This is a genomic window from Pantoea sp. E2023-21, assembly GCF_051302795.1.
Lineage (GTDB): Bacteria > Pseudomonadota > Gammaproteobacteria > Enterobacterales > Enterobacteriaceae > Pantoea > Pantoea ludwigii_A.
Map to the genome: position 1 here is coordinate 972,098 of NZ_CP195344.1, position 57,117 is coordinate 1,029,214.

Genomic DNA, 57,117 nt, shown 5'->3' on the forward strand with positions numbered 1-57,117 from the left:
CGCCGAGGGCATTGTGCTCGGCGGCGCGGTGGTGCAGGCGGAAACGTTAGTGCCGTTGGCGCAAGAGCAAAACATTGCTCTGGTCTGCGCCTCGCGCGCCAGCAGCCTGGACAATGTTGATTCATTACGTCCCGATAACAGTCAGGCGGCGCGCATGGCGACCGAATACCTGATTCGTCAGGGACATCAGCGCATCGCCTGGATGGGCGGATTGGGATCGTCTTTGACGCGCGCCGAGCGGATTGGCGGTTATTGCGCCACCTTGCTGCAATACGGTTTACCGTTTCGCTCTGATTGGATTATTGAGTGCGACGACCGGCAGCAAAGTGTATCCGCGTTGACGCTGGCGCTGTTGCGTCAGCATCCCGGTATTACGGCGATTCTGGCGTATAACGGCAGTACCGCGCTGGGTTGCTATTTTGGCGCGCTACGTTGTGGGCGGACGTTCGGCGAGGGCGCGGTAGATAGTTATTACACGCAGCAGCTGGCGTTGGTGGGATTCAATGATGATCCGCAGCGTGAACTGCACGATCCCACCATGACCTTTGTCAGTAGTGAAGCGCGTGATGTGGGAAGAAGGGCGGCGGAGCGGATGATGCAGCGGCTGTCGCAGCCGGAAGCGGAGATTCAAAGTTTGATCGTACCGCCGCAGCTGATACGTGGGGAAGTCTAAGGGGCTATACCTGCTAAGCACTGCATCAACTCATCGCACATTCCGTCGCGGCGCGATTAATTGCGCCGCGACGTTTTGTGCGCTTGGTAATCTGGGCGTTACCCCGTCTTGATGATTACTCTGGCATACCTTCGCTGGTCGGTGCGCCCAACATATAACGTGACAGGAACTGCTCCAGCGTCATCTTGTCGCCATTCATCGTGACCTGACCGTTGCCGTATTGCAGACTGGTGACGATGTTGTCATCCTGCTGCTGCGTAAGGCGGAACATCTGGCCCATCGCCGCTAAACCTTTCACCTGCTGATCCGCCAGCTTCTGCGCATCATCGCCCTGATAACCTTCCGCCAATCCAACATGACGCATGGTTTCGGTAGCCATCGGCATATTGATGGTTAATTTACCGTCGAGGGTTTTCAACACGCGATCAACCGCGGCACCCAAACTCTGCGCTTCGCCGGTTACGGTAGCCGGATCGTTAAAGCCAACGTTGAGGTTAAAGGTGCTTTCGCCTTTGTCATTTTTCCAGCTCAGCGGTGCGATGCTCAGTGTTGGTGAGCCTTTCAACAGCGTTGGCAGGTTATTACGCAGAATGGTTTGTACGCTAGCCTGATAGCGAATCGGATCTTCCGCCACGCCCGGCTGGTTCAGCAGATCCTGCATTTGCGCGTTATAGGTGTCCGAGAAGGCTTTCACCGCCTGCGCATCAAACTGAGCAAATTTCATCGCCAGTTTAGCTTCACCAAACGGCTGCTTCTGCAGAGTAATCTTGTCAACGTTCACATCCAGTTGGCCGCCAATCTTGCCCTCTTTATTATCGAAGGAAGAGGTGGTTTTCAGCTTCTCAAGCGACAAACCTTCCTGACCGTTGATGCTGGCATCCAGTTTATCCAGAGAGATCGCTTGATCACCCACGCGCACGCCTTCCGGGCTGAGATGGGTATCGCCACTCAGTTTCAGACCATTCAGCGTGAACAGCACCGGCATCTCAACCTGGTTTTTGCGGGTCACCGCGATGCTGGAGAAATCGCCGTCGAGGCTGACTTTGTCACCTTTGCTATCCGCGCTGATGTTCAGCGTGCCGCCGTTGGTCGCCAGACGATCGCCGGTTTGTGCGTTGTTGTAATCCACCGCCAGCAGGTTGAGGTCAGTATCGGTAGCGCCGCTGTAGCCGACGCGGGTATCAGCGTTAACCAACGATTTGCCGTTGGTCAGTTCAAACAGTTTCTTCACCGCATCGGTGTTTTCCAGCTCGGTATGCACCGACGCCATGCTTGGGATCAGGCTGCCACGCTTTAGCTGCGCAAACGGGAAAGGACCGTGATCGATGGTTTCGTTCAACACAATGCTCTGACCAGGCTTCAACAGCGGATTGTCATTGGTTTGCGAGCTAGCCTGTACCACCAGTTTGGTTTTACTGCTGAACACGCCGCGCTGATAGTCCTGATAGCTCAGGGTCAAACGGCTGTTCGGCGCGTAGGCATTCAGCTGCGTGTTGGCATTCTGTAGCATCTCATCCATATGGCTTTCCAGTTGTTTACCGGTAAACCATGAAGCACCAGTCCAAATCACGCCGAGCGCCACAATTACACCTACGGCAACCTTGGTCTTTTTCATCGCTGTGTCGTCCTTATCCTTGCGTCCGCACGCCGCTGGTCGGTGCGCGACGGGTGAAGAAAAACGCCCGCAGGCGTTTTAAATTAATAGTTTGAAAGAATAGCAGTTAATGCTGGCAGCGTCAGCCGGATCTCAGTTCAGCGTATTAAACACCCGCGCCAGACGTCCGGTGCCCGACGCGTTCACCGGCGACTCTTCTGCGGCCACAAAGCATGATTCCCCTGGTTTCAGCACCAGTTGTTGACCGGACTTCTCGATAATCGCCTGACCTTCAATGCAGAACAGCAGGGCAGCGCTGTTTTGTGCCAGCGCTTGCGGCGCAGCGGAAAGCCCATGAATGGCAAAGGCAAAGTCTTCTACCGGAATCGGGAAGTTCAGCGTTTCGCCGTCGCGCTGTGGCTGAGTCAGCAGCGTGGCGGCCGGTTTCGCCTGGAATTTCAGGTTAGCCAGCAGTTCCGGGATATCGATAAACTTCGGCGTCAGACCGGCGCGCAACACGTTATCGGAGTTCGCCATCACTTCCAGCGCCACACCTTTCAGATAAGCATGCGGCGTTTCGGCAAACAGGAACATCGCTTCGCCCGGCTGCAGCGTAATCACATTAAGCAGCAGCGGGGAAAACAGGCCGCTATCCTCCGGATAATCGGCGGCGATGGATTTAATCGTCTGCCACGGTTCGCCTTCATGCGCATTGAGTGCTGATTTCAATACGCCGATGGCGCGCGATTTGGCCTCGTCTTGCAGCGAAAGCAGCGTGGCAAACAGTGTTGCCAGGTTGGCTTCGTTGGCATTCTCAAGAAAATGGGCGATGTGCGGATGCGCACCGGCCACCGGTTCCAGCAATGACACAATCTCATGCAGCTCGCGGAAACCGTTCATCGCCTGGAAGGGCGTTAACGCATACACCAACTCGGGCTTATGGTTGGCATCTTTATAGTTACGCTCGGCGGCGCTGAGTGGAATGCCGGCGGCATTTTCACGGGCAAAACCTTCTTCGGCAGCGGCTTTGCTGGGATGCACCTGAATCGACAGCGGCTGATCGGCGCACAACACTTTAAACAGAAATGGCAGCTCACCGAAACGCTCAGCGACCGCCTTGCCCAGCGTGGCGGTTTTATTGGCCTCAATCACCTCACGCAGCGAACGCGCTTCACCGTCAATCTCAACGGTTGAGGGGCTTTTCGGGTGCGCGCCCATCCACAATTCCGCCATCGGCAAGCCTTGTGGATTTTCGATGCCGTAGAGTTCGGTCAGCGCAGTTTTGCTGCCCCAGGCGTAATTTTGCAGCGAATTGTTCAATTTTTGCATCGTTTACCCTTAATAACCGTAAGTAAATAGGCTTATTAAAGCAGAAAGTGCCATAGAAAATACACGAACATGTGCAATAAAGGCGATAGCCTCCCATAATGTTAAATTCTTGTATGTGACAATCTTGCTCGCTCAATGGCGTCGCGGGAAGGCGTTTAGAGCGGAAACCTCAAAATCTGAGCTAAGGAGACGGAGTCATGGCAGCCAATCGCATTGAAAAAGACTCAATGGGACCGATAGAAGTACCGGCGGATAAGTTGTGGGGCGCACAAACCCAGCGATCGCTGGAACATTTCAAAATCTCAACCGAGAAGATGCCGGTGGCATTGGTGCATGCGCTGGCGCTGACCAAACGCGCCGCCGCGCAGGTCAATCAGGATCTCGGCTTATTACCGGCCGATCGTGCACAAGCGATTCTCAACGCCGCCGACGAAGTGCTGGCAGATAAACACAGCGATGAGTTTCCGCTGGCGATCTGGCAGACCGGTTCCGGCACGCAGACCAACATGAATATGAATGAAGTGCTGGCTAACCGCGCCAGTGAGATTCTTGGCGGCGAGCGTGGCATGGCGCGTCTGGTGCATCCGAATGACGACGTGAACAAAAGCCAAAGCTCCAACGATGTGTTCCCCACCGCCATGCACGTGGCCGCGGTCATCGCCGTGCGGGAGCAGCTGATTCCGCAGATTCAGGTGCTGAAAAAGACGCTGAGTGAGAAATCCGACGCATTCAAAGATATCGTCAAGATAGGCCGCACCCACTTGCAGGATGCGACACCGCTGACGCTCGGTCAGGAGATCTCCGGCTGGGTGGCGATGCTGGAGCACAATCTCAAGCACATTGAAAACAGTATTCCGCACGTGGCCGAGCTGGCGCTGGGCGGTACTGCGGTCGGCACCGGCTTGAACACCCATCCGGAATATGCGGTACGCGTAGCGAAAGCGCTGGCCGATCTAACGAAACAGCCGTTTGTCACCGCGCCGAATAAGTTTGAAGCGCTGGCGACCTGCGATGCGCTGGTTCATGCGCACGGTGCGCTGAAAGGTTTGGCGGCTTCGCTGATGAAAATTGCTAATGACGTACGTTGGCTGGCGTCTGGTCCGCGCTGCGGCATCGGCGAACTGGCGATCCCGGAAAATGAGCCAGGCAGCTCCATCATGCCAGGCAAAGTGAACCCAACCCAGTGCGAAGCGCTAACCATGCTGTGTTGTCAGGTGATGGGCAACGATGTGGCGGTGAATATTGGCGGCGCCTCCGGCAACTTTGAGCTCAACGTGTTCCGTCCGATGGTGATTCACAACTTCCTGCAATCGGTGCGTTTATTGGCCGACGGTATGGACAGCTTCAATCACCACTGCGCGACGGGTATTGAACCGGTGCGCGAGCGCATCGATCAGTTGCTGAACGAATCACTGATGCTGGTGACGGCGCTGAATACCCATATCGGTTATGACAAAGCGGCGGAAATCGCCAAGAAAGCCCATAAAGAAGGCCTGACGCTGAAAGGCTCGGCGCTGAAGCTGGGCTATCTGACTGAAGAGCAGTTCGATGAGTGGGTGCGTCCGGAAGAGATGGTGGGCAGCATGAAGCAGTAAACTGCTGTTAAAAGTTGGGAGACATAGCACCCATCGTAGCGGCGCAATTCATTGCGCGATAAATCGCGCCGCTACGGAATGTGCGGTTATTTACAGCTGCCCGCTGTACAACACCGGCCCGGTTGGCTGGCCGGTGGGCGATCCGCCTTGCGGTTCCAGGCTGATTGCAATCATGCTGGAACGCGCTAACTCTCGATCTTTCAGCGTGATAGCCGTGGTGTTTTGGTTATCGACTAAACCGAGTGAAATCGGCGCTTTGCCCACCGGAATCAACCACAGTTCAAGGCTGCGACTCGTCGTCAGCGCCACCGGATGTAACGGCGTCAGGCTCAGCTGTGCCAGCTTGCTATCTGCGCTGACCACCCACTGTTCACGATGCTGTGCATCACTCAATACCGTTAACGGCGTTAATGTGGGTTGCTGCAGGAAGAGCGAGGCCACCAGCGCGATGGCCGCAATACTGGCTGCCAGCATCCAACCCACGTAGCGGCGTGCAGGTGGCTGCCCACTTTTCTCAGGCAGGCTCAGCGTAATTTTTTTCCACACCTTTTCAGGCGGCATAACGGGCGCAAGCTGATTATCAAGGCCCGCCAGCACGGCTTGCCAACGGGCGACATTAGTCGCCAGCGCTGGCTCGTTGCGCAGCCTGCGTTCAAAGCGTAAGCGCGCAAGGCCACTTAACGTGCCCAGCGCGTACTCCGCCGATAAGGCATCATCATGTAATTTATCGTTCATAGGCCCACACACTCCCGCAGATGCTCCAGCGCGCGGCGTATCCAGCTTTTTACCGAGCCAACCGGCTGTTGCAGCCAGGCGGCAATATCACTGTGGGACATCCCCTGATAATAGGCGAGCGTGATGCTTTGCTGCTGTTCGCTGCTCAGATGGCCAATGCAGTGTCGCAGACGATCGGCTTGCGCCGGATCGTGCCAGTTATTCTGTTCGTCTTCAGTGGTTGTTTGCAGTAGATCGTGAAACTCTTCGGCATCCAGCGTTAGGCGCGCTTGCCCGCTGCGCAACCCGTCAATGCAGCGATTGCGCACAATGTGCGTCATCCATGTCATCGGCGCGCTGAGGGCGGCATCGTAAGAGGCGGCACGGTGCCAGATGGTGAGATAACAATCGTGCAGCACTTCTTCCGCCCAACCTTGCTGACGTAACATTCGCAGGGCGAGAGCGAAAAGGTGCGGCGAAGTGAGTCGATACAGTTGTTCAAATGCGCGGCGGTCACCTCGGGCGATCGCCGGCAATAAGTTGTCTAATCGTTCTGCAAGCCTATTATCCATCATCTTCCCGGTTGGCTAAAATGCCCCATCCGAGTATAGGCAATTACTTAGGCATCAAGACGGTATCAATCACATCAATCACACCGTTTTTCTGGTTGACGTCATAAGTGCTGATATTGGCCACATTGCCCTGACCATCTTTCAACTGAATGTTATGTGGCCCGTTGCTCATGATCCACAGCGGCTGGCCGTTGACAGTTTTTAGCTCGGCATGTCCGCCACCTTGTTTAATCTTTTTCTCCAACGCTTTCATGTCGTATTTACCGGCCACCACATGGTAAGTGAGGATGCTGGTCAGCGTGGCTTTGTTCTCTGGTTTTACCAGATTATCCACGGTGCCCGCCGGCAATTTAGCAAAGGCGGCATTGGTCGGCGCAAACACCGTGAATGGACCTTTGCCTTCGAGGGTTTCCACCAGACCGGCGGCTTTCACTGCCGCCACCAAGGTGGTGTGATCTTTAGAATTAAGCGCATTTTCGACGATATTTTTTTGCGGAGACATCGCTGCGCCGCCCACCATCACCGAGCCATTGTCCATGGCGGCGAAAGCGCCTGTGGTGAACAGTAAGGTGCCGGATACGACTGCAATGCTGATTAGCTTTTTCATCTTAAATCCTCGTAGTAGGGAGCGAAGAAGTTGCTCACACATTGATATACGAGGGCAGGATGCTAATTGGATGCAGCGATTTAAAAATAAATTTATGCCAGCCGATCGCTCCATAAATGCAGGCGCGGAATAATCAGATGCAGCGGCTCGGCCAGCGGTTTATGGCGATACGCAACGTTCTCCGCATCGTAATTCAATAGCTCACCGAGGATTGGAACCTGCGTCTTATCGCGGCACAGCACCAGCAACGGGGAAGGGCAGGCAAGCTGCACCTGTTTCTTCTCGCTGGCGCGCCACACGCGGGCAATAGGCTGCACTTTTACCGGACGTTTTATTTTCAGCTTCGCCCCGGCGGGTAAGGCGAGAATCGCTTCCAGCTCTTGCTGCACTTTCTCCGCCCACTGTTCACGCGTCCACGGCGCCTGAGCGCGATTGGCTTTCAGGCTGCGCTCCAGCTGTTCCACCACCGCATCGCGCGTGACATTTTTGATGATGTTTTTATTCGCCCAGCCAAAGCGCAAACTGTCGGGCGAGTTGAGGAGCGTTACGCTGCGATAGGCGTTGAGGGTAATTAATCCGCGCAGATGCTGGTGGACGAATTCAAAGCGCGCCTCGCTCGGCAAGCCCGAATCTACCGTGATTAACTGTTCCAGCCGCTGCTTCAGGGCGTTAATCTCCACCACCTGCAGGGTGATCTGTTCATGTATATCACCTTCAGCTTCGATACAGATTGCCCCCGGCAAACGCACGGCGGCTTTGGTGCTGAGCTTTTCGGATTGATGCTGCATAAACAGGCGGCAATAGTGCGACAGCGCCATCTCACGCGCGGTTTTGCCGAGGTGCTGCGTCACCGCGATGCGTTCAATTTCATCATGCTCGCGGCCCTTTTCGATTTCCGGCAGGCTAAACACGCGCGCAATCAGCAGCGGCTGCTGTTCAATCTGCTGACGCAACTGACTTAAACCCGCTTCCAGCGCGTTCACGCACTCATGTAAATCGGCAACCAAATCGTAGCGAGCCATAACACACCTTAATAGTTACAACATACTTATAAGCTTACTCGCTTAGGTGCGAATCTGCCAGTGCAATGCGCGGATTTCGTCAGCCAGGAATGCTCAGGATTTTTCCAGCGGGATGAACGTGTTATAACAATGCTTTGCCTGCTAACGGAAAACGTTGTGAAGCCACAGCCAAAACCCCCCGCACCCGCCATCATTACGCTCGGATTCGTGCAAATCCTGTCATGGGGCGGATCCTTTTATTTAATGGCGGTTATGGCCAATCCCATCGTGGCGGAAACCGGTTGGTCACAACAATGGGTGTACGGTGCGCTGTCGCTCGGCATGTTAGTTTCCGGCTTGCTGGCGCCGTTAACTGGTCGGCTGATTTTTCGTTCTTATGGTCGCGCATTGTTGGCGGCGAGCGGGGCGGTGATGGCGCTGGGTTTGGTGATTATGGGGCTGAGCCATAATCTACCGCTGTTTTTATGTGCCTGGCTGATTATCGGCATAGGTATGGCGATGGGATTATACGACGCGCTGTTTGCAACGCTCGGCACGCTGTATGGCGGCCAGGCGCGCGGCGCGATTACCGGCATCACGCTGATCTCTGGTTTCTGCACCACGTTAGTGTGGCCAGGCACCGCGCTGCTGATTCACTGGCTGGATTGGCGCGGTGCCTGTTTTGCTATCGCTGGACTGCTGTGCGTGTCGGTGTTACCCGCCTATTTATATGCGTTGCCTGCGCCCGAGGGGAAAGTTGCCAGCGCTAAATCCACGTCTTCCGCTGATGACAACGAACTCGCACCCACGCTGTTCTGGCTGCTGTGCAGCATTTTTACCCTCGCGTCGGTAATCATGACGGCAATCTCCGTGCAGCTGATCACCTTGCTACAAGCCAGCGGACATACGCTGGCCTCGGCTCTCGCCATCAGCGCAATTCTCGGTCCGTGTCAGGTGGCTTCGCGCATCGTTGATATCGCCTTTAAGCGCGGACATCCCATCTGGACCACTTTTTTCTCGGTAGGATTGGTGGCGCTCGGTTTACTGCTGCTGACCTGTTATCCGCAGTTTGCCGTGCTCAGCATGGTGCTGTACGGCGCCGGAAATGGTTTGCGTGCCATTGTGCGGGGAACTTTACCGCTGGTGATGGTCAAACCAGAGGCTTATGCAATTGTGGTGGGCCGCATGGCGCGTCCCGCATTGATTGGACAAGCGCTGACGCCGCTGTTTTGCGGCTATGTGTTTCAGCACCTTGGTGGCAATGCGACGTTGTGGATATTGTGCCTGCTGGCGTTGGTCAACGTGCTGTTGGTGATGGTGTTGAAACAGAAATTGCCGCATGCCAGCCCACCATCGGCAAGGGGAGTGATAAATTAAGCAGCCTGTGCGTTTCCGCCCAGTAAAATGGTGAATACGTGCCAGGATCACCGGCGTTGGCTTCTAAAAAGCAACAGTGTTTGTTATATTTATTGCTCATTGATCACTCACTGTCGCGGCATAAAAACAACCAGATAACCGCAACTCAGGATATTGAAATGCTTGATTACCGCTTCCCGACAGCTTTGCAGATGGTTTTGAGCGTAGCGATGGCGGAGCAACTGGGCAAACGCTCGACCAGCGCCATATTGGCGTATGGTCTTGAAGCGAACCCCAGTTTCATTCGGAAACTTATGGTTCCGCTCACGCGTGACGGCATTATCGTCTCGACACTTGGCCGCACCGGCTCGATTCACCTGGGCCGCCCGGCTGCGGAGATCACACTGCGTGACATTTATACGTCGGTGATCGAAGACAAAAAACTCTGGGCGTCGCGTCCAGACGTGGCACCGCGTTGTCTGGTCAGTGCCAACCTGTGTTGGTACTTCAAATCGATAGCTGAAGAGGCGGAAGAGGCCTCGCTGAAAGTCCTGGAAACCCGCACCGTAGCGGATGCGCTGGCCGAACTGAAGCATAATGACACCAGCAACTGCGAAGAACTGCCCGATCTTGAACTCGCCGATCTGTGCAAAAAAGGCCGCTAAAACCGCACCAATCCCGTAAGGTCGCCACTCATGGCGACCTTTTTTATTGCCCCGAACTCCAGCCATAAAAAAATCCGGGCACATCGGCCCGGATTGTTCACTTCACACTTTACTTTTACGCGGTCTGGACTTCCGTTTGAGGCTGTTTGCGCGTCACTAGCTTACGCAGCGTCACATAGAATACCGGCGTCAGGAACAGGCCAAACAGCGTCACGCCCAGCATGCCTGAGAACACGGTAATCCCGGTTACGCCGCGCACTTCGGCGCCGGCACCTTCACCCAGAATCAGCGGAATAGTACCGGCGATAAAGGCAATCGAGGTCATGACGATCGGACGCAGACGCAGACGACAGGCTTCCAGCGCCGCATCAACAATGCTCTTGCCCTGCATCTCCAGCTCGCGCGCAAACTCGACAATAAGAATCGCGTTCTTACACGCCAGCCCCATCAACACCACCAGCCCAACCTGCACAAACACGTTGTTATCGCCGCCGGTGAGCCACACGCCAACCAGCGCAGAGAGCATGGTTACCGGCACAATCAGAATCACCGCCAGCGGCAAGGTCCAGCTTTCATACAGCGCCGCCAGCACCAGGAACGCCAGTAAAACCGCGACCGGGAAAACGATTAGCGCGGTATTGCCCTGCGTTGATTGCTGATAGCTCAGGTCGGTCCATTCAATGTTCATGCCGTTCGGCAGCACCTGCGTGGACATCTCTTCCAGCTTCTGCATCGCCTGCGCCGAAGAGAGCACGCGCGGATCGGCATCGCCAATCAGATCCGCCGCAGGATAGCCATTGTAGCGAATCACCGGATCCGGGCCGTAGGTGGTGGTGATATTCACCATGCTACCAATCGGCACCATTTCGCCGCGATCGTTGCGGGTGCGCAGATTGCCTATATCCTGCACGCTATCGCGGAAATCGCCGTCCGCCTGCGCCATCACGCGCCAGGTACGACCAAACTTATTGAAATCGTTAACGTAAGACGATCCCAGATAGGTTTGCAACGTACTGAACAGCTCGGTCAAAGATACGCCTTGCGCTTTGGCTTTATCACGATCCACCTGCACATCCAGTTGTGGCACGTTGGCCTGATAGGATGAAATCGGGAACATCATGCCCGGCGTCTGCAATACCGCTCCCGTCAGTGTATTAATGGCCGTTTGCAGCGCACCGTAACCCAGGCCCGCACGATCCTGCACATACAGCGAATAACCGGAGCCTTGTCCCAGACCCAAAATCGGCGGTGGCATAATCGAGAAGCCAAAGCCTTGCTGGATTTTCGAGATTTTTGCGTTGATCTCGGCATTGATTTCCGCCGCGCTGCGCGTGCGCTCGTTGAACGGTTTCAGGCCGAAGAACACCGTGCCGGTATTCGGCGTGTTGGTGAACTGCAACGCATTCAGGCCGGGGAAAGCAACCGAATAGGCCACGCCTTCGGTGTTCATGCCGATTTCACTCATCTTGCGAATCACTTCATCGGTACGCGCCAGCGACGATCCTTCCGGCATCTTCACGCCGCCAATCAGATACAACTTATCCTGGGTCGGAATAAAGCCGCCCGGCACGGTGTGGAACATAAAGCCCGCACCCGCCAGCAGCAGCACGTATACGCCAAACACCGCGCCACGGCGCCGCAAGGTTTTGCCGACCAGCGATTCATACCCATCCGAACTGCGCTGGAAGAAGCGGTTAAACGGTCGGAACAGCCAGCCGAGCAGGCGATCGATAATGCGCGTCGGCATATCCTTCGCGGCATCATGCGGCTTCAGCAGCAGCGCCGCCAGCGCCGGTGACAGCGTCAGCGAGTTGATGGCGGAAATTACCGTGGAAATAGCAATCGTCACTGCAAACTGCTTATAGAACTGACCGGTCACACCGGACAAGAACGCCATCGGCACGAACACCGCACACAGCACCAGCGCAATGGCGATAATCGGTCCTGACACCTCGCGCATCGCCTGATGCGCCGCCGCCGTCGGCGACAAGCCTTGCTCGATATTACGTTCGACGTTCTCCACCACCACGATGGCGTCATCCACCACGATGCCGATCGCCAACACCAGCCCGAACAAGCTTAAGGTATTGAGCGAGAAGCCCAGCAGATAGAGGATACTGAAAGTACCGACCACCGAAACCGGCACCGCCAGCAGTGGGATGATCGAGGCGCGCCAGGTTTGCAGGAACAGAATCACCACCAACACCACCAGCACAATCGCTTCGAACAGCGTTTGCACTACGGCGCGAATCGAATCACGCACGAACACGGTGGGGTCGTAAGGCGCAGCCCACTGTACATCGTCCGGGAAGCGGGTCGCCAGTTCGGCCATTTTGTCGCGCACCGCATTCGACAGGTCGATGGCGTTGGCACCCGGTGCCTGGAAGATACCAATGCCGACCGCATCTTTGTTGTTCAACTGCGAACGCAATGCGTAGCTGCCGGAACCCATCTCAATACGCGCCACGTCACGCAGGCGCACCAGCGTGCCGTCGTCGGCGGTTTTCAGGATGATATTGCCAAACTGCTCTTCACTTTCAAGACGGCCTTGGGTGTTAATCGACAGCAGAAAATCACTCTGTTTCTTCAGCGGCTCAGCGCCAAGCTGGCCGGCAGAAACCTGTACGTTCTGCTCCTGCATCGCGCTGACCACATCGGAAGCGGTCAAGCCACGCGCCGCCACCTTATTGGGATCGAGCCAGACGCGCATCGCGTATTCACCGGCACCGAAGATCTGAATCTGACCCACGCCCGGCAGGCGTGCCAGTTCATCTTTCACCTTCAGCGTGGCGTAGTTACGCAAATAGAGTGAATCGTACTTACCGTGCGGCGAGAACATGTGCACCACCAGCGTCAGCGTCGGCGACATTTTCTGCGTGGTGAGGCCCAGTTGCCGTACTTCTTCTGGCAGACGCGCTTCGGCCTGCGCCACGCGGTTCTGCACCTGAACCTGCGCCTGATCCGGATCGGTACCCGGACGGAAGGTCACGGTGGTGACCAGCACGCCATCGGAACCGGCCACGGACTTCATGTACATCATGTTTTCCACCCCGTTGATGGCTTCTTCCAGCGGCGTGGCCACGGAATCGGCAATCACTTTGGGGTTGGCGCCAGGGTATTCCGCGCGCACCTGCACGCTGGGTGGCACCACGTTAGGATATTCACTGATCGGCAGCAGCGGAATGGCGATCAGTCCGGTGGTAAAGATCAGAATCGACAGCACCGCAGCGAAGATCGGGCGGTCGATAAAAAAGCGGGAGAAATCCATAAAAGGCAGTCTCGAAGGTTATTGAGCGGAGCGCATCGCCACCGGTTGAGCGGTCACCGGCATGCCAGGCATAAAGACTTTCTGCAAGCCGTTAACGATGACCTTGTCGCCGGGTTTCAGGCCCTGCTGCACAATGCGCAGACCATCGGCTAACTCACCGGCCTGAATATCGCGGCGCTGGGCTTTGCCTTGCGCATCGACCACGTAAACGTATTTACGATCCTGATCGGTTAGTACGGCTTTATCGTCAATCAACAGCGCAGTGAAATCAGCGCTGCCCGGCAAGCGCACGCGTGCAAACAGGCCCGGCGTGAACTGACGCTGCTGATTATCCAGCGAGGCGCGCATGCGAATGGTGCCGGTGCTGGCGGTCAGTTGGTTATCAAGGAAATCCACGGTGCCGCGATGCGGAAAACCCTCTTCGCCGGTCAGCGCCACTTCCACCGGCAGCGATCCGCGATTTTCACCTTTACGCGCCATCGCCTGATAATGCAGATAGGTTGCTTCATCCACGTCGAAGTAGACGTACATGCGATCCTGCGAGACTAACGTGGTCAGCACGCTGGCACTGTCGCCGGCGGTAACCAAATTACCGGTGGTGATCATCGCACGGCTAGCGCGACCTTCAATCGGCGCGGTAACGCGGGTGAAATCGAGGTTGAGCTGCGCCATATCCACCGCAGCTTGCGCGGATAATACGCTGGCCTGCGCCTGATTGGCCGCAGAACGACGCTGTTCCCACTCTTCGCGTGAAACGACATTGGTGCCAATCAGCTTATCGGTACGCGCCGATTCACTGCGTGCCAGCGTGGCCTGACTACGCGCATTGGCCAGCTCGGCCTGCGCCTGTTCCAGCGTGGCGCGATAAGTGCGATCGTCAATGGTGAACAGCACCTGACCTTTTTTCACTTCTTCGCCTTCGCGATAATTGACCTGATCGATATAGCCTGAAACGCGCGGACGCAGCTGCACGCTCTGCACCGCTTCGAAGCGGCCATTAAAGCTATCCCATTGGCTAACTTTCTGTTCTACCACCTGCGCGACACTCACTTCGGGCGGCGGTGGCGGGGCATTTTGCGCTACACCGCGATCGCAACCGGCCAGCAGGCTTCCCAGCAACATCACTCCTGACAGGCTTACCGCCCGACGAACCCCATTTATTTGCAGATGCATTGTTGTTATTCCGCTTTGGTGAATAAAGAAAGGAGACGTACGAAAAATCTGCAACTTTGAAGATTGCATTAAAACGCGATGAGTGTAGGCTTGTGCAAACTGCAACTGCAAGAATATCTGATACACTTTATGTGCGGTTTTGATCATTGCGTTGCACAGCGAGCAAAGCCCCTACATGCTGTGCGGCATTTAATGTACTAATAAAACTTGCATTAAATGGCAACATCGGTCACCCTTAAAGTGTAATTGCAACTGATACTGATACTGATACTGTTCGCCGAGGCGACGGGAGAGAATGGCATGATGAGCGACGCATTTATTCACGATCTAATCGACTGGATTGATAACAACATTGAAGCACGTCTGGATCTGGACACCGTAGCAGGGCGCGCTGGCTACTCGAAGTGGCACCTACAGCGGATGTTCAAAGAGCACACCGGCTATCCACTGGGTGAATACATTCGTAACAAGAAATTGAAAAAATCGGCCGACCGTTTGACCACCAGCAACGAGCCGATTCTCAACGTCGCGATTTCACTTGGTTTCGATTCACAGCAGTCGTTTAACCGCAGCTTCAAACGCCAATATGGCGTAGCGCCGGGAGCATGGCGTCGTCACGCCGCGCCAACCGCCAGCGCAATGCAGTAACACCCCGCCAGGGCCAGCTTGGCTGGCCCGCGTTACTTTCCGCTGTAAATTCACTGCCCTAAATCTGCTACTATCGTCGTCCTGTTATTCAGGATGTCACTATGTCGAAGAAACTTTGGATTGCCTTAATTCTGATCCTGGCCGCGCTGTGGCTCGGGTTAAAACCGCACTTGTCCAACAAATGGGCAAAAAGCCACCCCGATATTTCGCAACTCACCGATGCCAATACCGTGGCGCGTTGGCTGCAACAACATCATCAATTACCTCCTCTCTATCTCACCAAAGGTGAAGCGCGTCATCAGGGCTGGAATCCAGGCAAAGGCAACTTGTGCGAAGTCTTGCCCGGTCGCGCCATTGGTGGCGATCGCTTTAGTAATCGTGAAAGACGGTTGCCGATGCAGCCGGGTAGACAATGGTATGAAGCCGACGTCAATTACGATTGCGGTCACCGCGATGCCGATCGTCTGCTTTACTCTTCCGATGGCCTGATTTTCCTCACCACCGATCACTATCGCAGCTTCAAACAGGTGCCTTAACCATGTTGACGCTCCATTTTGACTTCCAACACTTACCGGACCGCCAGGCGTTTTATCGCGCGCTGGCGCAGCAAAGCGCTTGCCCGATGGATTTTGGCAATAATCTGGATGCCATGTGGGATTGGCTAACCGGCGGTATGGCGCTGCCTGCGACGTTCTATCTGGTGCATGCCGATGACGCCAGCAAACGTGGCGAGTTTGCGCCATTGCTGGCGCTGCTTGAAGAGGCGCAGCAGCAGTTGCAAGGCGAGCTGCGCCTGGTACGAGAGGCGTAAATCAGGCGTGCAGCGGCAGCAGTAAAATCGCCAGCATCTGCCGCGCATTGGCAGGCAGATCGCCGCCGCCGGTATAGCCATTATTCTCAACGATCACCGAATTCAACCCCACCAGCCAGTCATAAATGTAGTAAGCAGTGTGATTGGCGGGTGCGACCGACAGACGGGTTAAACGCTGTCCCGGCGAGAAACTAACGCTTGGCGCTGGCGGACGCGCAAAAATCGTCTGACCGCGATTGACGCGACTCTCCGGACGTTCACTTTCCGGACGCTGTAAAAAGCCCAGCCACGCGACAAAATCACCCAGCACTGTCATGGCGCGTGAAACCTGGCGATCGGTTCGCGCTTCATGCGCGCTAGCCTGCGCATCCGGCTCGTTGAGCGCGCTCTGCAGTTTGCTGAGCACCTTGAGACGGAAGCTGGCGGTAATTAACTCCTCTACCAGCATCTCCAGCGTCGGTTTATCAACGTTGAGCAACGCCAGCAGGCTGCGGCTTTCCGGCAACTGACGTAAATGCTCGAGCCACAGCGCAAAGACCTGCTGCGGGAATTGCTGATCGCGCTGACCACCTGAACTGCGCGGCTCAGGGGCGGCCACCGGCTCATCTTTAAACAGATCGAACTCGAAGCCAATGCCAAAATAACTCTGCTCAGCCGCCGCGGTTTTGGCGCTGTGCTGAATATGGGTGCTGCTGCTTTGACTCAGCCACAGCTGGCGTACCGCTTCGCGTGAAGGCTGGAGGCGCTCCAGTAGTTCACCGTGCAATCCGGTACGATGTTGCAAACATTTCAGCAGCGTATCGGAGATGGCCTGTTTGCGTGCTGCCTGTTCGGGCGTGGCTGTGGACTCGGTCCACGGCTGCAAACGCTCCACCAACTTCTGCTGCAAGGCGCTAAGTTGCTGCGCCAGACGATCGCGGCGTGCTTCCGGCTGCATCTCATCCTGCAACCAGCTGCCCATGCGATCGACACCGGCGCGATCGAGCGCCAACATCGACCCCCAGCTTTGACCCGGCTGACCAATCTGCCGTTGCACCGCTTCATCGACGTTAATCTGCTGTTGCTGATAGCGCGCATCATGCGGCGTAATTGCCCAAATCAGACGCGGCTTCTCACCGCTGGCGGCGATCGGTTGATGCATGTGCCATTCACGCAGCGCGCTGGCGGCGACATCGGTGTCCTGACGCTGACTGGCCGCGGTACAAATCAGCATCAAATCGATGCCCTGACGCGCGGCGTACAGTCCTGGCATCAGCGCGCGTTTCTGTTCCAGCAGGGTGGCGCGCAGCGGATCGCGTTTCCGCAACTGCGCCAGTTCATCTTGCTGGGCGCGATCGGCGGGTGTGCCCGGCGCGGGCAGCTCCAGCATATCTGCATCATCGTACAGCGCCTGACGCGGCGTGGAGCTCAGCGGCAGGGTGATCTCAAGGGTAAGCAGCGCCAGCAAACCGAGCGGTACATGCTGCGCTTTTCCCACACGATTGGCGACGATTGGACACACTTCAATCATTTCCAGCCAATCAGCATCGTTGCCAATCAGTTTTTCCGCTGGCAGCGCGGCGTCATCCGCCAGCAGGCTAAGCGGCGCTAATACGCGCGGTGCGTGGCGCAGCTGGTGGCGTAAGTGCATCAGGTCGCGCAGGCTTTCGTTCAGCGCGTGTTGACCCGGCCACAGCAGGGCAAACAGCTGCACGCGGTCATCGACGCTGAGCCACGGCGCCAGCGCAACCGCCTGCGGCCAAAAGTGACGATCGAGCATGTCGGCATGACGATGGTGACGACGACTCCACGCCCACAGCGTGATCAGCGCATCGCTGTCCAGTCCCGGCTGCAGTTCATCCTGACGATGGCGCTGCAACCGCTGCAGTGCGGCATCGATCTGTGCCGTGTCAGGCTGAAGGTCCGTGTTGGCACAGGCCAGCATCAGGCGAATCAGTTCCACTTCGCTCAGCAGCGTCATCTCCAGCGGCCAGGCATTTGACTGCGTTTCGCGCAGATGGCTGAAGCGGGTGGCGATAGCGAAATCCACATTGCCGGGATTGATATTCTGGAAATAATTCAGTGTCTTATCGCCGAGTCGCGCAATCAGTTGGCCCTGCGCATCGCCGACCATTTCACTCAGCAGCCAGGCTTTGCCCGCCTGCGACTGACCAAACAGCGCCAGCGTCACCGGGCGCGCCAGTTGACGCGCCAGCGCATGGCTTTCGACGCGCGCGCGGCGCAGCTGCAGCGTCAGGGTTTCGGCTTCCATCGCCAGACGCGGGGCGTGCGCCTGATGGGTTTCCACCCAGTTCAGCGCGCCGTCCAGGGTCTCCTGCATCAGGCTTAGACGTTTCGCAGGCGTTACCGGCGAGGCTTTTTTGGCAGTTCTCATCGTTTGCAGACGCTCCCGCTGTCGATCCAATATTGCGCATTCGCGTTGCCGGTGGCAGACAGCGTGTTCAGTTTCAGACTCAGTTGTTCCAGCGGCACACGCGTGCCGTCATCCATGCGTGCATCGCTCAGCACTAAGCGTTCCGGGCCAAGATTATCCGGTCCCGGCTGCACTGCCAGCTTGATGCGCAGCACGCTTTCACCGGCAACCTGACGCGCCAGCGTCGGATCAACAATGCTCAGGCTATACAGCGGCGAGGCCGGCCAGCGATCGTTTTCCAGCTGGCGGAAGCCGAGGCAGACATTGCCGCGAATGCGGAAGCTGCTTTTGCGATCCAGCGCAAAGCTGCTGCTGTCGAGATCGATCTCGCTGTAGCACAGATTGTCGTCGCTCAGCGCGCTGGTCTCATCCAGCACGCCAAGATAGCGAATGGTGGAGTAAGGTTCGAAATCACCGGCGCGGAACCAGAAGCTGCTCAGGCGCAAATCGAGCGCCAGCAAGCACAACATCGCGCCCACTGCGGCAGTGGATTTCGGGTTATCGATGCGCCCCTGTTTGTTGAACGGATACCAGTCGCTGGTGTGATAGCCTTCCAGCGACAAAATACGGCTGCCCGGCAGTGGTTGCAGATGGCGCACCAGCGCCTGAATGCCGGGGAAGCGTGATGGGCGACCGGTGAGCAACAGCACATCGCACTGGTACAGCGACACCACTTCGCACATCGCGCGCAGCGCCGGAATAATCGCCATGCGGTGTTGCAGGAACTCACCGTGCAGTTGCGCCATGCTGACCACCAACGGCACGTCGAGCAGATCGAAACGGCTGTCGCTGCCGAGCGTGCGCTGGATTTCACCGTTTACAAATGCCATCACGTTGATGGCCGGCTTTTGTGGCACCAGCTCGCCGAACAGCGCGTTGATTTCGCTGTGGCTGTCGAGCGGATCCCAGTTTTCATACTGTTCCAGCACCGCCTGCGCCAGCGGAATAAACAGCTGCAGCGTCACTTGTTGACGCAGTGTGGCCTGTCCATCCATGCGACTGTCGTGACCGAACAGTTTGTTCATCAGCGGCTCAGCCAGCTGCAAACCGGCTTTCTGCAAACTTTGCTGCAGCGCTGGCAGAATCCACAGCTGAATCACATCCAGCAGAATATCGTCACCCGCCACTTTAAAGCCTTCGCGGAACAGTAAGCGCGGCGTAATTTTGACGTTATTGCCCTGGCCGTCATCGAGGCGATATTGGGTAATAGCTAAGTCGGTGGTGCCGCCGCCGATATCAATTGAAGCGATGCGCAGGCTTTTACCTGGCAGCTCATCAACTTCACGCGGACGATCCGGACGCGCCATGCTGCTAAAGAAATCTTCTGCGCGACCGGCAAAGTTGACCTGAGTTTCGTTGAACAGCCACACCATTTGGCCGCAGGTGGCTTCGTCCCACTCCATCTGCACGTCCGGCACCGGACGCAGGCTGTGCGCCTGGCTGGCGGCGGTAAAGGGCTCTTCGGCCGGATGCCAGCCTTCAGCTTTCCACACCAGCGCGATGGCTTCCTGCATGCGGCGACGGAAAATCTCACGCTCCGGCTTTGGCATGGCGGAGGGCAGCGTCAAAATCACATGACGTAGCTGGCGTGGCGCCTGGCTTTGCGGCATGCGCTGGCGCTGCGCTACGCTGTTCATCTGCATCATCGCCTGCGCCAGCAGCTCACACAGCATAAAGGTCATCAGCGAACTCCGGCTGTAGCTGGCTGAGAACACGGGTAAGCGATCGTCTTCCGCCAGCGCGTGCAGCGGCTGGCCTTCGTCATTGACCAGCAAGGTAAACGGCAATGCGGTGGCCTGCGGCTCATCGCTGCTGCCGTTGGCGTTGAAGCGCCAGCCTGGCTGATAGCGCGCTTCATCCCACAAATAGCGGCGTGGGCTGGATAAACCGGTGCTGCCTTCGGTACCGGCACGCAGCAGCGCCAGACGGCTGGCTTCACGTCCTACACGCGTCAATGACGGCCACATAAACGCTTTTTCACGGCCGCTCTCGAGCGAAAAATTGGCTTTGCCAAAGCGCGTTTCCGCAAACTCCACGCGGCTATCGAACAGCTCGTTATAAACCTGATGCGGCTCGGAGAGATCGCGCAGCTGCAGCTCATAGGTTTGACGCAGGCCGCTGCTCTCTTCGGCGTGGTCTTCCACCAGAATGCCGCAGGTATGCGAGTTGCCGACGTCGAGAATGATATCGACATTAACCGCCGGGGTTTGATGTGACGCCGCTTGAATAGTGATTTCCGCCAGATCGAGCTGTTCGCCCAGCAGTTCCAGCAGATTAAGGTAGTGCGCCTGATATTCAAATTCACGTAGCGCCTGATTCAGCTCCTGTTCGCGACGCGATTCCAGCGCATGCACCTGCTGGCTAAAGGTTTCACGCAGCCAGCCATCAACCCACGTGTGATCAAGGAATTCGCCCAGCTCGTAATTGTGCCAGGCGAGGGCGAAACTGACGCCATTCTGCGCATCGGCTTTGCTTAAGCCGTGCTGCTCGCCGCCATCCTGTTCTGACACAATGCGCGTATCAAAAGCGAGCGTGATGCGATGGGTGTTGCCCGCCGCGTCGGGTTGCGTCAGCGGTGCCAGATGCAAACGCGCCCAGTTATCCGGCCCGCCAATAAAACGACGTCCGCTGGTGCAGCGTAGCACCGGCAGCGGTAGCCACTGCTGCGCCAGCAGTTTCAGTGAATCGGCCAGCGCGATATCCGTTTCCGGCCGCACCACTTCCGCCGCGCCGCCATCTTCCGGGAAGAGCAGGAATTTGCCGCTGTTACCGTCAACGTTGAGGCGCAGCAGCGGGCCATTCGCCGTTTGGCGGACGAACTGGCGGCGTGCCTGCAACGCAGGTAAACGCAAACCAAAATCAAGAAACTGCACACCGCTATCTTCAATCAGCGTGATTTTCTGTTTGTCATCGATGAGGGGAGCCAACATGTTTACTTACTCTCACGCTTAATCGTCAACGGGAACACCTGATCTGCGCCGTATTGCGCAGTACAGCTAGCGATGCCATCACCGGCTTTACACACCAGTTCGGGCATGCGGTAACGCGATTTATCGCTGCACGTCGCAGTATAGCGGCTGCGCACTTCCATGCTGCCGGCGGTGGTCATCGCGGCGGTGACATCGGCTTTACAGCGGATGTTGTCGCCCTGGGTAATGGTGGCGGTGCCTTTGCCGTTGCGGATCTGATAGCGCAGGCTTGGCGGCTTGCCAGTTGGCAGATTGGTTTGACGCAAGGTGACGCGCCAGGTGCCATTGATAAATTTCACCGAGCCAACGCGTGCATCGTCAGTGGTCATCACCAGATCATCGGCTTTGGCCGGTTCGGTGTGTTCTGCCACCACTTCAGGCGGTGCGGCAGGCGCGGCCACCGGCGCAGCGGCGATGACGGTCGCGGCAGTTTGCGGCAAGGTGGTGGCGAGTTTTTCCGCGTTAACCATGACGGCAGACGGCTTGCTGCTCGGCACAGCGCTGTCTACCCCCGTTGTCGCAGCAGGTTGCGGCGCGCTGTGCAGCCAGAAGGCGACGCCAGCGGCGACGACCGCGGCAACCGGCAACAGCAGCATCAGCGGACGTACGGCAAAGGCGCGACGGGGCGGCGCGACAGGTTCGGGTGCGGGTTCAGGCACGGGCTCAGGAATGACGTCAGCCACCGGTGCGTCGATTTCAGCTTCAGGCTCGTTCACCGGTTCGGCAGCGGCAGGCGGCACGTCGATCAGCGGCGCAATCACCGGCGCAACCACCAGCGGAGCGGGCGCTGGCGGGTCTGGCAGCAGCGGTGGCAGTTCATCTTCCAGCGAATCGCGCAGGCAGGCCAATGCGTCATCGCGTGAGCGCGCCTGCGGATCGACAAATCCCCAGAAGGTGATCACCGGTTTGCCATCCACCAGATAAACGTACTGCTGATCCGGGAACTGCAGGGTTTTGCTCAGCAGCGCGCCAAACAAGCGCATCGCCGGATTCTCAGCGTCGCGCGCACGCAGGCTCAGCGCCAGCAGATCCTGCTGGTTCAGCGTCAGCAGTTCCAGCGCCTGACGGCGCTCATGATCGCTGGCACCCAGCCAGGATTTTACTTTGCCGTTAAAAGGGGCATACCAATCGAGGCGGTCACCGCGCTCGTTAACCTGCGGAATCGCGAGGCAATTGGCCAGCGTAGTTTGGCGGCGCAGGCGCAAGGTTTCACGGATTTGCAGCGCGGACGTCCAGACCGGCTGGCCGTTTTCACCCAGTGCCAGTAACGTATCTAGATTGCCGCTGCGCAGAAAAGTTTTTGCCACTCGTTGGGCCCTTATCGGTGGTTGTCTGAGGCAGAACAGTGTGTGTTTTTGGCGATAATAGTGATCTTAAGCCAAATGCAGACAAATCAAACGGCTGATAAAGGGGGAAAAACAGGGCGTTTTTCCCGCGTGCAGAGAAGATTGTTGAATTTTTAAGCGCGGCTGCGCGGGGAAAGGATCAAATACGTCAGCATGCCGCCGATCAAACCCCAAAAGGCGGAGCCGATGCCGAGCAGCGAAATGCCACTGGCGGTGATCAGAAACGCCACGATGGCGCTGTCGCGCTGATCGGGCTCGGCTAACGCGCGCTGCAAACTGCCGGAGAGCGTCGCCAGCAGCGCCAGTCCTGCCAGTGTGGCAATCAACACCGGCGGTAGGGCGCTCAGCATCACGGCAATCAATCCGCCGGTGAGGCCGGTCAACAGATAGAACACGCCGGCGATTGCGGACGCCATCCAGCGGCGCGCCGGATTGGCATCGACATCGTCGCCCATACAGATGGCGGCGGTAATGGCGGCAATACACACCGAAAAGCCGCCAAACGGCGACAGCACTAAGGCGATAAATCCAGTCCAGCCGGTCAGCGCGGACACCGGCGGCTGATAGCCGTGCGCCTGCAGGGTGGCGATGCCGGGCGCGTTTTGCGATGCCATCGTCACGAGAAAATAGGGTAAACCGACGCCAATCAGCGCCGTCAGAGTAAACTGCGGCATGATGAATACCGGCCGACTGATCGCCAGCGCATGCGGCGGAAAGTGGATTGCTTGCTGACCGAGCGCCACCAGCACGCCCGCGATCAAGGCCAGAATAATCGCGTAGCGCGGCAGCCAGCGACGGCTAATCAGCCATACCAGGCACATGCTGCCGCACAGCGCGAAATTACTCTGTAACCCGCTAAACGTACTGATGCCAAACTTCAGCAGAATCCCGGCCAACATCGCCGCTGCCAGCGACTGTGGAATGTAATTCATTAATCGGGCGAACAGGCCGGTGATACCGCATAACACAATCAACAGGTTAGTCGCTACAAACACGCCAACCACTTCATTCAGCGTCAAACCCTGCACGCTGGTGGCGAGCAGCGCCGCGCCAGGCGTTGACCAGGCGGCGAGGATCGGCATGCGCGTCCACAACGACAAGCCAAATGACGCCAGTCCCATGCCGATGCCCAACATTGAAAACCAGCCACCAATCTGTTCTGGCGAAGCGCCAGCCGCTTGTGCTGCCTGAAAAATGAGTGCCGCGGTGCTGCTGTAGCCGACCAGCACGGCGATAAATCCTGAAATCAGCATCGGGAAAGAGAAGGCGCTGTGTGAGGCGGCGGTTGTCATCAGATCACATCCGGTTGTGCGTTATAACGCACATTGTGGCATGGAGCGTTATAGCGCACAAGTGATACACTGCGCGCGAGCTTTTGGGAGAATACATGGAAAATTTGCATCAATATTTGAGTCTGGCGCTGAAGCAACTGCGTCAGGCCAACGGCTGGAGCCTGACGCTGGCTGCGGATCGCACCGGCGTGAGTAAAGCGATGCTTGGCCAGATTGAACGCGGTGAATCGAGCCCCACGGTGGCGACGCTGTGGAAAATCGCCACCGGCTTTAACGTGCCGTTTTCCTTCTTTGTGCAGGGCAGCGATCACCCACCGGGCAGCGCGGCGACATTCAGCCAGCCCAATGCGCAGATGCAGGTCAAGCCGCTGCTGCCGTACGATGCCACACTGCGTTTTGACCTACTGGAAGTTACGCTGGCGGGTGGCGCGCAGAGCGATTCATCGGCGCATGAAAGCGGAGTGATTGAGCAGGTTGTGGTGCTGGAGGGCGAATTGTTGCTGGGCGTGGAAGGCACCTGGCGCCGCTTGCTCTCTGGCGAGGCCAGCCAGTTTGCCGCCGATACACCGCACAGCTACCGCAATCCTCTCAGCACGCCGCTGCGGTTTCACAGTTTGATTCACTATCTGCAGCGCCCGTAGCGGCGCAATTCATTGCGCGATAAATCGCGCTGCTACGGAATGTGCGGTGATGTGATGGGCGCTAAACTGTTTGGCAGTTCGCCATTCATGGCGACGAACACCCGGTGCGCATCAATGCGCACCCTACGAAACCCGTTGACAGCGCGCGCAATTACAAATTGATACGAAGGTAAACTACACAGTTTGCCTTCGTATTTATATACTCGCGGCTCATCACTAAGGAGAAGGTGCCATGAGCGACCTAAATAGCGCGGCCGCGTTACTGCGTAGCATCAATGGCAAACTGGCGCGTCGCCTGCGGGAATCTGCGCCGCCGGGCGATCTCACCTGGCCGCAGGTGTCGGTACTCGGTTATCTGGTACGCGATGGCGCAATGACGGTCACTGAATTGGCAACGCTTGAAGGTGTGCGCACGCAGTCGATGGGCGCCACAGTGGCCAGCTTGCAAACGCTGGGCATGGTGCAGGGTGCCGCCGATCCGCTGGATGGCCGTAAAACGCGCTATCAACCCACTGCTGCGAGCCTGCAACTGATCGCCGCCAATCGCGCACAGCGCGATGACTGGCTGGTGGACAGCATCGCGACGCAGCTCAATGCCCACGAACAGCAAACGCTGCTGGCCGCCATTCCCTTACTGCAACGACTTGCTGACCAATAATCCTGAGAGGACTCAACATGGCTTTAACTACCCTTGACGACAACACCGCGCTGATTGTGATTGACCTGCAAAACGGCATTGTCGCGTTACCTGTCGCACCGTTAGAGGCGCATGAAGTGATTGAGCGCTCAGCGCGCCTGGCCGATGCATTTCGTGGACAAAAGCGCCCGGTGGTGCTGGTCAACGTAGCGGGCGGTGCGCCAGGCCGTAATGAACAGCCTAAACACGCTGGCGAACTGCCGGCCGATTGGGCCACTTTAGTGCCGGATGTGGCGCAGCAACGTGGCGATATCACCATCACCAAAAAAACCTGGGGCGCCTTCCACAACACGGATTTGCATGAGCAGCTGCAGCAGCGTGGCATCACGCAAGTGGTTGTTTGCGGTATCGCCACCAGCATTGGCGTGGAATCGACGGCGCGTCAGGCATATGAATTAGGTTACAACGTCACGCTGGCAACCGATGCGATGACGTGCCTGGATGCCGAAACGCACAAAAACAGCGTTGAGCGCATCTTCCCGCGTCTGGGTGAAACCGGCACAACTGAAGATGTGCTGGCGTTGCTGAAGTAAAAGACAACTTCGGTCGCCATCAATGGCGACCTTACGTATATAGAGTTGGGTTTTCGTAGGGTGCGCATTGATGCGCACCTGGTTTGCAGGTCGCCATGTATGTCTGCCCTACAATGCCCGCCACGGATTCAGCAGCATCACGCCAGTCGTGTCAAAATCCTGTACGTTTCGAGTGACCAGAATTAAATCATGATAAATGGCCGTCGCTGCGATCAGCGCATCGGTATGCGGGCGTTCGTCGGGAATATGTAGCTGTGCGCAAAGGCGGGCAATAGCGCTATCAATCGAAAGTGTGCGCCAGGCAAATTCAGTGAGAACCTGCTCTTGATACCAACGTTGCAGATGATGAGCTTGTTGTGGGTCTTTCCGGGAAAATTTCAGAATGCCTTTTTCGATCTCCATCAATGTTAATGCTGAGATAAACATCTCATCTGCATCAATGGTTTTGGCCCAGGCAACGACCTGAGGATTGGCTTTAGGCGTCCCTGCCTTACGTAGTTCAGAAATAACATGGGTATCCAGCAAATAACGCATTAGAACTCCACATCCCTGGTGTTGATGGTTACACGTTCAGGCTCAAAGTCGATGTCAACGCCGTCTGACATGGCCAGTGATTCAACGATGCTTCTGTTTGATCCAGTGAGTTTCTTATACGCTTCAAACGTCAGTAAAACATGTGCAGGATTGCCACGGTCAGTAATATAGACCGGGCCTTCTTCTGCGGCTCTCTTGGCACGTGAAACTTCCTGATTAAATGCTCGACTAGTTATACGAGTCACTGTCATAAAGACCTCCATGGCATGTAGTTATGTTGCTACATCACGATAGTACGATTGATTGAGGTGAACAATATTTGCGCAAAAAAAAGCCCCGCAATAAGCTTGCAGGGCCTGGATTTCAACCGTAAGAACGCGTTTATTTACTGAAACGCATAACTCACTGTCAGACCCACGCTGTAGTTGCGGCCTGGCGCCGGTTCGTAGTAGCGACCGTTGCTTTCATTGACGATCACCGAACCGATGTAGTTGCGATCAAACAGGTTGTCGACGCGGCCAAACAGATCCAGCGTCCAGTTCTGCACCAGCCATTTATAACCGCTGTTCACGCCAACCACGGTGTAAGACGGCGCTTTTACATCGTTCTCATCATCCGCGGCGATATCGCTCAGGTAGCGCACATCGGTTCCGGCATACCAGCCTTGATCGGGCGCGTAAGCCAAGCCGGCGTAAGCCATGTTGCGGGCAATGCCGGGAATGCGGTTGCCGTCGCAGCTTTCGGTGCCGCAGACGTTAGAGCGATAACGGGCATCCAGCAAGGTCCATGCGGCTTTGAAACGCCAGCTCTCGCCGAACTGCTGGTCGAGGCCCAGCTCTAAGCCGCGACGACGCGTTTCACCGGCGTTTTTGTAGCTGGTGCGGCCTTCAAAGCTGCTGTCCGAAACGATCTCGTTTTTAGTGTCGGTCTGGAAAATCGCAGCGGTTAGCAGGCCATTGCCGATACGTTTTTTACTGCCCAGTTCAACGGTTTCGCTGGTGGCGGGTTGCAAGTTGAGATTCAGTCCGGCTTGATCGGCTGCGCGATACGACAACTCATTCAGCGTCGGCGTTTCGAAACCGCGACCGGCAGAAACGTAGGCGTTCCAGCTGTTATCAATCGCATAATTCAGTGCAGCCGCCGGTAACCAGCGATGGTAGCGACGATTGCCGCTGTCATCAGGATCGGTGGCGGTAACGTAGTAATCGTTGGAGTCGAAATTGACGGTACTGAAACGCACGCCCGCATCCAGCGATAATTTATCGGTCAGCTGCCACGCAGTTTGCAGATAGGGATCAAGATTCCACATCAGGTTGCGTTCATTACGCCGCATATCGCCCTGTACGCCCAATTCGTCGCCGCTAAAATTCTGATAACCCTTGCGCTTCTCGGTCATGGTTTCATAGTCGAGGCCGGCGGTGAAGGTCACCGGAAGGGTGAACAGTGCGTCGCGGTGCGTCCAGCGCGTATCAATGCCCTGATAATGGCGGGACAGCGAAATCACGCCGCCGGGATAACCTGCGCGCAACTGGGTGGCTTTGGGAATCGATTGATACTGCGTAGTTTCACGTTCACCCGCGTACATCATCACGCTGAGATCGTCGTTTTCACTCATCTGGCGCTGATAGTGCAGTCCCGCTTGCGTCTGATCGACGGTTTTACGCGCATCGTACAAGGTTACGTTGCTGGCTACCTGGCGCGGATTATCTTTCCACTGCTCGGCGGTCAAACCACCTGGATCCTGCGCTTCAACGTGCACGCTGTTGAACAGCAGCGTCAGGGTGCTGACATCATCAATGCGCACGCCAAGCTTGGCGTTGCCGAGATTTTTCTGCGCCGAGCTGTGATCGCGAAAACCGTGGGTGGTAAAGCGCGAGGCGGAAACCGTGTAATTGACATCCCCGGCTTGCGTACCGTCGCCGGTTGCACCGCTGGCTTTCACGCTGTTGCGCCAGCTGCCGTAACTGCCGTACCAGCTGCTGGCTTCAAGCGTGGTCGGTTGCTGTCCGGTTTCGGTTTCAACGTTAATCACCCCGCCCGACGAGTTACCGTACAACGCGGAGAAGGGGCCGCGCAGCACGTCGATGTGATCGATCGAGCCGATATCGATGTTGGACGTTTGTCCCTGGCCATCGGGCATGGTGGCGGGAATCCCATCAACGTACATACGGATGCCGCGCAGGCCGAACGTCGATCGTGATCCAAAACCACGCACTGAAATCTGCAAATCCTGCGCATAGTTTTGCCTATTCTGAATCTGCAAACCGGGCACGCTGGCGAGATTTTCTGACAAATTCACGCGCGGTGCGGCGTGGCGCATATCGTCGCCAGACACCACGCTGACCGCCGCGGGCGTGTCGAGCTCAGAAAGGCCGGACGCTGCAGGCGCAGCACTCACCACCATAGTATTGCTGGCAGCGCCAGCCGCCAGCGACATCGCAGGCAACATCAGTAATGAAGCCTGGCGCAGTAAAGCTATTTTCATTATGAAAGACCGTAAAAAGGGCGTGGAATGTACCAAGTGGAACATTAATGGCGCGTATGTTAATCGTTTTTTCAATTGTTTGAAAAGCGTTAATAGTATGACGGATTATTACTGTTTGCGGTGTTGAAAATGTTTTCTCATCGCATCTCTGGCCTGGCTGCCTCAGGGAAATTCTGTCAGTCTGGCGGTTTTGTCTGAAGGCATAAAAGAGAGGGAATATGAGTCAACAACCTGTGGTAGCGGTACTGGGATTGGGCGCAATGGGCCATGCGTTTGCCGCCAACCTGTTGAAAAAAGGCTTCACGGTGCGCGGCTGGAATCGCACGCGTGCCAAAGGCGAAGACCTGCTGGACGCAGGTATCACGCTGGCTGACAGCGCAGCGCAAGCGGTTGAGGGTGCGGATGTGGTGATCGCCATGCTCGCCGACGGCGATACCACGCGCGAGGCGCTGAACGCGGCCAGCAGCGCGCTCAAGCAGGGCGCGACAGTGTGCCAGATGGGCACCATCGGCGTGGACGCCACCGATCAACTGATCGCGGAAATTAACCGCACACGTCCGGACGTGGTGTTTATCGATGCACCGGTTTCCGGCACTAAAGCCCCCGCAGAAAATGCACAAATTCTGGTGATGGCGAGTGGCGATCAGAGCAAGGCGCAGGCTGCTGAGCAGGTCTTTGCCGCGATCGGTAAAGGCACACAGTGGCTGGGCGCAGCAGGTGCCAGTTCGCGCATGAAGCTGGTGGTGAATAGCTGGCTGATTGGTCTGATGCAGAGCCTGGCGGAAAGCACACGCCTGGCGGAAGAGTTTGGTTTCAGCACCGACGATCTGTGGAAAGTGCTGGATGGCGGCCCGCTGGCTACACCGTACGCCAAAATGAAACTCGGCATGATCGCCAGTGGTGATTTTACCCCGCAAATGCATCTGGTCTGGGCGCTGAAAGACGCCAAACTGGCGCTGGACGCGGCGGGTGATAGCAAACTGCCGGCGCTGGAAAATATCGTGGATGTCTGGCAGCAGGCGGTGGATGCTGGCTACGGCGAGCAGGATCTGGCGGCGGTGTATCAATACCTGAAGCGCTAACATGAGTGCGCGACTCAATTTCGACTTCACCTACCGTCCGCTGGTGCCCTTTGCGCACGATTATGCGCATGGCGACGCGGAGCCGTGGCATTTCCACCACTGCGCACAGTTGATCCATACGCTAAGCGGCGTGGTGAAGGTTGAAACGCAGCACGGCAGTTGGATTGTGCCGCCGAGTCGCGGCGTCTGGCTGCCGGCGGGAACACGCCACGCGCTGCATATCGTTGGTGCAGTGGCCGCGCGCACGCTGTTTGTCGATCCGCTCGCGCGCGCCGATCTGCCCGCCAGTTGTCAGGTGGTGCAGATTTCGCCCCTGCTGCGCGAGTTGATCGTGAGCGCGCTGACGCTGCCGGAGCAGTACGTTCCCGGCAGCCGCGCAGAGCGCATTTACGAGCTGATTCTCGATGAGATCCGCGTGATGGATGTGCTGCCCTTTGGCTTGCCGCTGCCGGAAAGCGATCGTTTGCTGAGTTTGTGCCAGCAGATCCAGGAAGCACCCGGCGAAAACTGGACGCTGGCCCGCGCCGCGGCTCTACTTTGCGTGGCGGAACGCACGCTGGCGCGCCATTTCAGTCGCGAAACCGGTTTGCAGTTCAGCGACTGGGTGCGCCGCGCGCGGCTAAGCGTGGCGTTAACCCGCTTAGCCCAAGGTGAAAGCGTGCTGACGGTGGCGCTCGATCTCGGCTATGACAGCCCGAGCGCTTTCAGCGCGATGTTTCGCCGCGTGCTCGGCGTTACGCCAGTGAACTATTTTCCTGTGGCAGAGAAGCGTGCGCTGCGTTGAGCAGCGCTTGCAATGAGGCGCGCGCCACATCGTTATCAATGCCCACACCCCACGCGCGTTCTCCGCGTGCATTAATACAGCTGATATAAGTCACCGAACGACTATCGCTGCGTTTGCCTAGCGTGTGTTCGTGATAATCCTCAATGGTGACGGCCACATCATAGCGCTGGCGCAATGCGGCGACGGCGGCAGAGAGCAAGCCATTGCCTTTGCCCTCCAGCGTTACCTGCTGCGTACCTTGTTGCAGCCGCGCTTTGAAACGCGTTTCGCCTTTATCATCGCTGTGGCTTTCCGCTTCCAGCAAACGTCGCACTGGCTGGGTTAAACCGTAATGCTGACAAAACAGCTGCCATAACGCATGGTGTGTCATCTCCTGACCGTGTCGATCGGTTTGCTGCTGCACCAGGCGGCTGAAATCCTGTTGCAATCCGCGCGGCAGCTGCAATCCATGATTCTGTTCCAGCAGCCATGCTGCGCCGCCTTTGCCGGATTGGCTGTTCACCCGGATCACCGCTTCGTAACTGCAGCCGATATCCAGCGGATCGAGCAGCAGATACGGCATCTGCCAGATCGTTTCTTCGCGTTGTGCGCGTTCGGCAAAGCCTTTACGGATCGCATCCTGATGCGAACCAGAGAAGGCGGTAAACACCAGTTCACCGGCATAAGGATGGCGTGGATGAACCGGTAACTGATTGCAGCGTGTTACCACTTCCAGCACCTGCTGGATATCACTGAAATCGAGTTGCGGCGCCACGCCCTGGGTGTAAAGGTTGAGCGCCAGCGTGACGATATCCACGTTGCCGGTGCGTTCGCCATTACCAAACAAGCAGCCTTCTACGCGATCGGCGCCTGCCAGCATCGCCAACTCCGCACAGGCGATGCCGGTACCGCGATCGTTATGCGGATGCACACTAATCGACACCTGCGATCGCTGGCTGAAGTGGCGACAGAAATACTCAATCTGATCGGCATAGACGTTCGGCGTATTCACTTCAACGGTGGCGGGCAGGTTGATGATCATTGGACGTGTAGGCCCCGGTTGCCAAATCACCGCTACCGCTTCGCAAATTTCCAGCGCAAAGTCGGGTTCGGTAAAGCAGAAGGTTTCTGGTGAATACTCGAAGGTCCACGCAGTCGCCGTTTGTGCTGCGCAGCGGGCACGGATCTGTCGCGCACCGGCGCAGGCCAGTTCAATAATCTCGGCTTTGCTCTGACGGAACACCCGTTCACGGAACAGCGGCGCGGTGGCGTTGTACAGATGAATAATGGCGTTGGGCGCGCCACGCAGCGCGTCAAAGGTGCGATCGATCAGATCGCTACGTGCCTGGGTCAGCACCTGAATCGCCACATCGTCTGGAATGTGGTTCTGCTCAATCAGCAAGCGCACAAAATCATAATCTGTCTGCGATGCTGCTGGAAACGCCACCTCAATCTCCTTAAAGCCGCAGCGCAGCAGCAGTTGCCAGAACTCCAGTTTGCGTGCGCTGTCCATTGGCGTCGCCAGCGCCTGGTTGCCGTCGCGCAGATCGGTAGAGAGCCAGCGGGGTGCCTGCGTCAGCTGGCGCGATGGCCACTGACGATCGGGTAAATCGATGACCGGAAATGGACGGTATTTTGCAGCGGGTTGCGTAAGCATAACGATCTCCTTGTGGTGTGGTTTCAGTGTTACCTACCACGCCGCCATAGGCTCGCCGATTGCTGACAATCCTTAGCGCATAACTGACAGAATGCCGTTCATTCCGCGCGCTCAATCTGTAGCGGCGCGATTTATCGCGCAATAAATTGCGCCGCTACAAAATGTGCGGTTATTTGCTCTAACGTCCATATGCGCCAGGCGGCAATTCTCATGCGAAATCGGCATCGGTCATTTGGCGTGCGCGGGTTAGGCTGGGGTTTTGCACCATGAGATAAAACACAATGCAAAGAGCAGCTTTGGCACTAATGATTTTGGCCACCAGCGGCGCGGCGGCAGCAGAAACCGTGACGCTGCGCATTGCCGATCAGAAAGGGAATATGCACGCCGAAATGGCCGCGGCGCAGCAGTTAAACAACCTCAATTATAAAATCGAATGGGCTGAGTTCCCGGCGGCGGCGCCGCTGGCGGAAGCGCTGAATGCCGGCGCGGTAGATGCCGGTATTATCGGCGATGCGCCACTGCTGTTCTCGTTGGCGGCCGGTTCGCAGGTGAAAGCGGTGGCGGTGAGTAAGTCGGTGCCCGAAGGATTGGCGGTGCTGGTGAGCCTCGATTCGCCCATCAAAACCGTTGCCGAGCTGAAGGGAAAAAATATCGCCACCGGACGCGGATCGATTGGCCACTTTGAAGCGCTTAAGGCGTTGGAGCAGGCGGGCGTCAGCGATAAAGCGGTTAAGTGGCGCTTCTTAACCCCGGCGGATGCGCGCATCGCGCTGGCAAACGGATCGGTGGATGCGTGGTCAACGTGGGATCCTTACACCGCGCTGGCGGAAGTCACCCATACCGGCCGCGTGCTGGTTAACGGCGTCGGGCTTTCCAGCGGCAATAGCTTCCTCGCCGCCACCGATGCAGCGCTGAAAGATGAGGCCAAACGCGTGGCGCTGCAGGATTACGTCAACCGGTTAGCCGCCGCCGATCGCTGGGCCAACAGCCATGTTGATGAGTATTCCAGCACGCTGGCAAAAATCATCGGCTTCCCAAAAGAAGCGGCAGCGAAATCCTTCTCACGCCGCAAATCGCACTGGCAGAGCATTGACGAGGCCACCATCAGCCAGCAGCAAGAGACCGCCGATTTCTATCAGAAATACGGTTTAATCCAGAAGCCGCTTGATGTGAAACCCACCTTTTATCACGGCTTAAAGGTTGCGCAGAACTAACCCTTTGTGCGCCCGCATTTGGCGAAACAGCAGCGCGCGCGTAGCATAGCGGCATGTTGTTTCGTCAAAGATCGCCTCATGTTGCTAAAAACCTTCGACGGTCATAACGACCTGCTTCTCAATCTATGGCTGCATCATCGCGATGATCCGGCGCAGGCATTTTTTCACGGCATCGAAAAGGGCCACCTCGATTTTCCGCGCATGCAGCAGGGCGGTTTTGCCGGTGGTCTGTTCGCGATGTTTGTGCCGCCACTGCGATATGTGAAAGAGGTCGCGCCGCAGCGAGCGGAAGAAAACCTCGACCCGCTAACGATTCTCTGGCAGCAGCTCGACATCCTGAAAACGCTGGCGGCGCAATCCGCCGGGCGGGCGCGTTTCTGCCTTAGCGCCGCGGACATCGCGGCCTGTCGCACAGATGGCGTGCTGGCGCTGGTGGCGCATATCGAAGGCGCGGACGGCTTTGATGGCGATGGCGCAGCGCTTGAGGCCTTTTATCAAGCGGGCGTGCGCAGCATCGGGCCGTTCTGGAATCTGCCCAATCGCTTTGGTGAAGGCGTGAACGGATCATTCCCCAACTCACCGGACAGCGGTCCGGGCTTGAGCGCAGAAGGCGAGCAACTGATCGCGGCAGCCAATCGCCATCGTATGTTGATCGACATGTCGCATATGAACGAGAAAGCCTTCTGGGACACCGCACGGCTGTCGACCGCGCCGCTGGTAGCGACGCACTCCAATGCGCACGCGCTCTGTCCACAGCCGCGCAATCTCACCGATGATCAGTTGCGCGCCATTCGCGACAGCGGCGGCGTGGTGGGCGTGAATTTTGGTAACGCTTTTCTGCGCAGCGACGGAAAACGCGACAGCGACACGCCGTTGATCGAAATTGTTAAACATGTTGAACACCTGATCGCGATAATGGGCCGCGATCATGTGGCGCTGGGCTCCGATTTTGATGGCATTAGCGTGCCTGAGGCGCTGAAAGATGTGACCGGATTACCGCATCTTTATGCGTTGTTGCGTTCGTTCGACTACGATCAAACAGCACTTGAGCAGCTCGCATGGGGCAACTGGCAGCGCGTGTTGCAACACATTTGGCAGGATTAGCACCATTCCCTTACCGAATCAGGGTTGATCTGCTCGCTACATTAGCGCAACATCTGCGCGCGTACGGATTGCAATGTGATCTACGTCACAGCAGCAATCCTCTCCAGCAGAGATTTCTCTGCGTTTTCACTTTATGAGGAAGAATATTATGTGGAAAAAACCTGCGTTTATTGACCTGCGTCTGGGCCTGGAAGTGACTCTGTACATCTCCAACCGCTAAGACTTCTGCCCGCCGTTCGTGCGGGCATTTTGTTCTCTCTCTCTGGTCAACGTTCATGTTTATTAAAGTCCTCGGTTCAGCGGCTGGCGGCGGCTTCCCGCAGTGGAACTGTAACTGCGCCAATTGCAGCGGCCTGCGTAATGGCACTCTTCAGGCGCAGGCGCGCACGCAATCTTCGATCATCGTCAGTGATAACGGTGAAGATTGGGTGCTGTGTAACGCCTCGCCGGACATCAGCCAGCAAATTGCCCACACGCCAGAATTAATTAAACAGGGTGTACTGCGCGGCACGGCGATTGGCAGCATCATTCTGACTGACAGCCAAATCGATCACACCACCGGCTTGCTGAGCCTGCGCGAAGGCTGCCCGCATCAGGTGTGGTGTACGCAGGAAGTGCATGGCGATCTCACCAGTGGTTTCCCGATTTTCACCATGCTGCAGCATTGGAACGGTGGCTTGCAGCATCATGCGTTAACCCCGCTGGAACCGTTCCGCGTCGACGTGTGCCACAGCCTGCAGTTCACCGCGATTCCGATTCTCAGTAACGCGCCGCCGTATTCGCCCTATCGCGATCGGCCGCTGCCGGGCCACAACGTGGCGCTGTTTATTGAAAACACCGCGAACGGCCAAACGCTGCTGTACGCGCCGGGACTCGGCGAGCCCGATGCGGTGATTATGCCGTGGCTGCAAAAGGCTGATTGCCTGTTGATTGACGGCACGGTATGGCAGGACGACGAATTACTCGCCACCGGCGTGGGTAAAAATACCGGCAAAGCGATGGGGCATCTGGCGCTGGCCGAAGAACAAGGCTTAATGGCGTTGCTGGCTTCGCTACCGGCCAGGCGCAAGATTTTGATTCACATTAACAACACCAATCCGATCCTTAATGAGCAATCATCGCAGCGCGACTATTTGACGCAGCAGGGCATTGAAGTGAGTTGGGATGGTATGGCGATTCATCTGCAGGAGATTGCATCGTGATCATTACTGAAGCGTTATCGCCCGCCGCGTTTGAGCAGGCGCTGCGCGACAAAGGCGCGTTCTACCACATTCACCATCCGTACCACATTGCCATGCACAACGGCAACGCGACGCGTGAGCAGATTCAGGGCTGGGTGGCGAACCGCTTCTATTATCAAACCAATATCCCGCTGAAAGACGCGGCGATCATGGCTAACTGCCCGGATGCGGCGACGCGCCGAAAATGGGTGCAGCGTATCCTCGATCACGACGGCAGCAACGGCAACGAAGGCGGCATTGAAGCCTGGCTGCAGTTGGGTGAAGCAGTGGGTTTGGATCGCGAAGTGTTGCTGTCCGAAAAGCTGGTGCTGCCGGGCGTGCGCTTTGCAGTGGATGCTTACGTGAACTTTGCGCGTCGTGCCAATTGGCAGGAAGCCGCGTGCAGTTCGCTGACTGAACTGTTCGCGCCGCAGATTCATCAGTCACGTCTCGACAGCTGGCCGCAGCACTATCCGTGGATCAAAGAGGAAGGCTATTTCTACTTCCGCAGCCGCCTGAGCCAGGCGAACCGCGATGTCGAACATGGACTGGCGCTGGCGCTTGAGGTGTTCACCACCGCCGAGCAGCAGAACCGCATGCTGGAGATCCTGCAGTTTAAGCTCGATATTCTCTGGACCATGCTGGATGCCATGACCATGGCATATGCGCTGCAACGTCCGCCTTATCATACGGTCACCGATCAGGTGTCCTGGCACAGCACAAGATTGGTATAACACTATGAAAGATAATGTGATTCCTGCTTTCCGTCGCGGTTACCGCATGCAGTGGGAAGCGGCGCAAGAGAGCCATGTCGTGCTCTATCCTGAAGGCATGGCCAAGCTGAACGAAACCGCCACGGCGATTCTTGAACTGGTGGATGGCAAACAGGATGTGGCGGCGATTGTTGCCACGCTGGATGCGCGTTTCCCGGAAGCGGGCGGCGTCGGTGATGACGTTAAAGAGTTCCTGCAATCTGCCATCGAACAAAAATGGATACAGTGTCGTGAACCCGAGTAAAAGCGTAACGCCGCCGCTGTGGCTGCTGGCAGAACTGACCTATCGCTGCCCGCTGCAGTGTCCGTATTGCTCCAATCCGCTGGATTTTTCCCAGCAGGAGAAAGAGCTAACCACCGAACAGTGGATTGAGGTGTTTCGCCAGGCGCGCGCCATGGGCAGCGTGCAGCTCGGTTTTTCCGGCGGCGAACCGCTAACGCGCAAAGACTTGCCGGAGCTGATCCGCGCCGCGCGCGATCTCGGTTTCTACACCAATCTGATCACCTCCGGTATTGGCCTGACGGCGAAAAAACTCGACGCCTTTGCTGACGCCGGGCTCGATCATATCCAGATCAGTTTCCAGGCCAGTGATGAAACGCTGAACGCCGCGCTGGCCGGATCGAAGAAGGCCTTCCAGCAGAAGCTGGAGATGGCAAAAGCGGTGAAAGCGCACGGCTATCCGATGGTGCTGAACTTTGTGCTGCATCGCCACAACATCGATCAGATCGACAAAATCATCGATCTCTGTATCGAACTGGAAGCCGACGATGTCGAGCTGGCCACCTGCCAGTTCTACGGCTGGGCGCAGCTTAATCGTGAAGGATTGCTGCCGACGCGCGAACAGATCGCCAATGCCGAAGCGGTGGTGGCGGATTATCGTCAACGCATGAACGCCACTGGCAACCTCACCAATCTGTTGTTTGTCACGCCGGATTACTACGAAGAGCGTCCAAAACCCTGTATGGGCGGTTGGGGATCGATCTTCCTCAGCGTCACGCCGGACGGCACCGCATTGCCGTGCCACAGCGCGCGTCAACTGCCGGTCGAGTTCCCGTCGGTGCTGGAACGCAGCCTCGACGACATCTGGTATAACTCGTTTGGTTTCAACCGATATCGCGGTTTTGACTGGATGCCGGAACCCTGTCGCTCCTGTGATGAGAAAGAAAAAGACTTTGGTGGCTGTCGCTGCCAGGCCTTTATGCTAACGGGCGATGCAGACAATACCGATCCGGTCTGCAGCAAATCGCCGCATCACGGCAAGATCCTCGAAGCACGGCGTCAAGCCAACTGCAGTGACATCAAAATTCAGCAGCTGCAGTTCCGCAATCGCAGCAACTCCGAACTGATCTTTAAGCAACGCGTCACCTGATGAACGCGCGCCAGATTACGCTCGCCAACGGCTTGCGCTGTCATTTGCATCATCACCCGGGCGCGCGTGAGGCGGCGGTGCTGGCGCGCGTGCGTGCGGGCAGCCTGGATGAGCCGGATCGCTGGCCGGGTTTAGCGCATCTGCTGGAGCATCTGCTGTTTTGCGGCAGTGAAAATTTCAGCGGCGATGATCGCCTGATGCCATGGGTGCAGCAGCAGGGCGGCCAGGTGAATGCCACCACGCAATTAAGCCGCAGCGCCTATTTCTGCCAGCTGCCGGCAGCGGCGCTATCGGCTGGCGCTCAGCGACTGTGCGATATGCTGGCGGCACCGTTATTAACGTTGCCTACCATCCAGCAGGAAATAGCGGTGATTGATGCCGAATTTCAGCTGCTACAACGCCATGGCGAAACGCTGAGCGAAGCAGCCGTACTCGATAAGCTGCAAGGGCGTTTCAAACGTTTCCGCGTCGGCAATCGCGCTGCTTTTGGTGACAATGTCACGGAACTGCAATCTGCTTTACGTGAATTCCATTATCGTTTCTATCGCGCTAATAACACTGAGCTTTGGCTTCAAGGCCCGCAAACGTTGGATGAACTGACCCAGCTCGCACAGAGAGTGGGCGGCAGGATTTTAGCAGGCGGCGAAACGTCCGAGGTGCTTGAACCGAGGCTATTGCCAGGCGACCAAATTCTATCTCTGCCGGGCGACGAAAACTTTTCGATCACGCTGCTTTTGCAGGGTGATGAACGGGCGTTGCGTGACAACGTCACCCTAATCCGTGCTTTCTGGCAGGATGAAGCACCGGGCAGCTTAATGGCGCAGCTGCGGAATGAAAAACTTTGCGATGCGCTTGAGGTGCAATGGCTGTGGCGAGAGGGTCAACGCGCTTTGCTGACGCTGCGTTTCAGCGCTCAGCAGCTTTCATCGACAGCGGCGCAACGCATTGAATATCACTTTTGGCAGCATCTGGCAGCGGTGACGCAGTGCCAGGCATCGCAGTTGCAGCATTACGCGCAGCTGGTGCAGCAAGATTTTGCCGCCTTGTCGCCGCTGGAACAGCTGCGTGGGCAGGCGCTTGGCTTCGCACCTGGATGTGCACTGCCTGATAACTTCAGCCATTTTGTCGCCGCGTTGCAGGACCAACCGCGCACGCGATTGCTTACTCAGCAGCAGCACAGCGGCGAGCCTTATCAGACGCAAGGATTCACGCTACAGCTAGCCGATTGGCTGCCACAGCCCCTTGCCGTCACCAGGCCCGCAACCTTTGGTTTCTTCCCCAGCTCAACAACGATGACTTTACCCCGACTGCCGCCTGTGGCGCAGCCGCTGCCGTTAATCGCGCCGATAAGTCAGGTTGAGACGCTGCTGCTGCGTCCGGCGTTTTATCAGACATTGAGCGAAGAAGAAGCGCAGTCTCGCCAGCGCCTGTTGCGCCCGGTGCTGGCGGAGTTACGCCATGCAGGTGGCAGCGGGAGCTGGCAGCAAAAACAGGGCAGCTGGCAGTTAGTACTCAATTTGCCTGCAGCCGCCGATCGCGCTTTGCTGAGCGTGCATCAGGCCTTGCTGGCGTTAGATGCACCCGTGCTGCAGCAACCCGCCGCATCAAATCCTTCCATCGTGATTCGTCAGTTGCTGGCGGCATTGCCGACCCGCTTGCTGCGGCCGAGGGAACAGCCGCAATGGCTGGCGGCGTGGTGTGGCGTAGATAGCGCATTACGCCAGCGCGTGGCGCATTTGCTGAGTGACTTCACGCCCGAACTGGCGCGCTATGCAAAACCCGCGCGCCTACAGCGCGGCATTGTGCCCATCAACTGCGACGGGCACGATCACGCGCTGCTGCTGTTTATGCCGTTGCCGCACGCTGACGATGCCAGCCTGGCAACGTTACGGGTGCTGGCGATGATGCTGGAAACGCGTTTTTTCCAGCGGCTGCGGGTGGATCAACAGATTGGATACGTGGTTTCCGCGCGCTATCAACGGGTGGCGGATGTCGATGGATTAGTGCTGGCGCTGCAATCGCCGGACCTTGCGTGGCGCGCACTGCTTAGCCACTGCAAGCAATTTATGCGTGCAAGTATGGCGGAGATCGCCGCGCTAACGCCAGAGATGCTGAAGACCCGGCAGACCAGCCTACTGGCGCAATGCGCAGGCAAAGACAATGGCGAACAGGCGATTGAAACGCTGCGCAAGCAGCAAGGCTTAGCAACGCTCAATCACGCGGCGATTCAGGCGCTGACGCTATCGCAACTGGCGAAACTTCATTATCTCCTGCTGCGAGAACGGCATCGCTGGTTGATTCTGGTGAAAAAAGAGACAGGATAAACTGTATCGCACCTGAACAGTTTCCTACTGATATTTTTGAATATATTTGACAGTCACCAGCAAATCTCTTCACTGGTTAGTTGCCGGTTAACAGGCGAAACTCATTGGATTATCCCGATCTAAAAGGAACAGCTAGTGAAAAACGTTACTCGCCTTGCGCTGCCACTGTTGGCGGCGGCTACGCTATACGCCCCTTTGTCACAGGCTGCGGCAATGCATTATGATCTCGACCCGGCGCACACCTCGGTCATCGTTACCTGGACGCACTTTGGCTTCTCACATCCCACCGCCGACATCCCTAACAGCAAAGGCGCCATCGTGTTTGATAAGGATCAGCCACAGCAGTCGCGCGTTGATGTCACGCTGCCGATTACGCAAATTGATACCCATGTACCGGCGCTGACCAAAGAGTTCCTGGGCGCGGAGTATTTCGACACCGCGAAATATCCTTCAGCGGTATTCCACAGCACCAAAGTGGTGGCGAAGGGCGATAACAAGTTCGACGTGGAAGGTAACCTGACGTTGAAAGGCATCACCAAGCCGGTGACGTTACATGCCACGCTGAATCAGCAAGGTATGCATCCAATGGTGAAGAAAGAGGCGATTGGTTTTGATGCCAGCGGCGTGATTAAGCGTTCAGACTTCAAACTGGATAAATATGTGCCCGCCGTGAGCGATGATGTGACCTTGACGATTTCCACTGAAGCGTACGCGAAATAATGACCTAACGTCCCCGGTTATGCGGTTCTCTGACCGGGGACGTTGGCATCAGCATTTAAACCAGAATGACTTTCACACCGTGCTCCTCCAGTTTCTTTACTACCTCCAAATTGGCCTGCTTACCCGTAATAACCAGGTCAATCTGTTCAACCCGACTGAAAAGCATGCCAGCGCGCTGGCCTATTTTTGAGCTATCCACCAGTACCGCCAGTTTACTCACCACGTTCAGCATCTTTTGCTCGGCTAGCGCGGTCAGCATATCCGTTTTGTACAGACCTTCTGCAGTTAACCCTTTGCCACTGGTAAACATCCAATGCCCGGCATACAGCGAGGTTTCGCTCTCCTGAGGCCCCAACGTGATGGAGTGGCTTTTATTGTACTGGCCGCCCATGATCACCACGCTTTCGTGGTCATGATCGATAAGATAATTGGCGAGCGGCAGGTAGTTAGTAATGATTTGTACCGGTTTACTACACATCTGCTGACCGAGTAGAAAGGCAGTCGAACCGCAGTTAATTACCACACTTTCTCCCGGCGCCACTAACGACATCGCAGCGTGTGCAATACGACTCTTTTCATCATGATTTTGTGCCAGATGAATATTCATGGGCGTCCAACGAGGGCGTTGCTGACTAATCGCTTCCGCACCGTTACGCACTTTTTTTAGCTTGCCGCTTTCATCCAGTTTATTGATATCACGCCGCGCAGTAGCCGGTGAAATAGCCAGACTTTCCATAGCCTGTTCAACAGTAATAAATCCTGTTTGCTGTAGTAGTTCGAGCAAAATTTGATGACGCTGTGCTTCAGTCATGCGGAGTTCCGATAAGAGATGATTTTTAAAGATGATATTTGATAAAGCGTGAATCGTCTAAAGGAAAAAGCCGGGCGTACCCGGCTATGTAGCATTACAGGAATGATTTAAAGGGCAGATCCGGTTCGAGGCTAAAGCAATCATCAAAGCCGCGCGGGTAGTGATATTCGAACTGATCTTTATCCAGCGGCCAGGTAAATTTGCCACCCACTTGCCAGATATAAGGTTTAAAACCGTAGTTGAGTCGATTTTTTTTCATGTTCCACAGCATGCGAATCTCTTGCGGGTCTGCCTGAAAATTTGACCAGATATCATGGTGAAAAGGGATCACCACTTGAGTATTTAACGCTTCGGCCATGCGTAAAATATCGGCGCTGGTCATCTTGTCCGTGATACCGCGGGGGTTTTCACCGTAGGAACCGAGCGCCACATCAATCTGGTACTCATTGCCGTGTTTCGCGTAGTAATTGGAATAGTGCGAGTCGCCACTGTGATAGAGCGTTCCGCCAGGCGTTTTGAACAAATAGTTGACGGCGCGTTGATCCATGCCATCGGGGAGTTTTCCCTGCGCTTTCTCGCCTGCGGGTAAGGTAATAAGCGCGGTACGATCAAATGCGTCAAGCGCATGGATCTCAACATCTTTAATTTTCACAATATCACCCGGAACCACCACGACGCATCGCTCGGCAGGCACTCCCCAGCCAATCCACAAATCAACGCAGCTCTGTGGGCCGATGAACGGCACATCATCCGGGCAGTTTTGCATTACCGCGGCGGCAACGTTAACGTCAATATGGTCGTTATGATCGTGTGTTGCGAGCACGGCATCGATACGGCGAATAGCGAATGGATCGAGTACAAATGGTGTCGTGCGCAGGTTGGGCTGTAAGCTTCTGGCTCCCGCCATCCGTTGCATCTGATGTCCCTGCTTCATTAACCCGTTGCCATGGCTTTGTTTGCCGGTGCCGCACCAGAAATCGATACAGATATTCGCTTCACCTTGTGACTTCAACCAAATACCGGTACAGCCCAGCCACCACATGGCAAACGTGCCTTGCTCCACAACCTCCTGCTCAATTTCCTCGTTTAACCAGCTTCCCCATTCAGGAAAGGTGTTCAGTATCCATGATTCGCGGGTAATTGTTGCTATCTTACTCATCAGTTGGCTCCTCACTATCAATATAAATCATATTTAATCATAATTTGATTTTATATGATTTATATTGTCAGCAAAAATTGCTTTTTAAAAGCGGTTTTTTTATTTCTTTATCTTCTCCTGTTTCCAGTAAATGCTTAAACCTGCCAGCTTTTTCACAAAAATAAGCCTATCAATATGATTGGTAGTGAAATAGAGACATGTCTTGTAGTCGAATAAACTTGGTTTTTGGAATGAAAAAGATTTTGCGCGATATATCACAAATAATCATTTGTGATCTTTTTATGATTTTTTGTGATGGGTAGAGTGATGGGGAGCAGTATTTCGGCCTGTTTTCATTCAAACAGGAAGCGACTATTTAAGGGAGAGCTGTATGGAGATCCTCTACAACGCCTTTACCATCTTTTTTAACCAGGTGATGACAAATGCCCCCTTATTACTGGGGCTGGTGACGTGTCTTGGATACGTGTTACTTCGCAAAAGTGCCAGCATCGTTATCAAAGGCACGATTAAAACTATTATCGGTTTTATGCTGCTTCAAGTTGGGTCAGGGATTCTGATCAGTACCTTCAAACCCGTGGTAGCAAAAATGTCGCAGGTTTATGGCATTGAGGGCGCCATCTCAGATACCTACGCCTCAATGATGGCAACCATTGAAAGAATGGATGGAGCCTACAGTTGGGTTGGTTATGCCGTGTTGTTAGCACTGGCACTCAATATTGGCTATGTGTTGCTGCGTCGTGTAACGGGCATTCGCACCATTATGCTGACGGGACACATTATGTTCCAGCAGGCCGGGTTGATAGCGGTGTTCTTCTTTATTTATGGCTATTCGATGTGGACAACCATTATCTGCACGGCCGTACTGGTCTCACTTTATTGGGGGATAACCTCCAATATGATGTTCAAACCGACGCAAGCCGTCACCGAAAACAGTGGCTTCTCCATCGGTCATCAGCAGCAGCTTGCCTCCTGGATTGCCTGCAAAATCGCCCCGTGGTTAGGTAAAAAAGAGCAAAGCGTTGAGGCGCTCAAATTGCCTGGCTGGCTCAATATATTCCATGACAACATTGTTTCAACGGCCATTGTTATGACGCTGTTTTTCGGCATCATCCTTGGCTCCTTCGGCATTGATGTCATGCAGAGCATGGCAGGTAAGACCCATTGGACAGTCTACATTCTGCAAACTGGCTTTCAGTTTGCGGTGGCGATTTTCGTCATCGTGCAGGGCGTACGCATGTTTGTGACAGAACTCTCCGAAGCCTTTAACGGCATATCCCAACGCTTAATTCCCGGTGCTGTGCTCGCCATTGACTGTGCCGCCATTTATAGCTTCGCCCCGAATGCGGTGGTATGGGGCTTTATCTGGGGAACTCTCGGTCAGTTGATTGCCGTTGGCATCCTTATTGCCTGCGGCTCATCGCTGCTCATCATCCCCGGATTTATTCCAATGTTTTTCTCTAACGCCACCATCGGTGTGTTTGCTAACCATTTCGGCGGCTGGCGAGCGGCGCTAAAAATTTGTCTGGTGATGGGGATGCTTGAAATCTTTGGCTGCGTCTGGGCGGTAAAAATCACCGGATTAAGTGCCTGGATGGGCATGGCAGATTGGTCGATTTTGGCGCCGCCGGTCATGCAGGGTTTAACGCTGGGACTGTGGTTTATGGGCGTCATCATTGTGATTGCCTTGCTGTACATGGCGTTTGCTGGCCGCACGTTACGCCAGGAAGAAGATGCGGAGAAATCCCTCACACAAGCCTCTACTAATTAAGGAGTTGAGATTATGACCGTACGCATTCTGGCCGTTTGCGGCTGTGGGCAAGGCAGTTCGATGATCATGAAAATGAAGGTCGATCAGTTTCTCACACAGGAAGGCATTAACCATAGCGTCAACAGTTGCGCGGTGGGTGAGTACAAGAGCGAACTGAGCGGTGCCGACATTATTATTGCTTCAACACATGTTGCCGGTGAAATCACGGTAACGGGGAACAAGCATGTCGTTGGCGTGCGCAATATGTTATCCGCTGCGGACTTTGGCCCCAAACTCATCGCCGTTATTCGTGAGCATTTTCCTCAAGATATGCAGTAAGGAGAGGCAATGAAATTACGTGATTCACTGGTAGAGAACAACGCCATACGCCTTCAGGCAACGGCAGAAACCTGGCAAGAGGCGATACGAATCGGCGTTGATTTGCTGGTAAAGGCAGAAGTTGTAGAGCCGCGTTATTACCAGGCGATTCTCAATGGTGTGCAGCAACACGGCCCGTATTTTGTCATCGCCCCGGGACTGGCAATGCCGCATGGCAGGCCTGAAGAGGGCGTAAAACGGACAGGCTTTGCGCTGGTGACGCTGAGTAAGCCACTGGTTTTCAACCATGAAGAGAATGATCCTGTAGATATTTTGATCACAATGGCCGCAGTGGATGCCCATGCTCACCAGGAAGTGGGCATCATGCAAATCGTCGAATTGTTTGCGGATGAGGCCAATTTTAACCGCTTACGCGCCTGCCGTTGCGAGCAGGACGTATTGGATCTGATAGACCACGCTACGGCGTAAGCCGCATAAGGAGTATTGCATGTCTCATTCATTACCAATGTTACAAGTTGCTCTGGATAATCAAAGCCTTGCAGAAGCCTACAACACCACAAGATTAATTGCTGAAGAGGTCGACATTATTGAGGTCGGTACCATCCTTTGCGTGGCAGAAGGTGTGCGAGCGGTGCGCGATCTGAAGGCGCTCTATCCCCATAAAATTGTATTAGCAGACGCCAAAATTGCCGATGCCGGGAAAATTCTTTCACGTATGTGCTTTGCGGCCAGCGCAGATTGGGTCACGGTGATCTGCTGCGCGGATATCAACACCATTACAGGCGCATTGGAGGTAGCGCGTGAATACCGTGGTGACGTACAGATTGAATTAACCGGATTCTGGACGTGGGAACAGGCTGAGGCATGGCGAGCGGCAGGCATTGAACAGGTTGTGTATCACCGTAGTCGGGATGCGCAGGCGGCCGGTGTAGCCTGGAGTGATGCGGATATCAGCGCCATCAATCGACTTGCCGATATGCAATTCAAGGTTACGGTAACCGGTGGTTTAGCCATTGAGGATTTACCCCTGTTCAAAGGTATTCCGATACATGTATTTATTGCCGGACGCAGCATACGAGACGCGGATTCCCCGGTGGCAGCGGCACGCCAGTTTAAACATGCCATTGCCCAGCTGTGGGGATGAGGAGGAGAGATGTTAGACAAAAAGGTCCCTCTTGGCATCTATGAGAAAGCACTCCCTGCGGGGGAGTGCTGGTTAGAAAGATTGCGGCTAGTCGCAAGTCTCGGTTTTGACTTTGTCGAAATGTCGATTGATGAAACGGATGCTCGCCTGACACGACTTGACTGGAACGCACAGCAGCGGCTGGCGTTGGTTCAGGCGGTGGCACAAACAGGAATACGCGTTCCTTCAATGTGTCTCAGCGCGCATCGTCGTTTTCCGCTCGGAAGTGAAGATGACACTTTGCGTCAGCAAGGTTTGATGATTATGCGTAAAGCGATTGCGTTGGCACAGGATGTTGGCATTCGCGTCATCCAGCTGGCGGGTTACGACGTTTATTACCAGCAGGCGAATGATGAAACCCGTCGACGCTTTCGGGAAGGACTGAGGCTTGCCGTCGAAATGGCCAGTCGTGCGCAGGTAACGTTAGCGATGGAAATCATGGATTATCCGTTGATGAACTCCATCAGCAAAGCCATGGGATATGCGCATTATCTGAATAATCCCTGGTTTCAACTCTATCCGGACATCGGAAATCTATCCGCCTGGGATAACGATGTACCCATGGAGTTAGCGTCGGGAAGTGGACATATTGTCGCGGTGCACGTTAAAGACACGCTGCCAGGTAAGTTCAAAAATGTCCCTTTTGGTAACGGCATCGTAGATTTCGAATGCTGCTTCAGCACCCTGAAACGCGGTGGCTATTGCGGACCCTATCTCATCGAAATGTGGAGCGAAAACTCAGCCGACCCAACCGCTGAAGTGATCGCCGCGCGTGACTGGGTAATCACCCGGATGGTCAATGCTGGATTATGGGAGGAGAACCATGCAGCAGCTTAAACAAAGGGTGCTTGAAGCCAATATGGCGCTGCCGCGTCATGGGCTGGTTACCTTTACCTGGGGGAACGTCAGTGGCATTGATCGCCATCGGCAATGTATGGCGATTAAGCCGAGCGGTGTGGCATACGAAAACATGTCGGTTGACGATATCGTGGTCGTCGACATGAGTGGCAAAGTGATTGAAGGTAAGTATCGTCCATCATCAGACACCGCAACCCATTTGGCACTCTATCAGCGCTTTCCCGAAATCGGTGGGGTGGTTCATACACATTCCACTCACGCCACCGCGTGGGCGCAGGCCGGATTGAGTATTCCTGCGCTTGGCACTACCCATGCAGACTATTTTTTGGGTGATATTCCCTGCTCACGTCCGCTAAGCACTGATGAAGTGCAGGGCGAGTATGAGCTGAATACAGGTAACGTTATTATCGAAACAATGGGGAATAACCCGCCTTTGCATACTCCAGGCGTCGTGGTGTATCAACACGGCCCCTTTGCGTGGGGAGCTAACGTTGAGGAGGCTGTGCACAATGCGGTGGTCATGGAGGAAGTGGCAAAAATGGCATGGATCGCGCGCGCTATTAATCCCCGGCTGCGGCCAATGAATCAGGACTTAATGAATCGGCATTTCGAACGTAAACATGGCGTTAATGCTTATTACGGGCAGGGATAATGTCAGAATGCCAGCCCCTTGAGAGATGAAAATCCCCATTACCCTACGCACACATTGTAGCGGCGCAAGGCATTGCGCGATAAATCGCGCCGCTACAGTTCGTGCAAATCTACAACCAAAACTTCTTCTTACTGGTTTTGCCAATCCCTGGATTACAACTGTTAGTGGGATCAAGCTGTTTCCAGTGCTCAACGTGCTCGCATGAAGCCTGATAAAGATGCCCGACATTATGTTCAGCCGGATATTTCGCGCCGCGCTGCGCCAGATACCGCTTCACCTCCTCTTTAAACACTTTGGCGTCGTAGCCCGGTTTTAGCACGTAATCCTGGTGATTTACGAAACAGAAAAAGTGACCGCAACATGAATCAACCTGCACCTGCGCCGCCAGATGATCCGGCAGCGTTAAGCGCCACGCGTCATCATTACGGCGCAGCGCCACGTCAAAGGCCACCAGCCGCTCGTTGGGGTTGTATCCCAGCGCATCGCAGTAGGAAATGGTGCAGCCACCCACGCCGAAACGCACCAAAAAGGCATCTGCCGCTTCGCGGGCATCGCAATGGAAAAAACCGCCTTGCTGGTCAGCGAAGAACTGCTGCAACAATGCCTGTAACTCGGCGGTTTGCGGCGACTCTACTTTGATCATCAGATGATGCTGATATTCGCTGCGATAATCCATGATGCGCGGCGCGATAAAGCTCGGTGTCAGTTGGTTAAAGCATTGCAGCACCCGATCAACAAAATTGCGCGGCAGGAACGGCAGATGACTGACGCGCACATCCCATTTGGCTTTATTCGCCATCATCTGTGGGATCGCCTGCGGACCGAGTTTGCGGATCGCCAGATACATATGTTTGGCGTAGCGCACGGTTAAATCGAAGGCGTTGCGATGGATATATTCTGCCTGCAGCGGCAGGTCGCTCATTCGGGTTAACAGGAAACGCCGCAGTGACACCAGCACGCTTTCATCGTGGGTGCCGATGTAAAAGGTATCGCTGCCGGCGCTGGCTTCAAAAGTGGGTAAGCGCACGGCGAACACCACCACTTTACCGGCGCTGCCAGCGCTGTCGTGCAGGTAACGCAGATCGCCATTAAAACGCGCTGGGGAGTCGGCTGCCACATCACGCAGGCGGTCGGCGTAATCATCGGCCCAGATTTTCCCTTGCCAGTCGGGTTGATCGCCGGTTTGATAGCGCTGCTGCGTCAGGTTTTCCAGCATCGCTTCCGGCGTCTCGCCCAACTCGATGCCGAGATGGTTGACCAGCTCTAAACGACCATCATCGTGAATGCGGGCGAACAGTGATTTTTCGGTAAAAGCGGGGCCGCGCCGAATCAGCGAACCACCAGAATTATTACAAATGCCACCAACCACCGAGGCACCGATGCAGGACGAACCAATCACCGAATGCGGCTCGCGGCCCAGCGGTTGCAAGGTGTGCTCCAGTTCGGTCAAGGTGGTGCCGGGAAAGGCAATCACCTGACGCGACTGATCGATCACCTGCACGCCTTTGAGTTGGCGGGTGCTGATGATCACAATATCGCGGTCGTAATCATTGCCGTCGGGTGTTGAACCGCCGGTGACGCCGGTATTTGATGCTTGCATCAGAACGATCGCATCGTGCGCCACACACACCTGCAGGGTTTGCCACAGCTGCAACAGGCTTTGCGGTAACGCCACTGCAAGCGCTTCGCCACGCCCGATGCGGAATCCCTTTAAGTACCAGGCTTTATCATCCGCATGGGTTAATAGCTGTTTGCCGCTCACCACGTCAGCCAACTTACGCAACATGTCATTCTGGATACTCATCTTCTCTCTTCTTTATTCTTTATCAGCCACGGTATTGGACAAGCGCAGCTGCATTGAGTCAATCACTCACTGGACCTGACACGTAAATAACGCACGTAATCATTATCCCTTTAACTTTTGCGGAATAATCGTCAGAAACCGATAAAAGTGCGCGGGAAATCACAAAATAGATCGAAAGAAAAAGAGCGGGAAGGGCGTTAATTAGCGCCATTGGTTTTACTGCGTAAAATAAATATAAGCATATGATTTCTATCATTATTTTTAATTTGAGCGTATAAGTGCCATGTGATTTAAGTCACAAAATTAAACCTAATTAAGATGCTGTCAATGATCATCACTGGTAAATACATGGCAAAAGTGTGATGTCTGTTGCAAATAACAACTCGGTTAAACGGAAGAATGAATTCCAGACGCACAGCATAAAGGATGATGACAATGAGAATTGGCATGGTGATCAGCGGTGGTGATGTAACCGGGATTAATAACTTTGTGTATCAGATATCACGCCTAACCCAGGCCGAAATGGTGTTATTCAATGGCGGCATTCCAGGCTTATTGGAAAACAATCACCAGGAAATATCTCAACGTGATTTAGTGGATTACGCTATCGCTTCTATTCCGGTTATGCAGTCAGGACGAACCAGCAGGAAATTAATTCGCCCTGAATATGAAATGATCGCTAAACATCTTAAGTCGTTGCGCATCGATGTATTAATTATGGCCGGCGGTGATGGGTCATTACAATTTCTGCACACGCTGAGTGAATTTGGCGTCAACTGTTTTGGCGTCGGCATGACCATTGATAACGACGTCTTTGGCAGTGATTACAGCATCGGTTTTTCCACTGCCTGTGAGCAGGTATTAAAAGAGGTGGCAAAATTACGCAATACCGGCCGTGCGTTAACCGGCCGCGTATTTATGGTGGAACTGCTTGGGGGATATTGCGGTGAATTAACCTTGCAGTCGGCGATTAAATCTAATGCGGATTTTGCGCTGATTCCCGAATGCCAGATTGCGCCACAAGAACTGGCCACGCGCATCACGCAGCGGCTGGCGGCACAGAACAGCGTGATTATTTTGTGCTCAGAAGGCTATACCCGCGAATATTCGCCGGGCTTTCAGGGCGCCATCGATACCTTAATTAAACAAATTGAACCGTTAATTGGTGTACGTATTCGTAAAACAATCATCGGTTATGGCCTGCGTAATGGCGATCCCACCTGTGAAGAGATATATCAGGGCACCATTATGGCCAGTGAAGTCGCGCGTTGTATTCAGTCGGGAATGCGCAATAAAGCGGTCATTATTAATGGTAGTAATCGACCGATTCCGATTGATTTAATAAGCATGAAAAAACGCCTGGTCGATACTGAAGGGCATCATTATAAACTCGCTAAACAACTGCAAATTCTGTGAGGAAATAGCCATGCTGAAAATATTATGTGTCTGTGGATGTGGTCTGGGTTCAAGCTTTGCGATTGAGATGAGCGCCAAGTCGGTATTAAAGAAACTCGAAATCGATGCGGATATCGATCACACCACCATTTCTGAAGCCAACGCCTTTAAATCCGACATGATTTTAACCCAGAAAGCATTTGCTGATGTGTTAAATGCCGATGCCAGCCCGGAGCAGATCAAGCGGGTGATTATTCTCAACAAGCTGACAGACAAAGCGGAAATTGAAGAGAAAATCGTGGCGTTTATGAAAGAACGTAATTTAAAGGTTGCTAACCATGAATAGTGTGATCGACTTCCTGGTAAAAGACTTATTAGGGCAGGCATCAATACTGATCGCCTTTATTGCCCTGATTGGTCTGCTGCTGCAAAAAAAATCGGCGGGTAAGGTGGTGGAAGGCACTTTTAAAACCCTGCTCGGTTTCTTAATTATGATGGCCGGTATCAACATAATTGTCGGTACGCTGACCTTCCTGAACACCATTTTTACCCACGGTTTTGGCATGCAGGGTTATATCACTGACGTTGCCGCCATTGCCGGGTTAGCAAACCGCGAGCTGGGTTCAGAAGTGGCGCTGACGCTGTTGGTGATCTTTATCGTCAACATCATCATCGCGCGTCTGACACCGTTCAAATACATCTTCCTGACGGGTCAGGCGCTGCTGTGGATGGCGACGATCGGTGCGGTGATTGGCTATAAAGCGGGGCTGACAGGTTTACCTCTGATCCTTACCGGCGGCATTTTTGGCGGCATTATGGCGGTGGTGATGCCGGCGCTGGCGCAACCCGTGGTGCGTCGCATTACGGATTCCGACGATGTGGCGCTCGGCCACTTCTGCACCATCGGCTATCTGCTGACGGCGGCGGTGGCGAAAGTGGTGGGCAAAGGTTCGCGCTCCACTGAAGATCTCAAACTGCCCGACAACTTTAAATTCCTGCAGGACACCTATCTGTCGATGGCGGTGGTGATGGTGCCGATGTACCTGATTCCTGCGGTCGCCGCGGGTCCGGAATTTATCGGCCAATACAGCAACGGCATGAATTACCTGATGTATGCCTTTATGCAGTCAATTCAGTTCGTGTGCGGCGTGTTCGTACTGTATAGCGGCGTACGTCTGTTGCTCAATGAACTGGTGCCAGCCTTCCGCGGTATTGCTATGCGTCTGGTGCCGGATGCTAAACCAGCGCTCGACTGCCCGGTGATGTTCCCGTATGCCCCGAACGCGGTGATTGTCGGCTTCCTCGCGACCACGCTGGGTTCGGTTGTTGGCATGCTGGTTTTCCCGATGTTTGGTCTGGCGATGATTCTGCCAGGGCTGCTAACTAACTTCTTTGCTGGTGGTACCGCAGGGGTGTTTGGTAATGCGCTCGGTGGTCGTCGCGGTGCGATGATCGGCGGTTTCGTTCACGGTCTGTTCATCACCTTCCTGCCGGCGATTCTGGTGCCGATGCTGGAAAGCTACGGTTTTACCGGCGTCACCTTCAGTGATTCCGATGTGATCAGTACCGGCCTGGTGCTCGGCCACGCATTCCAAAATAACTGGCTGTTCGTCGCGCTGTTTATTGCCTTTATTACCCTTATCGCCTGGTTTGTTAACGGAAAATCCACGAAATCTAAATCCCATGAGGAAAAGCTCCATGAAACTTTATAACTTTACCGATCTGTTACAGGTGGCTAAAGAACGTGATTTTAAAGCGCTGGGTTCCTTTAATTTACACTGTCTGGAAATGCTGCCCGCCTTTTTTACCGCGGCAGAGAAAACCAATAGTCCATTAATGATTCAGATCTCAACCGGTACAGCGAAATATCTCGGACATAAATTATTAGTCGATGCGATTCGTTCATTATCGGAAAGTCGTAATGTACCGACCTGTTTGCACCTTGATCACTGTTCTGATTTAAACGCCATTCAGACCGCATTGGATGCGGGCTTCAGTTCAATTATGTATGACGGCTCACATTTGCCGATTGAAGAGAACATCGCCAATACACGCCGTGTTATTGATATGGCACGCCCGCTGCATGTTTCTGTTGAAGCGGAACTGGGAGCAATTGGCGGTTCAGAAGATGGCAAAGTGGTGGCGATGAGCGAAACGGCGTTCACTACCGTGGATGATGCTAAACGCTTCGTTGAGGAAACCGGTGTCGATATGCTGGCTATCTCAATTGGTACTGTCCACGGCTTGTACACGGGTAAAGCGCATATTCAGCATCAGCGTTTGGCGGATATCACAGACGCCACCGCAACCCCACTGGTGCTGCACGGCGGTACCGGCGTCAGCGATGAAGATATGCGCCTCGCGGTACGCAGCGGCATTGAGAAAGTGAATGTCGGTACGGAGATGAATGTGCAGTGGGTAGCCAACTGCAAGCAGACGTTTGAGAAGGGCAAGGTCAACGACAGCGTGCGTAATTTCCTTGTACCGGCCAACGATGCCGTGACCAATGTTCTGGTCGAAAAGATTCAGCTGTTCCGCTAATTTCGATTCACCCATGATGTAATAACCTGAGGTGCCCGGCGCCATTCGGGGCAGGAGACGCTATGTTTGGATTCTTGAAAAAGGGCTCGGATAATAAGAGCCAGGATTCACAGGAAATAGATCTTCAGGCTGAAACCATCAGCGGTAAAATAAGCGAGCTGGAACAACAGTTGGCAAATAATCCGCAGGCGAAAGACACGCAGAAACAATTAATGCTGGAATATAATCGCGCATTAAATATCTTTGCGAAAAGCAGCCGCTTTCGTCAGGAAATTGATCCGCTGTTCGTCAAGATCGATGAATTGCGCAACACCATTCGCAAATCATTTTAAGGAGGCAGTATGAGTATTAAACAGCTGCTGCAGGAGGCAAGTGCGATTCAGGTGGGGATCAGCGCCAGGGACTGGCGCGAGGTGATTGCGTTGGCCGCGCTGCCGCTGGTAAACGGCGGCTACATCAAGGCCAGTTATCCGGAAGCGGTGATCGCTAACACGCTGGAGCATGGCGCCTATTACGTGTTTGAGGAGGGCATCGCCATTCCTCATGCGCGGCCGGAAACCGGGGTGCTGAAAGATTGTTTCAGTATGATTGTGCTGGATGAGCCGATCTCATTCGACGGCAGCGACAAAGCTGACATCGTGATTATGTTCGGCGCGCGAGACAGCAACGCCCACATTGAAGAGGGCATTCGCGCGATTGTCACCCTGCTGGAAGATGAGGAAACGCTGGTACGCTTACGCAATGCCAGCAGTGCCGCGGAGGTGATAGACATCCTATGACAACCGACACTGAAGAGAAGATAGCGGTGCTGGTGAATGGCATTCCGGCCTCCGGCAAAAGCACCCTGACGCGCGCGCTAGCGGAACAGTTCGGCTTTCCTGTGCTGACGCTGGATAGCCTGAAAGAGCCGTTTATGGCCAGCTTTGCGCCGGTGGATCGCCTGCGTAATCGCCAGTTGGGTTGTGCGGCGTATCAGGCGATCTGGAAAGTCGTGGCGCAAGCCCCGACGCGCTGCATCTATGTTATCGATGCCTGGTTTGGCTTTCAGCCAAAAGAGGTGTTGCAGCAGGGATTACAGCAGGCGGGCGTGACGCGGGTGCTGGAGCTGTGGCTGGCGATCACGCCGGATGATGCGGTGGCGCGCTATCAAGCGCGTTTAACCGATCGCATGCCAGGTCATCCGGGCGCCGAGTATCTGCCGGAGTTGCGTAAGCTGGCAGAAACTGCGCAGCCGATGGCGCTGGGTCCGGTATTGCAGCTGAATGCGCGTCATCCCGATGAAGCGGCAGCTTGCGCCTGGTTGCAGCGGCAACTGCGACTGCCGGTCAACGTTCAACCGGCTTGGTCGGCATCGGGCTGAAATACCCGCGCGCTGAGGAAATCAATCAGCGCGCGCACTTTTGGCGACGGATGCTTACTGGCCGGCCACAACAAATGGAATACGTTGCGATGGCAGGCGAATTCGCCTAATACCTCGCGCAGCGTTCCTTGTGCTACTGCTTCGCGAATCGAAAAGTCTGGCAGCATGGCTATCCCCAGGCCGCGCAAAGCGAAGCAGACGCGGGTCTCGATGTTGTTACAAATCATGGTGGTGGGCAGCGTCAGTTCCTTTTCATCTTCATAGCCGCGCAGCACCCAGCGCTCCAGTTTGCCGGTGGTGTTGAAGCGATAGTGTAGACAAGCATGCTGTGCCAGCTCTTCGGGTGTTTTGGGTTCGCCATGACGCGCCAGATACTCCGGCGATGCCACCGCGATGGAGTAGGCATACCCCAGTTTGCGTGCCGAAAGCCGTGAGTCGGTTGGCGGGCCGCCGCGCATTACCACGTCATAACCTTCGGCAATCACATCGACAACGCGATCGCTGAAGTCCAGATCGAGCTGGATATCCGGATATGCCCGCATAAAATCACCTAACACCGGCAAGATCAGCGAGCCAACAATCGGCAAACTCAGTTTCAGACGCCCCGCTGGACGCCCAGCCGCCTGCGACAATTCACTTTCAGCAGCTTCAATCTCGGCCAGAATACGGCGACTGCGCTGCAGAAACAGCGAGCCTTCAGCGGTAAGCGTGATGCTGCGTGTGCTGCGATGAAACAGCCGCACACCAAGTTTATCCTCCAGCCGCGCAATGCTTTTGCCCACCGCCGAGGCGGATAGGCCTAAATGCCGACCCGCAGCAACAAAGCTGCGGGTCTCAGCCACCTGCACGAAAACCACAAAACTGTTCAGACTGTCCATGTTAACTCACCATTGCGGACATATATGTCCGTTAAGTCGAGAAATATACCCCGCTTTTTCCGCAATAGAGAAGTGACTACTGTGAAGCGATTCATTATTCAGAAGAGAAAAGTATGCAGAATTTACTTCAGGCGGTGATACAGCAGGCGCTGGACGACCAGCGATTAGTGGGTGGCGAGATGATGGTCGCGCGGCATGGGGAGATAATTTACCACCCATCAGGGAGGAAGCAATGCGCGCGCAGTTACCCTTAATCCCGCTGCTGGCGCTGAGCCTGGCGGCATTTGTCACCATCGTTACTGAGGCGCTGCCCGCTGGATTGCTGACGCCGATGGCGCAGGACCTGGCCATTTCGGCGGCTGCCGCTGGGCAAAGCGTAACGGTGTATGCGGTGGGCTCATTTTTGGCTGCCATCCCATTGATGACACTGTTACAAGGCGTGCGGCGGAGGCGTCTGCTGTTGTTCACCTTGGCCGGTTTTACCGCAGCGAATCTGATCACCGCCTTGGCTAACAATTACGTTTTGCTGCTGATCGCGCGCGGCGTCGCGGGCGCTGCTGCGGGGGTGTTGTGGGCGTTGCTGGCGGGCTACGCGGCGGCTATGGCGCCAGCAGAAAAAAAGGCAAGGCCATTGCTATTGCGATGGCAGGCACGCCGCTGGCGCTTTCGGTCGGCGTCCCGCTCGGGACTTTTGTCGGTAATATCATCGGCTGGCGACTGAGCTTTATGGCGCTGAGCGGGCTGTCGCTAATGTTGATGTGGGTACTGCGTCTCACGGCGCCGGAGCAGCCTGGGAAACCGGCCCGACAACGTATGTCTCTCAGCACCGTTTCACGTTTGCCCGGCGTACGCAGCGTGCTGGCGCTAGTGCTGTGCTTCGTGGTGGCACACAACATTCTCTACACCTACATCTCTCCCTTCCTGCAATATGAGGGCTTGATGGCGCGCACCGACGCAATATTACTGCTGTTTGGCATCTGCTCGCTGATCAGTATCACCATCACCGGCCTGTTGGTGGATCGATTTTTACAGCCGCTCATGATGATGAGCATCGGCCTTTTCATCATTGCGGCGCTGCTACTGCAACTGAATGTGGTCAGTGCGCTACGAATATGGCTGGCGGTCGGGTTGTGGGGATTGGCTTTTGGCGGTGCGGCCACGCTGTTTCAAACCGCTATGGTTATGCGCGCGGATAAAGCGACTGATGTCGCACAGTCCATGTTGGTGACGGCATGGAATGTAGCAAT

The 57,117-nt window shown here is 55.4% G+C and carries 54 protein-coding genes and 1 pseudogene (2 of these 55 only partly in view); 35 read left to right on the forward strand and 20 right to left on the reverse strand.

Features of this window, described 5'->3' with window-relative positions; translation table 11 throughout:
* Positions 1–673 carry the 3' portion of a Mal regulon transcriptional regulator MalI gene (gene malI, locus ACRQ84_RS04675; protein ID WP_483817291.1) on the forward strand. It extends 356 nt beyond the left edge of the window, so 673 of the gene's 1,029 nt are visible here — the last part of the coding sequence; the start codon falls outside the window, past its left edge; the stop codon is at positions 671–673.
* 115 nt (positions 674–788) lie between these two features.
* Here malI and ACRQ84_RS04680 read toward each other — a convergent pair whose 3' ends face one another.
* Positions 789–2,288 carry a YdgA family protein gene (locus ACRQ84_RS04680; protein WP_064741093.1) on the reverse strand — a complete coding sequence of 500 codons (1,500 nt, stop codon included), beginning with the start codon at positions 2,286–2,288 and terminating at the stop codon, positions 789–791.
* A 132-nt stretch (positions 2,289–2,420) separates the two neighbouring features.
* Positions 2,421–3,596 (reverse strand): mannose-6-phosphate isomerase, encoded by a 1,176-nt coding sequence (manA, locus tag ACRQ84_RS04685; RefSeq protein WP_483817292.1) that lies wholly within the window; start codon positions 3,594–3,596, stop codon positions 2,421–2,423.
* Positions 3,597–3,793: 197 nt separating this feature from the next.
* Here manA and fumC point away from each other — a divergent pair, with 197 nt between their 5' ends.
* The gene (gene fumC, locus ACRQ84_RS04690; protein ID WP_064741095.1) at positions 3,794–5,191 is read left to right on the forward strand and encodes a class II fumarate hydratase; all 1,398 of its coding nucleotides are present in this window, start codon (positions 3,794–3,796) and stop codon (positions 5,189–5,191) included.
* A 90-nt stretch (positions 5,192–5,281) separates the two neighbouring features.
* Here the strand turns inward: fumC and ACRQ84_RS04695 are convergent, their stop codons facing one another.
* From ACRQ84_RS04695 to tus, 4 genes are all read right to left on the reverse strand, one after another.
* Positions 5,282–5,926 (reverse strand): anti-sigma factor, encoded by a 645-nt coding sequence (locus ACRQ84_RS04695; protein ID WP_483817293.1) that lies wholly within the window; start codon positions 5,924–5,926, stop codon positions 5,282–5,284.
* Entirely contained in the window at positions 5,923–6,477 is a 555-nt protein-coding gene (locus ACRQ84_RS04700) for a sigma-70 family RNA polymerase sigma factor (protein ID WP_483817884.1), read from the reverse strand. Before ACRQ84_RS04700 ends, ACRQ84_RS04695 begins: the two co-directional genes overlap by 4 nt.
* Positions 6,478–6,520: 43 nt before the next feature.
* A complete protein-coding gene (locus ACRQ84_RS04705) occupies positions 6,521–7,084 on the reverse strand; it encodes a fasciclin domain-containing protein (protein ID WP_483817294.1) in 564 nt (187 codons plus the stop codon).
* A gap of 92 nt (positions 7,085–7,176) precedes the next feature.
* Positions 7,177–8,106, reverse strand: a complete 930-nt coding sequence (tus, locus tag ACRQ84_RS04710; RefSeq protein ID WP_483817295.1) for a DNA replication terminus site-binding protein — start codon at positions 8,104–8,106, stop codon at positions 7,177–7,179.
* Between the two features lie 129 nt (positions 8,107–8,235).
* On the opposite strand from tus, the gene ACRQ84_RS04715 reads away from it, so the two are divergent.
* On the forward strand, positions 8,236–9,462 hold the full coding sequence (locus tag ACRQ84_RS04715) for an MFS transporter (RefSeq protein WP_483817296.1): 1,227 nt from the start codon (positions 8,236–8,238) through the stop codon (positions 9,460–9,462).
* 158 nt (positions 9,463–9,620) lie between these two features.
* Positions 9,621–10,106 (forward strand): RrF2 family transcriptional regulator, encoded by a 486-nt coding sequence (locus ACRQ84_RS04720; RefSeq protein WP_008110154.1) that lies wholly within the window; start codon positions 9,621–9,623, stop codon positions 10,104–10,106.
* A gap of 115 nt (positions 10,107–10,221) precedes the next feature.
* On the opposite strand, the gene oqxB is transcribed toward ACRQ84_RS04720, so the two are convergent.
* A complete protein-coding gene (gene oqxB / locus ACRQ84_RS04725; protein ID WP_483817297.1) occupies positions 10,222–13,374 on the reverse strand; it encodes a multidrug efflux RND transporter permease subunit OqxB in 3,153 nt (1,050 codons plus the stop codon).
* A gap of 18 nt (positions 13,375–13,392) precedes the next feature.
* Positions 13,393–14,547: an efflux RND transporter periplasmic adaptor subunit gene (locus ACRQ84_RS04730; RefSeq protein WP_064741102.1), complete on the reverse strand. Its 1,155-nt coding sequence runs from the start codon at positions 14,545–14,547 to the stop codon at positions 13,393–13,395.
* A gap of 300 nt (positions 14,548–14,847) precedes the next feature.
* Between ACRQ84_RS04730 and ACRQ84_RS04735 the strand changes: the two genes are divergently transcribed.
* The 3 genes from ACRQ84_RS04735 (at position 14,848) to ACRQ84_RS04745 (ending at position 16,006) form a co-directional block, all read left to right on the forward strand.
* Positions 14,848–15,195, forward strand: a complete 348-nt coding sequence (locus tag ACRQ84_RS04735) for a helix-turn-helix domain-containing protein (RefSeq protein WP_007891342.1) — start codon at positions 14,848–14,850, stop codon at positions 15,193–15,195.
* Between the two features lie 101 nt (positions 15,196–15,296).
* Complete coding sequence (locus tag ACRQ84_RS04740) at positions 15,297–15,731, forward strand: ribonuclease domain-containing protein (RefSeq protein ID WP_483817298.1); 435 nt, start codon at positions 15,297–15,299, stop codon at positions 15,729–15,731.
* 2 nt (positions 15,732–15,733) lie between these two features.
* Positions 15,734–16,006, forward strand: coding sequence for a barstar family protein (locus tag ACRQ84_RS04745; protein WP_064741104.1), 273 nt, complete (start codon positions 15,734–15,736; stop codon positions 16,004–16,006).
* Between the two features lies 1 nt (position 16,007).
* Here the strand turns inward: ACRQ84_RS04745 and ACRQ84_RS04750 are convergent, their stop codons facing one another.
* From ACRQ84_RS04750 to ACRQ84_RS04765, 4 genes are all read right to left on the reverse strand, one after another.
* Complete coding sequence (locus ACRQ84_RS04750) at positions 16,008–18,380, reverse strand: virulence factor SrfC family protein (protein WP_483817299.1); 2,373 nt, start codon at positions 18,378–18,380, stop codon at positions 16,008–16,010.
* Positions 18,377–21,349, reverse strand: coding sequence for a virulence factor SrfB (locus tag ACRQ84_RS04755; RefSeq protein ID WP_483817300.1), 2,973 nt, complete (start codon positions 21,347–21,349; stop codon positions 18,377–18,379). The genes ACRQ84_RS04750 and ACRQ84_RS04755 overlap by 4 nt, the downstream gene beginning before the upstream one ends.
* Before the next feature lie 2 nt (positions 21,350–21,351).
* Positions 21,352–22,695: an SrfA family protein gene (locus tag ACRQ84_RS04760; protein WP_483817301.1), complete on the reverse strand. Its 1,344-nt coding sequence runs from the start codon at positions 22,693–22,695 to the stop codon at positions 21,352–21,354.
* 152 nt (positions 22,696–22,847) lie between these two features.
* Positions 22,848–24,026, reverse strand: coding sequence for a benzoate/H(+) symporter BenE family transporter (locus ACRQ84_RS04765; protein ID WP_483817302.1), 1,179 nt, complete (start codon positions 24,024–24,026; stop codon positions 22,848–22,850).
* 95 nt (positions 24,027–24,121) lie between these two features.
* Here ACRQ84_RS04765 and ACRQ84_RS04770 point away from each other — a divergent pair, with 95 nt between their 5' ends.
* The 3 genes from ACRQ84_RS04770 to ACRQ84_RS04780 all read left to right on the forward strand — a co-directional run bounded on the left by ACRQ84_RS04770 (position 24,122) and on the right by ACRQ84_RS04780 (position 25,897).
* Positions 24,122–24,667 carry a helix-turn-helix domain-containing protein gene (locus ACRQ84_RS04770; RefSeq protein ID WP_064741109.1) on the forward strand — a complete coding sequence of 182 codons (546 nt, stop codon included), beginning with the start codon at positions 24,122–24,124 and terminating at the stop codon, positions 24,665–24,667.
* 232 nt (positions 24,668–24,899) lie between these two features.
* Complete coding sequence (locus tag ACRQ84_RS04775) at positions 24,900–25,325, forward strand: MarR family winged helix-turn-helix transcriptional regulator (RefSeq protein ID WP_064741110.1); 426 nt, start codon at positions 24,900–24,902, stop codon at positions 25,323–25,325.
* A gap of 17 nt (positions 25,326–25,342) precedes the next feature.
* On the forward strand, positions 25,343–25,897 hold the full coding sequence (locus ACRQ84_RS04780; RefSeq protein ID WP_064741111.1) for an isochorismatase family protein: 555 nt from the start codon (positions 25,343–25,345) through the stop codon (positions 25,895–25,897).
* A gap of 108 nt (positions 25,898–26,005) precedes the next feature.
* Here the strand turns inward: ACRQ84_RS04780 and ACRQ84_RS04785 are convergent, their stop codons facing one another.
* From ACRQ84_RS04785 to pqqU, 3 genes are all read right to left on the reverse strand, one after another.
* The gene (locus tag ACRQ84_RS04785) at positions 26,006–26,431 is read right to left on the reverse strand and encodes a type II toxin-antitoxin system VapC family toxin (RefSeq protein ID WP_483817303.1); all 426 of its coding nucleotides are present in this window, start codon (positions 26,429–26,431) and stop codon (positions 26,006–26,008) included.
* Positions 26,431–26,682, reverse strand: a complete 252-nt coding sequence (locus ACRQ84_RS04790) for a type II toxin-antitoxin system prevent-host-death family antitoxin (protein ID WP_483817304.1) — start codon at positions 26,680–26,682, stop codon at positions 26,431–26,433. The genes ACRQ84_RS04785 and ACRQ84_RS04790 overlap by 1 nt, the downstream gene beginning before the upstream one ends.
* A gap of 134 nt (positions 26,683–26,816) precedes the next feature.
* A complete protein-coding gene (pqqU, locus tag ACRQ84_RS04795; protein WP_483817305.1) occupies positions 26,817–28,916 on the reverse strand; it encodes a TonB-dependent receptor PqqU in 2,100 nt (699 codons plus the stop codon).
* 218 nt (positions 28,917–29,134) lie between these two features.
* Between pqqU and ACRQ84_RS04800 the strand changes: the two genes are divergently transcribed.
* Both ACRQ84_RS04800 and ACRQ84_RS04805 read left to right on the forward strand, forming a co-directional pair.
* Positions 29,135–29,998, forward strand: a complete 864-nt coding sequence (locus tag ACRQ84_RS04800; protein ID WP_483817306.1) for an NAD(P)-dependent oxidoreductase — start codon at positions 29,135–29,137, stop codon at positions 29,996–29,998.
* Between the two features lies 1 nt (position 29,999).
* Positions 30,000–30,782 carry an AraC family transcriptional regulator gene (locus ACRQ84_RS04805; protein ID WP_483817307.1) on the forward strand — a complete coding sequence of 261 codons (783 nt, stop codon included), beginning with the start codon at positions 30,000–30,002 and terminating at the stop codon, positions 30,780–30,782.
* On the opposite strand, the gene leuA is transcribed toward ACRQ84_RS04805, so the two are convergent.
* On the reverse strand, positions 30,733–32,418 hold the full coding sequence (gene leuA / locus ACRQ84_RS04810) for a 2-isopropylmalate synthase (RefSeq protein WP_483817308.1): 1,686 nt from the start codon (positions 32,416–32,418) through the stop codon (positions 30,733–30,735). The two genes, ACRQ84_RS04805 and leuA, sit on opposite strands and share 50 nt — an antisense overlap.
* 281 nt (positions 32,419–32,699) lie before the next feature.
* On the opposite strand from leuA, the gene ACRQ84_RS04815 reads away from it, so the two are divergent.
* The 9 genes from ACRQ84_RS04815 to ACRQ84_RS04855 all read left to right on the forward strand — a co-directional run bounded on the left by ACRQ84_RS04815 (position 32,700) and on the right by ACRQ84_RS04855 (position 41,143).
* Entirely contained in the window at positions 32,700–33,632 is a 933-nt protein-coding gene (locus ACRQ84_RS04815) for an ABC transporter substrate-binding protein (RefSeq protein ID WP_483817309.1), read from the forward strand.
* A 78-nt stretch (positions 33,633–33,710) separates the two neighbouring features.
* On the forward strand, positions 33,711–34,736 hold the full coding sequence (locus ACRQ84_RS04820; RefSeq protein WP_483817310.1) for a dipeptidase: 1,026 nt from the start codon (positions 33,711–33,713) through the stop codon (positions 34,734–34,736).
* A 148-nt stretch (positions 34,737–34,884) separates the two neighbouring features.
* A complete protein-coding gene (gene pqqA, locus ACRQ84_RS04825) occupies positions 34,885–34,956 on the forward strand; it encodes a pyrroloquinoline quinone precursor peptide PqqA (protein ID WP_002905689.1) in 72 nt (23 codons plus the stop codon).
* A 55-nt stretch (positions 34,957–35,011) separates the two neighbouring features.
* Positions 35,012–35,938 (forward strand): pyrroloquinoline quinone biosynthesis protein PqqB, encoded by a 927-nt coding sequence (gene pqqB, locus ACRQ84_RS04830; protein WP_483817311.1) that lies wholly within the window; start codon positions 35,012–35,014, stop codon positions 35,936–35,938.
* Complete coding sequence (gene pqqC / locus ACRQ84_RS04835; protein WP_064741117.1) at positions 35,935–36,690, forward strand: pyrroloquinoline-quinone synthase PqqC; 756 nt, start codon at positions 35,935–35,937, stop codon at positions 36,688–36,690. Before pqqB ends, pqqC begins: the two co-directional genes overlap by 4 nt.
* A gap of 4 nt (positions 36,691–36,694) precedes the next feature.
* A complete protein-coding gene (gene pqqD, locus ACRQ84_RS04840) occupies positions 36,695–36,973 on the forward strand; it encodes a pyrroloquinoline quinone biosynthesis peptide chaperone PqqD (RefSeq protein ID WP_064741118.1) in 279 nt (92 codons plus the stop codon).
* Positions 36,960–38,099: a pyrroloquinoline quinone biosynthesis protein PqqE gene (pqqE, locus tag ACRQ84_RS04845; protein WP_064741119.1), complete on the forward strand. Its 1,140-nt coding sequence runs from the start codon at positions 36,960–36,962 to the stop codon at positions 38,097–38,099. The genes pqqD and pqqE overlap by 14 nt, the downstream gene beginning before the upstream one ends.
* The gene (gene pqqF, locus ACRQ84_RS04850; RefSeq protein WP_483817312.1) at positions 38,099–40,423 is read left to right on the forward strand and encodes a pyrroloquinoline quinone biosynthesis protein PqqF; all 2,325 of its coding nucleotides are present in this window, start codon (positions 38,099–38,101) and stop codon (positions 40,421–40,423) included. The genes pqqE and pqqF overlap by 1 nt, the downstream gene beginning before the upstream one ends.
* A 135-nt stretch (positions 40,424–40,558) precedes the next feature.
* Entirely contained in the window at positions 40,559–41,143 is a 585-nt protein-coding gene (locus ACRQ84_RS04855) for a YceI family protein (RefSeq protein ID WP_483817313.1), read from the forward strand.
* 55 nt (positions 41,144–41,198) lie between these two features.
* On the opposite strand, the gene ulaR is transcribed toward ACRQ84_RS04855, so the two are convergent.
* Both ulaR and ulaG read right to left on the reverse strand, forming a co-directional pair.
* Entirely contained in the window at positions 41,199–41,954 is a 756-nt protein-coding gene (gene ulaR / locus ACRQ84_RS04860) for an HTH-type transcriptional regulator UlaR (RefSeq protein ID WP_483817314.1), read from the reverse strand.
* 94 nt (positions 41,955–42,048) lie between these two features.
* Positions 42,049–43,113: an L-ascorbate 6-phosphate lactonase gene (gene ulaG, locus ACRQ84_RS04865; RefSeq protein ID WP_483817315.1), complete on the reverse strand. Its 1,065-nt coding sequence runs from the start codon at positions 43,111–43,113 to the stop codon at positions 42,049–42,051.
* 370 nt (positions 43,114–43,483) lie between these two features.
* Between ulaG and ulaA the strand changes: the two genes are divergently transcribed.
* Genes ulaA through ACRQ84_RS04895 form a run of 6 tightly spaced genes read left to right on the forward strand, consistent with a single transcriptional unit; the run spans position 43,484 to position 47,892 of the window.
* Positions 43,484–44,881 carry a PTS ascorbate transporter subunit IIC gene (gene ulaA / locus ACRQ84_RS04870; RefSeq protein ID WP_483817316.1) on the forward strand — a complete coding sequence of 466 codons (1,398 nt, stop codon included), beginning with the start codon at positions 43,484–43,486 and terminating at the stop codon, positions 44,879–44,881.
* A 12-nt stretch (positions 44,882–44,893) separates the two neighbouring features.
* The gene (gene ulaB, locus ACRQ84_RS04875) at positions 44,894–45,199 is read left to right on the forward strand and encodes a PTS ascorbate transporter subunit IIB (protein ID WP_064741127.1); all 306 of its coding nucleotides are present in this window, start codon (positions 44,894–44,896) and stop codon (positions 45,197–45,199) included.
* Between the two features lie 9 nt (positions 45,200–45,208).
* Positions 45,209–45,667, forward strand: a complete 459-nt coding sequence (gene ulaC, locus ACRQ84_RS04880; protein ID WP_483817317.1) for a PTS ascorbate transporter subunit IIA — start codon at positions 45,209–45,211, stop codon at positions 45,665–45,667.
* 19 nt (positions 45,668–45,686) lie between these two features.
* Positions 45,687–46,343 carry a 3-keto-L-gulonate-6-phosphate decarboxylase UlaD gene (locus ACRQ84_RS04885; protein ID WP_483817318.1) on the forward strand — a complete coding sequence of 219 codons (657 nt, stop codon included), beginning with the start codon at positions 45,687–45,689 and terminating at the stop codon, positions 46,341–46,343.
* A 9-nt stretch (positions 46,344–46,352) separates the two neighbouring features.
* Positions 46,353–47,219, forward strand: coding sequence for an L-ribulose-5-phosphate 3-epimerase (locus ACRQ84_RS04890; RefSeq protein WP_483817319.1), 867 nt, complete (start codon positions 46,353–46,355; stop codon positions 47,217–47,219).
* Entirely contained in the window at positions 47,206–47,892 is a 687-nt protein-coding gene (locus ACRQ84_RS04895) for an L-ribulose-5-phosphate 4-epimerase (RefSeq protein WP_483817320.1), read from the forward strand. The genes ACRQ84_RS04890 and ACRQ84_RS04895 overlap by 14 nt, the downstream gene beginning before the upstream one ends.
* A gap of 109 nt (positions 47,893–48,001) precedes the next feature.
* Here the strand turns inward: ACRQ84_RS04895 and dld are convergent, their stop codons facing one another.
* Positions 48,002–49,696, reverse strand: coding sequence for a D-lactate dehydrogenase (gene dld / locus ACRQ84_RS04900; protein ID WP_483817321.1), 1,695 nt, complete (start codon positions 49,694–49,696; stop codon positions 48,002–48,004).
* Positions 49,697–50,131: 435 nt separating this feature from the next.
* Between dld and ACRQ84_RS04905 the strand changes: the two genes are divergently transcribed.
* From ACRQ84_RS04905 to ACRQ84_RS04935, 7 genes are all read left to right on the forward strand, one after another.
* Positions 50,132–51,112, forward strand: a complete 981-nt coding sequence (locus ACRQ84_RS04905) for a 6-phosphofructokinase (protein ID WP_064741133.1) — start codon at positions 50,132–50,134, stop codon at positions 51,110–51,112.
* 10 nt (positions 51,113–51,122) lie between these two features.
* Positions 51,123–51,437, forward strand: coding sequence for a PTS sugar transporter subunit IIB (locus ACRQ84_RS04910; protein WP_008110086.1), 315 nt, complete (start codon positions 51,123–51,125; stop codon positions 51,435–51,437).
* Positions 51,430–52,803 carry a PTS sugar transporter subunit IIC gene (locus ACRQ84_RS04915; RefSeq protein WP_008110085.1) on the forward strand — a complete coding sequence of 458 codons (1,374 nt, stop codon included), beginning with the start codon at positions 51,430–51,432 and terminating at the stop codon, positions 52,801–52,803. Before ACRQ84_RS04910 ends, ACRQ84_RS04915 begins: the two co-directional genes overlap by 8 nt.
* Entirely contained in the window at positions 52,790–53,632 is an 843-nt protein-coding gene (locus tag ACRQ84_RS04920) for a class II fructose-bisphosphate aldolase (protein ID WP_064741134.1), read from the forward strand. Before ACRQ84_RS04915 ends, ACRQ84_RS04920 begins: the two co-directional genes overlap by 14 nt.
* 62 nt (positions 53,633–53,694) lie before the next feature.
* Positions 53,695–53,964, forward strand: coding sequence for a NotI family restriction endonuclease (locus tag ACRQ84_RS04925; RefSeq protein WP_064741135.1), 270 nt, complete (start codon positions 53,695–53,697; stop codon positions 53,962–53,964).
* Between the two features lie 9 nt (positions 53,965–53,973).
* Complete coding sequence (locus tag ACRQ84_RS04930) at positions 53,974–54,411, forward strand: PTS sugar transporter subunit IIA (protein WP_009128206.1); 438 nt, start codon at positions 53,974–53,976, stop codon at positions 54,409–54,411.
* On the forward strand, positions 54,408–54,992 hold the full coding sequence (locus ACRQ84_RS04935; protein ID WP_483817322.1) for a P-loop nucleotide/nucleoside kinase family protein: 585 nt from the start codon (positions 54,408–54,410) through the stop codon (positions 54,990–54,992). Before ACRQ84_RS04930 ends, ACRQ84_RS04935 begins: the two co-directional genes overlap by 4 nt.
* Here ACRQ84_RS04935 and ACRQ84_RS04940 read toward each other — a convergent pair.
* Entirely contained in the window at positions 54,965–55,870 is a 906-nt protein-coding gene (locus tag ACRQ84_RS04940) for a LysR family transcriptional regulator (protein ID WP_483817323.1), read from the reverse strand. The genes ACRQ84_RS04935 and ACRQ84_RS04940 overlap by 28 nt on opposite strands.
* 232 nt (positions 55,871–56,102) lie before the next feature.
* Between ACRQ84_RS04940 and ACRQ84_RS04945 the strand changes: the two are divergent.
* A pseudogene (locus tag ACRQ84_RS04945) lies at positions 56,103–57,117 on the forward strand (MFS transporter); it runs 154 nt beyond the window's last position.

Coding starts and splice junctions, on each gene's coding strand:
- ACRQ84_RS04680 (WP_064741093.1), bottom strand. CDS start 2,288: ATGAAAAAGACCAAGGTTGCCGTAGGTGTAATTGTGGCGCTCGGCGTG.
- manA (WP_483817292.1), bottom strand. CDS start 3,596: ATGCAAAAATTGAACAATTCGCTGCAAAATTACGCCTGGGGCAGCAAA.
- fumC (WP_064741095.1), top strand. CDS start 3,794: ATGGCAGCCAATCGCATTGAAAAAGACTCAATGGGACCGATAGAAGTA.
- ACRQ84_RS04695 (WP_483817293.1), bottom strand. CDS start 5,926: ATGAACGATAAATTACATGATGATGCCTTATCGGCGGAGTACGCGCTG.
- ACRQ84_RS04700 (WP_483817884.1), bottom strand. CDS start 6,477: ATGGATAATAGGCTTGCAGAACGATTAGACAACTTATTGCCGGCGATC.
- ACRQ84_RS04705 (WP_483817294.1), bottom strand. CDS start 7,084: ATGAAAAAGCTAATCAGCATTGCAGTCGTATCCGGCACCTTACTGTTC.
- tus (WP_483817295.1), bottom strand. CDS start 8,106: ATGGCTCGCTACGATTTGGTTGCCGATTTACATGAGTGCGTGAACGCG.
- ACRQ84_RS04715 (WP_483817296.1), top strand. CDS start 8,236: ATGCTTTGCCTGCTAACGGAAAACGTTGTGAAGCCACAGCCAAAACCC.
- ACRQ84_RS04720 (WP_008110154.1), top strand. CDS start 9,621: ATGCTTGATTACCGCTTCCCGACAGCTTTGCAGATGGTTTTGAGCGTA.
- oqxB (WP_483817297.1), bottom strand. CDS start 13,374: ATGGATTTCTCCCGCTTTTTTATCGACCGCCCGATCTTCGCTGCGGTG.
- ACRQ84_RS04730 (WP_064741102.1), bottom strand. CDS start 14,547: ATGCATCTGCAAATAAATGGGGTTCGTCGGGCGGTAAGCCTGTCAGGA.
- ACRQ84_RS04735 (WP_007891342.1), top strand. CDS start 14,848: ATGATGAGCGACGCATTTATTCACGATCTAATCGACTGGATTGATAAC.
- ACRQ84_RS04740 (WP_483817298.1), top strand. CDS start 15,297: ATGTCGAAGAAACTTTGGATTGCCTTAATTCTGATCCTGGCCGCGCTG.
- ACRQ84_RS04745 (WP_064741104.1), top strand. CDS start 15,734: ATGTTGACGCTCCATTTTGACTTCCAACACTTACCGGACCGCCAGGCG.
- ACRQ84_RS04750 (WP_483817299.1), bottom strand. CDS start 18,380: ATGAGAACTGCCAAAAAAGCCTCGCCGGTAACGCCTGCGAAACGTCTA.
- ACRQ84_RS04755 (WP_483817300.1), bottom strand. CDS start 21,349: ATGTTGGCTCCCCTCATCGATGACAAACAGAAAATCACGCTGATTGAA.
- ACRQ84_RS04765 (WP_483817302.1), bottom strand. CDS start 24,026: ATGACAACCGCCGCCTCACACAGCGCCTTCTCTTTCCCGATGCTGATT.
- ACRQ84_RS04770 (WP_064741109.1), top strand. CDS start 24,122: ATGGAAAATTTGCATCAATATTTGAGTCTGGCGCTGAAGCAACTGCGT.
- ACRQ84_RS04775 (WP_064741110.1), top strand. CDS start 24,900: ATGAGCGACCTAAATAGCGCGGCCGCGTTACTGCGTAGCATCAATGGC.
- ACRQ84_RS04780 (WP_064741111.1), top strand. CDS start 25,343: ATGGCTTTAACTACCCTTGACGACAACACCGCGCTGATTGTGATTGAC.
- ACRQ84_RS04785 (WP_483817303.1), bottom strand. CDS start 26,431: ATGCGTTATTTGCTGGATACCCATGTTATTTCTGAACTACGTAAGGCA.
- ACRQ84_RS04790 (WP_483817304.1), bottom strand. CDS start 26,682: ATGACAGTGACTCGTATAACTAGTCGAGCATTTAATCAGGAAGTTTCA.
- pqqU (WP_483817305.1), bottom strand. CDS start 28,916: ATGAAAATAGCTTTACTGCGCCAGGCTTCATTACTGATGTTGCCTGCG.
- ACRQ84_RS04800 (WP_483817306.1), top strand. CDS start 29,135: ATGAGTCAACAACCTGTGGTAGCGGTACTGGGATTGGGCGCAATGGGC.
- ACRQ84_RS04805 (WP_483817307.1), top strand. CDS start 30,000: ATGAGTGCGCGACTCAATTTCGACTTCACCTACCGTCCGCTGGTGCCC.
- leuA (WP_483817308.1), bottom strand. CDS start 32,418: ATGCTTACGCAACCCGCTGCAAAATACCGTCCATTTCCGGTCATCGAT.
- ACRQ84_RS04815 (WP_483817309.1), top strand. CDS start 32,700: ATGCAAAGAGCAGCTTTGGCACTAATGATTTTGGCCACCAGCGGCGCG.
- ACRQ84_RS04820 (WP_483817310.1), top strand. CDS start 33,711: ATGTTGCTAAAAACCTTCGACGGTCATAACGACCTGCTTCTCAATCTA.
- pqqB (WP_483817311.1), top strand. CDS start 35,012: ATGTTTATTAAAGTCCTCGGTTCAGCGGCTGGCGGCGGCTTCCCGCAG.
- pqqD (WP_064741118.1), top strand. CDS start 36,695: ATGAAAGATAATGTGATTCCTGCTTTCCGTCGCGGTTACCGCATGCAG.
- pqqF (WP_483817312.1), top strand. CDS start 38,099: ATGAACGCGCGCCAGATTACGCTCGCCAACGGCTTGCGCTGTCATTTG.
- ulaR (WP_483817314.1), bottom strand. CDS start 41,954: ATGACTGAAGCACAGCGTCATCAAATTTTGCTCGAACTACTACAGCAA.
- ulaG (WP_483817315.1), bottom strand. CDS start 43,113: ATGAGTAAGATAGCAACAATTACCCGCGAATCATGGATACTGAACACC.
- ulaA (WP_483817316.1), top strand. CDS start 43,484: ATGGAGATCCTCTACAACGCCTTTACCATCTTTTTTAACCAGGTGATG.
- ulaB (WP_064741127.1), top strand. CDS start 44,894: ATGACCGTACGCATTCTGGCCGTTTGCGGCTGTGGGCAAGGCAGTTCG.
- ulaC (WP_483817317.1), top strand. CDS start 45,209: ATGAAATTACGTGATTCACTGGTAGAGAACAACGCCATACGCCTTCAG.
- ACRQ84_RS04885 (WP_483817318.1), top strand. CDS start 45,687: ATGTCTCATTCATTACCAATGTTACAAGTTGCTCTGGATAATCAAAGC.
- ACRQ84_RS04890 (WP_483817319.1), top strand. CDS start 46,353: ATGTTAGACAAAAAGGTCCCTCTTGGCATCTATGAGAAAGCACTCCCT.
- ACRQ84_RS04895 (WP_483817320.1), top strand. CDS start 47,206: ATGCAGCAGCTTAAACAAAGGGTGCTTGAAGCCAATATGGCGCTGCCG.
- dld (WP_483817321.1), bottom strand. CDS start 49,696: ATGAGTATCCAGAATGACATGTTGCGTAAGTTGGCTGACGTGGTGAGC.
- ACRQ84_RS04905 (WP_064741133.1), top strand. CDS start 50,132: ATGAGAATTGGCATGGTGATCAGCGGTGGTGATGTAACCGGGATTAAT.
- ACRQ84_RS04910 (WP_008110086.1), top strand. CDS start 51,123: ATGCTGAAAATATTATGTGTCTGTGGATGTGGTCTGGGTTCAAGCTTT.
- ACRQ84_RS04915 (WP_008110085.1), top strand. CDS start 51,430: ATGAATAGTGTGATCGACTTCCTGGTAAAAGACTTATTAGGGCAGGCA.
- ACRQ84_RS04920 (WP_064741134.1), top strand. CDS start 52,790: ATGAAACTTTATAACTTTACCGATCTGTTACAGGTGGCTAAAGAACGT.
- ACRQ84_RS04925 (WP_064741135.1), top strand. CDS start 53,695: ATGTTTGGATTCTTGAAAAAGGGCTCGGATAATAAGAGCCAGGATTCA.
- ACRQ84_RS04930 (WP_009128206.1), top strand. CDS start 53,974: ATGAGTATTAAACAGCTGCTGCAGGAGGCAAGTGCGATTCAGGTGGGG.
- ACRQ84_RS04935 (WP_483817322.1), top strand. CDS start 54,408: ATGACAACCGACACTGAAGAGAAGATAGCGGTGCTGGTGAATGGCATT.
- ACRQ84_RS04940 (WP_483817323.1), bottom strand. CDS start 55,870: ATGGACAGTCTGAACAGTTTTGTGGTTTTCGTGCAGGTGGCTGAGACC.